This is a genomic window from Kitasatospora sp. NPDC091276 (genome assembly GCF_040684355.1).
GTDB lineage: Bacteria > Actinomycetota > Actinomycetes > Streptomycetales > Streptomycetaceae > Kitasatospora.
This window is the reverse complement of sequence record NZ_JBFBFU010000021.1, coordinates 55,880-110,878: the sequence shown is the minus strand read 5'-3', so window position 1 is coordinate 110,878 and position 54,999 is coordinate 55,880. Positions and strand designations below refer to the sequence as shown.

Below are 54,999 nucleotides of genomic sequence, written 5' to 3'. Positions count from 1 at the left end.
GCAGGTGTGAACGGCGCCGGTGCGGGAAGCCGCCCGGCATGCTGCTGCTGCGACCACCGGGGGTCTATCCGCCGCAGGGGGACACCGAACTGCTGGCCGCCTGTGTGCGCCGGGAGGCGCTGGACGGCTCCAGCCGGGTGCTCGACCTGTGCACGGGGACGGGCGCCGTCGCGCTCGCGGCCGCGAGCAGCGGGGCACGGGTCACGGCGGTCGACCTGTCCGCCCGCGCCGTCGCGGCCGCCTGGTGCAACACCCGCCTGCACCACCGCCGGATCCGGCTGCACCGGGGCGACCTGCTGGCCCCGCTCTCCGGTGGCCGCTTCGACCTGGTGACCGCCAATCCCCCGTACCTCCCCACCGACCCCGGCAAGGAGTCTCCTGGCCGCGGCGCGGCCCTGGCCTGGGACGCCGGCCCGGACGGGCGGCTGGTCCTGGACCGGATCTGCCGGACGACTCCCCGCGTGCTGGCCGCCGGCGGCGTGCTGCTGATCGTGCAGTCCGCGCTCGCGGACGTCCCGGAAACTCTGGCGCTCCTGCGCGCGGCCGGGCTGCGCACGAGCGTGGCGGCGCGGCAGCGGCAGCCCTTCGGGCCGGTGCTGACGGCCCGCGCCGCCCTGTTCGAACGACTCGGGCTGATCGGGCCGGGCGAGCGCGAGGAGGAGCTGGCGGTGGTGCGCGGTGTCCGCGAACGCTGACCGGGACGTCACCCGGGTGGTCGTCGTGCCGGGCGGTCCCCTGCTGGTCGAGGGCCCGGTGGAGGTGGTCCTGCCGGACGGCACCCGGCGGGTCTCCGAGCGCCCGGTGGTGGCCCTGTGCGCCTGCCGGCGCAGCCGGACGTATCCGTTCTGCGACACCAGCCACCGGCGGCACGGCCGCCCGCCGCAAGGCTCGGGAGCACAAGAAGGCTCAGGAGCACGGCACGGCTCAGGAGCACGGCACGGCTCAGGAGGAGGAGTCGGCGAGGGGTGAGCGCAGGGAGGTCCGTCCGGCGCGCCAGCAGCCGAGCAGGTGGTCGGCGAAGCGGCGGTCGGCCGTCCCGGCGGCGGCGATGCCGAAGGCGATGTCCGGCGCCGACTCCGGTTCGGCGGCGAGCAGTTCCTCGATGACCCCGCGGCGCACCAGTTGCTCGTGGACGGCGTCGGCCTCGATGTGTTCGCGGTAGAACAGCGTGCCGTCCTGGCCGCCACCCAGGCGTTCCAGCGCGGCGGCCAGGCGGGCCGAGCCGGGCGAGGAGGTGATCTCGATGGCGGCGAACTGCCCGATGGCGGCGCCGCGCAGCACGCGGTGCAGGCCGAACAGCGTCATCAGGTTGACCGTCGCCAGCATGGGCGCGGGGACGACGTCCAGGTAGTGGCCGTACTCGGGGTCGAGGCCGAAGGCGGTCATCATCCGGGCGAACAGCAGGCAGTGCGCCCGCTCCGGGCGTCCGGCGCCGTACTCGTCGTAGGCGATCGCCATCAGCACCGCCTGGGCCGGCCCGTGGATCCTCGGCAGGACCCACAGTTGCGGATCGGCCTCCTTGAGGTGGTAGACGGACCGGTGCACCAGGTACTCCCGGGCGTGGTGGCGCTCGCCCTCGGCCAGCAGGAAGTGCGAGGGCCCGGTATCCTCGGGCGGCTGCGTGAGCAGTTGCTCCAGCACCTCGGGCAACGCCGGTACGGGTTCCGTCTCGGCGCGCACCCTCGCCAGGAACGATCGCTCCAGCTCCCGTCGCAGGGCGAGCAGTTCCGGCTCCCACTCCCAGCCGGGGTGGACGCCCGGCAGGCCCCGGTCGTGGAGCTCGTAGCACAGGTGCAGCGCGAGCTGGTGGTCCTCTCCCCAGGGGTCGTGGAGCGGGCCCGGTGGCGCGAGCAGCCGTCCGGCGCCGGGCGGGCCGGCGGTCACCAGCCCGAGCACCGCCGCCGACAGCGGTCCGCGCGGTCCGGGCAGACCGGGCGGGCCTGGCAGGCCGCTCATCCGCCGCTCCCCCGGCCATCGGCGCAGGCGCAGAGCACGGCGAAGGCGACCGCGAGGGTCAGCGCCCAGCAGCCCGTGAAGGCCCACAGGACAGGTGGCTCCGCCGTCCGGAGTCCGGCCGCGAGCAGGCCGAGCGATAGCAGAGCGAGCCCGAGAACAGGGCCCGGCCGTACCCCGCGCATCATGTCCCAGGCGCTGCTGCGCAGTCCGAGGCCGAACCTGTGCAGCCGTGCTTCCAGGACGCGGTCGCGGCGCAGCTCCCGTTCGATCCCGAGCAGCGCCTCCTGCTCGCGTCCGTCCATGGTGCGTCCTCCTCGCGGGGTCATCCGTCGTGGTCCGGCGGAGCGGCTACCCGGGAAGCGCGAAGGCTAACGCCGCCGCCGGCAGCGCGGCCTGCCGGAGGAGGGCCGCCCGCCCGCCGAGGAGCACTGCGTGCGGGACCGCCCGCCGTTACATTGAGGCGCAGGGGGCGGCAGAAGGGGCGGGAGATCCCGAACGGGGTGGCTGATGCACTCGATCACCGACTGGCTGGACGGCCTGTCCGGCCCGATCGTGTACGCGGTCGTCGCCGCCCTCGTCTTCGCCGAGGACGCCCTCTTCTTCAGCTTCCTCATCCCCGGTGAGAGCGCCGCCGTCCTCGGCGGTTTCCTCGCCCACCAGGGCAGGGTGTCCATCGGCTGGCTGGTCCTCGCCGTGGTCTGCGCGGCCGTCCTGGGGGACTCCGTCGCCTACGAGATCGGCCGCCACATCGGCCCGGCGGTCCTCGACACGCGCATGCTGCGGCGTCATGAGGAGCAGGTCGACAAGGCCCGTGACCTGATCCGCCGACGGGGGCCGGCGGCCGTCTTCTTCGGCCGCTTCGTCGCCTTCTTCCGCCCCGTGGTGCCCACGCTGGCCGGCGTCTCCCGCATGCCGTACCGCCGTTTCCTCCTCTTCAACGCCCTCGGGGGCCTGGCCTGGGGCGTCGGGTTCACCCTCCTCGGCTACTTCGCCGGGGCCGCCTACACCAAGATCGAGGGCACCGTCGGCGGCGTCGTCGCCGCCCTGCTCGCCGCGGTGGTCGTCATCGCCCTCGTCGTCTGGCGCGTGCGCCGCCACAGGTCCTCAGCCCGTACGCGGTCCCGCCGTACGCAGTCCCGCGAGGCCCGGGACGAGAAGCACTGACGGCCGGACCGCCCAACTGACCTCACCGCGCACGCAGGGGGCCGGGACCCGCCCCCGCCCCGATCCCGGCCCCGCACGTCGCGGTCGGCAGGGCCCCGTCAGTGCTGGTTCTCGGCCTGGAACATCCAGCTGTGCTTCTCCAACTCGGCCGTGAGTCCGATCAGGAGGTCCTGACTGACGGGATCCGCCGGGCCGGTCTCGTCGATGCGCACCCGCATCCGTTCGATCACGGCGGCGAAGGCCTTCACCAGGTTCTGGACGGCCGTCACGTCGGCCGTCCAGCCCTCGGGGAAGTCGGGCAGGTTGCTGGTGGCGGCGATCGTGGCGGCCCGCCCGTCCGGGCTGACCCCGATCGCGGCGGCACGCTCGGCCACCTGGTCGGCGTAGTCGCGCGCGGTGGCGACCACGTCGTCGAGCTGGAGGTGGACGGAGCGGAACCGGGGCCCGTAGAGGTTCCAGTGCGTCTGCTTCGCCACCAGGGACAGGTCCAGCAGGTCGACCAGGGTGCCTTGGAGGGCCTCCCCGGTCGTCTTGCGTTCGCTGTCCGGCAGCGGGCTGCTGATGACGATACCCATCGCTGAGTTCCTTCCGGGTCGGGGGAGCCGTCGGCCGGCCCCCGCGGTGCTGGCGGGCCCTCCACCCGGCGGTTCGGCCTCGACGGGCCGTTCTCGGATTCCGGAGGACGGTGCTCCGAGGCGCCGGGGCATCCGGGACGAGGACGAACGACCGGCCGGGCAGTGGGACCACGCGGCGGCTGCCCCTTCTCGCCGGACGGAAACCACCCGCCTCGCGCCGGGAACCGCGCGGGAGCGGTCCGCATACGATCGAACACGTCGCGCACGCGGGTTTCCGGGATCAGGGCCATGAATCGGCCCGGGGCGGGTAGCCGAGCGCTGCCGCCGCCGGCACTCGGTGCCGCTGCGGGCAACCCGGCGCCACTGCCAGAAACGGAGTCCGTCGCATGACCGTCGTCACCTCCTGGTCCACCGCCGTCACGCTGCCCGAAGGCCCGTTCCCCGATGTGACCGTCGAGGCGCAACTGCGCTTCGACACCTCGCTGCCGTACGCGGTGTGCCTGGTCTTCCCGCCCCTCGGGGGCGGCGGGGAGGCGCAGTGGGTCTTCGCGCGTGACCTGCTGAACGAGGGCCGCCACGCCCCCGCCGGCCACGGGGACGTGACGGTCGCGCCCGGGCGGGCCGGCCGGGTCCTGGTCACCCTGTGCGCCGAGAACGGCCGGGCCGTGATCAGCATCCCCGCGGACGCCGTGACGGCCTTCCTCCTCGACTCCTTCACCCTGGTACCGGCCGGCACCGAATCCGACCACCTCGACATCGACGCCGTCCTCGACCGGATCCGGTCCTGACCCGCCACCGCCGACGGCGGCGACCGCTCGGTGAAGGGCCGGGTGTGCCCGGGGAGGGAACCGAACCCATTCCGCCGCGGGCGGGATGGTTTGCCCGGCCCGCAGAGCGGTACACGCGGATCATGGGCGCGGCCGGAGAAACGACGGCTCCACCACCCCCGGACGGTTCCGGCATCACCATCGAGCGGCCGGACCGCCCCTCCTGACAACCGTCCCCGTCACCACATGGGAGGACCTCGTGATCGTCCTCGGCGTCATCCTGCTCATCGTCGGTTTCGTCACCGGGATCTCGATCCTGTGGACCATCGGCATCATCCTGGCCGTCATCGGCCTCGTCCTGTGGATCGCGGGCTCCGTCGGGCACGCCGTCGGCGGGCGTCGTCACTACTACTGATCCACTCGTCCTATTTTCTGCACCACCCGCCCCATCCCCTGAACCGCCCGTTCACCGGCTCGTGCGGCTGTCGGCCCCGGCACCACGTGGGTGCCGCCGCCGACAGCCGCACGGCGCCGTCAGCCGCACGGCGCCGCCCACCGTCCTCAGCGGCGGTGGCGGTCGGCCCTCAGCGGCAGAGGCGGCCGGCCCTCAACGGCGGTGGCGGCCGGCGCTGCGGCCGGGCGCCGGGACCACGCCCGGGGCGGGGAGGAACAGCCGGGCGACCTCGCGGCCCAGGTTCACGCCGATCGCCACCGCCATCGCCGTGGCCGTGGCGCGCCCGACGCCGACGAGCCCGATCTCGGGCTCGCCCCGGACGAAGGCGAGCAGCCCGAAGTACAGCAACGAGCCGGGCAGCAGCGGCCCCAGTGCCGCGGTGACGTACGGCAGCGAGGAGCTTCCCCGGTAGCGGGCCATGAGCTGGCCGGACAGGCCCACCAGCCCGGCGGCGAGGCCGGTGGCCATGATGGGCTCGCCGCCGGCGTTGACCAGCACGCCGTACGTCGTCCAGCCGACCCCGCTGTTGAGCAGGACGGCCGGCAGCGTGCCCGGCTCGGTGTTGAGCAGCACCGCGAAGGTCAGGGTGAGCAGGAGCGCCGCCACCAGTTGGAGCGGCGGGTTCGACGCCGCGACCGGGACGGGCCGGGCCGCCAGGTCGGCGCCGTTGTTGACGCCGATGTAGAGCACGGTCATCACCCCGACCACCACTCCGGCCATCATGTACAGCGTTTCCATCAGGCGTGCGGCCGCGGTGAGGTAGAAACCCGCGAGGCCGTCCTGCGCCGCCGCCACCATGGGCCATCCGGGCAGGAGCGTGTACAGCCCTCCGGTGATCACCACCGATCCGCCCAGGTTCAGCCCGTTGAAGGACAGCAGGATGCCGATCGCCGCCGCCGGGGTCGCGGCCGTCGCGATCCGGTAGAACTCCGGGAGGTCGTGGCGTCCGACCAGCGCCGCGAGCCGGTCGCCGGCCAGTGCCGCGGCGACGGCGCTGACGAACACCAGCCAGGCCCGGGCGTCGGCCCGGCCGCCGACCAGCAGCGTCGCGGCACCGGCCAGCAGGCCGGAGGACAGGACCAGGAGCCAGGCGGGGTAGCGGCGGCAGTGCCGACGCACGGCCCTCAGCCGGTGGTGGGCGTCGTCGACGACGAGTCCGCCGGTCGTGATCTCGGTGACCAGCCGGAAGAGCACGGCCAGCCGCGCGTAGTCCCCGGCCGGGTGGCGCACGGACCGCTCGACCGTCACGGGTGGCTCCGAGGGGCCCGGCTGGTACGAGATCGCCACCCGGGTGAACGTGACCTGGGGGTCGCAGGGCTGGGCCCGGTAGGCCTGCGCGACGGCGAGCATGGCGGCCTCGACGTCCTCAGCGGCCTCGCCGCAGGCCAGCATCAGCTCGCCCACCAGCAGCGCGAGGTCCAGGACGGCGGCCACCGCGGCCGGCCCCGGGTCGTCCGCGCCGGGTTCGCCGGTCACCAGCGGGCGGTCGGTGGTCGGGGTGCGCAGCAGCGGCAGCATCAGGTCCGGCCAGGCCGCCGTGCCGTCGGCATCGGCGGATCCGCTCGCCGCCCCGGGCGGCGCCGGCCGGCCGGGAGCTCGGCCCTCCCCGGGAGCTCGGCCTTCCCCCGGAACTCGACCTTCCCCGGGGGCGGGGGCGGCCCCGGGGGCCTCCTCCGGACTCGACTGGGGCGGGACTCTTCCGGTCCGGCTCGCCGGCCCGTCCGTTTCGGCCCGCACGCCGAACTGCTCGTGTTCCGGCATCGTCGCTCCCTGCAACACCCCCCCACCTGGTGACCTTTCGCACCCATTCGACTACCCGCAGCCATCATTTCGTGAACGTCTCGACCGGAGCGCGGGGGTCCGTTCACGCCCGCCGTTCGTGGGCCGACCCGCCGCGTCCAGGCCGGGGCCCGGGGGGATTCCGCAGTTCAGCGGCCTGACACCGGGGCCTGAGAGGGCGGACGGCCATCGAACCGGGGCCGTCCGGGTGAAGCCCGGGGCGGTGGGCGAGCCCCGTCCGGCCGTCCCGCCGCCACGGGATATGGCTATCGGGACACACGATCGGAGCGGACGGGAGGAGCGGCGTGCGGCTGTCGAGGTGGAGGGCGCGGGCCGGGCGGCGGGCGGAGCGGGCCGCCCGGAACACGGCGGTCGCGCTGGACCGGCGGCTGCCGCTGTTCGACGGGGCCAAGGGCCTGCTCCGGAAGGTCTTTCCCGACCACTGGTCCTTCCTGCTCGGCGAGTTGGCGCTCTACACCTTCGTGCTGCTGCTGTTGACCGGCGTCTTCCTGACGTTGTTCTTCACACCGTCCATGGCCGAGATCGTGTACGCCGGAACGTACCCGCCGCTTCGCGGGGTGCGGATGTCCCAGGCGTACGCCTCGACGCTGTCGATCAGTTTCGACGTGCGCGGCGGCCTGCTGATCCGCCAGATCCACCACTGGGCGGCGCTGGTGTTCACCGCCGCGATCTGCGCGCACCTGCTGCGCATCTTCCTCACCGGCGCGTTCCGCCGCCCCAGGGAGGTCAACTGGCTGGTGGGACTGACGCTGTTCCAGCTCGCCCTGCTGGAGGGTTTCGCGGGCTACTCGCTGCCCGACGACCTGCTCTCCGGCACCGGCCTGCGCACGGCCCAGGGCTTCATCCTGTCGGTCCCGCTGGTCGGCACCTACCTGAGCTTCTTCCTCTTCGGCGGGGAGCTTCCCGGGCACGACATCATCCCCCGCCTGTACAGCGCGCACATCCTGCTGCTGCCCGGTCTCCTGCTCGGCCTGATCACCGCGCACCTGATCCTGGTCTTCCACCTCAAGCACACCCAGTGGGCCGGGCCCGGACGCACCGACCGCAACGTCGTCGGGAAGCCCCTCTTCCCGCACTTCAGCGTCCAGACGGCGGGCCTGATGGCGATGGTCTTCGGGGTGCTGGCGCTGGCCGCCGCCCTCGCCCAGGTGAACCCGATCTGGCTGTACGGGCCCTACCGCCCCGACCAGGACTCCACCGACGCGCAGCCGGACTGGTACATGGGGTTCATCGAGGGCGCGCTGCAGCTGATGCCCGGGGCCGAGACGCGGCTGTGGGGCCACACCGTCGCCTGGAACCCGCTGATCCCGGCCGTGCTGTTCCCGCTGCTGTTCTTCGCCGCCCTGTACGGCTATCCGTTCTTCGAGCGCTGGATCACCCCGGGCAGCGGCGAGCAGCACCTGTGCGACCGCCCCCGCAACCGGCAGACCCGGACGGCGCTGGGTGTCGCCGGGACGTGCTTCTACGTCGTCCTGCTGGTCGCCGGCGGCCAGGACGTCGTCGCCCGGGCACTGGACGTGCCGGTGGAGGGCCTGAACCGGTTCCTGCGGGTGGGCCTGTTCGTCGGGCCGGTGGCGGCCTTCTGGATCACCCGGCGCCTGTGCCTGGCCTTGCAGGAGCGGGACCTCGAACGGGTGACGGAGGGCGACGAGACCGGGTTCGTGCACGAGGCCGTCGAGGGCGCCTTCCACGGCGAGCACCGGCCGCTCCCCGCCGGCCTGCGCTACACGCTGGCCCTGCGCGACGCCCCGCTTCCCCTGCCGGCGCCGGGCGAGGGCGCCTCGCGGCGCGCACGGCTGCGGGCCGCCCTGAGCTCCTGGTACTACCGGGACAACGTGGAGACGGCGGTGGACGAGCCGCGGCCGGGGCCGCTCGCGCCCGCCGACGCGGGACGCTCCGAGCGGTGACGACCGACCGCTCACCACTCAGCGCTCACCGCCGACCGGCCGGACTCACTGCGCGCGCTGGGCGTGCTGGAAGACGAAGCCCAGGACGCCGGCGCCCGTCACACCCGCTCCGATGAGGAAGAGCCACAAGGCGTACACCAGCCCCAGCCCGGTGACCGCGACGCCGGCCGCGGTGAGCAGCGGGTAGTAGCTGCGCGGTGCGAAGAACTCCAGCGGCCCGGCACCGGTGACGATCTCGGCGTCGGTGCGGTCCTGCGGCCGACGGCCGCGGCGGGAGTACTGGGTCCGGAAGAAGAACGCGATCAGCGTGGACATCATGAAGGCCACGACCAGCGCCGCCTTGCCGGCCGGCTCCCGGGCGAACCAGCCGTAGATCGAAGCGGCGACGGCGAAGAACAGCGCGACGCCCGCGAACAGGTAGGACTCGGTCTTCACCGCGCGTTCTCCTCGCCTTCGAGCGCCGTGCGCGAATACTCCGGGTGGTGCAGGTCGAAGGCCGGGCCTTCGGAGCGGATGCGGGGCAGGGCGTGGAAGTTGTGGCGCGGCGGCGGGCAGGAGGTCGCCCATTCCAGGGAGCGCCCGTAACCCCACGGGTCGTCCTCGGTGACCCGGACCCCGTACCTGGCGGTGCGCCACACGTTGTACAGGAAGGGCAGGGTCGACGCGCCCAGCAGGAACGCACCGACCGAGGAGACGGTGTTCAGGGTGGTGAAGCCGTCCGAGGGCAGGTAGTCGGCGTAGCGGCGCGGCATGCCCTGGGCCCCGAGCCAGTGCTGCACGAGGAAGGTGATCTGGAACGCGGGCAGCAGCATCCAGAAGTGGATCCTTCCGAGGCGTTCGTCCAGCAGCCGGCCGGTGATCTTGGGCCACCAGAAGTAGAAGCCGGCGAACATCGCGAACACGACCGTCCCGAAGAGGACGTAGTGCAGGTGGGCGACCACGAAGTAGCTGTCGGTGACGTGGAAGTCGATCGGGGGCGCGGCCAGCAGGACGCCGGTCAGCCCGCCGAGGAGGAAGGTCACCAGGAAGCCGAGGGAGAACAGCATGGGCGTCTCGAAGGAGAGCGAGCCGTTCCACAGGGTGCCGATCCAGTTGAAGAACTTCACCCCGGTCGGCACCGCGATGAGCAGCGAGGCCAGGGAGAAGAACGGCAGCAGCACCTGGCCGGTGGCGAACATGTGGTGGGCCCAGACGACCGCGGACAGCGCGGTGATCGCGATCGTGGCACCGATCAGTCCGTAGTAGCCGAAGACCGGCTTGCGGCTGAACACCGGGATGACCTCGGAGATGATGCCGAAGAACGGCAGCGCCACGATGTACACCTCGGGGTGGCCGAAGAACCAGAACAGGTGCTGCCACAGCATCGCCCCGCCGTTGGCCGGGTCGAAGACGTGGGCGCCCAGCTTGCGGTCCGCCTCCAGCGCGAACAGCGCCGCGGTCAGCGGGGTGAAGGCGAGCAGCGCGAGGATCGAGGTGAACAGCACGTTCCAGGTGAAGACCGGCATCCGGAACAGCGTCATGCCCGGTGCCCGCAGGCAGACGATGGTGGTGATGAAGTTGACGGCTCCCAGGATCGTGCTCAGACCCGCCACGATCAGCCCCACGGCCCACAGGTCGGCGCCCGTTCCCGGGCTGTGGAGCGGCCCGTTCAGCGGGGCGTAGGCGAACCAGCCGAACGACGCGGCGCCGTCGGTGGTCAGGAAGCCCCCGACCACCATCAGGCCGCCGAACAGGTACACCCAGTACGTGAACGCGTTCAGCCGGGGGAACGCCACGTCCGGGGAACCGATCTGCAGCGGCATCACGGCGTTCGCGAAACCGGCGAACGTCGGTGTGGCGAACAGCAGCATCATGATCGTCCCGTGGATGGTGAACAACTGGTTGTACTGCTCGTTGCTCACCACCTGCAGTCCCGGCCGCATGAGCTCCGCGCGCATGAGCATCGCCAGCAGCCCGGCGAACAGGAAGAACCCGAACGCCGTCGTCAGGTACAGGTTGCCGATGGCCTTGTGGTCGGTCGTGCTCAACCACCGCAGCACCGCCGAGCCTTGACGCCGGCGGGCCACGCCGGGCGCCGGGCGGGCGGCGGCCCGCCGCCGGGTCTGCGCCATCCGCTTCCTCCTCCTGCCGGGCCCGCCCGTACCCGCGGGGGAAGGACGCGGAGACGCTCGCCGGGACACACGCTGTGTCGCCATGCAATCACCCGCCGTCGCGCGGGCCCCTGAACCGGAGTCGGCGTGGCGGCCCCGACCGGGCGCGGATGACGAAGTCGGCGCACTGGTGCGATCCGGCGAGGCGCCGTCCCAGGTCAGCCGCGGGTCTGCGGCGGATCAGCCGCGAGTCAGCCGCGAGTCAGCCGCGGGTCAGCCGCGAGGCGTCGAACTCGGCCCAGATCGTCTTCCCGTGGCTGTGCGGTTCGGCGCCCCACCGGTCGGCGGTCCGCTCCACGATGAACAGGCCGTGGCCGCCGGGGAGGGCCGGGTTGTGCGGGCGGCGCGGGGTGGGCAGGGTCGGGCTGCGGTCGCTGACCTCGGCCCGCAGGCGGATCCCGGTGGCGTCCAGGACCAGTTCCAGCGGGCCGTCGCCGTGGAGCATGGCGTTGGCGACGAGTTCCGCCACCAGCAGGACGACGTCCGCGAGGGCGCCTTCGCCGGCGCCGGGCCCGGCGGCGGACGCGTACCAGTCGTCGAGGGCGCGGGCGGTGAAGGTCCTGGCGTGGGCGACCGGTTTGGGAATGCCGGACAGGGTCAGCCGCCTGCGCTGGCCGCCGACGGGCAGCACCGGGCCCGGCTGGTGCGGGTCGCCGTCCAGGGTTCCCCGGCTCATCGTCATGTGAGGACACCCTTTCGGATCGACGGCGGTCTCGCACGGTCGGTTTCCCGGCAGTTCTCGGATTATGCCCCGTGCCGGCGTCGAACCGGGGCCGGGGCGGCCGGCCCCGGGCCGAGGCCCTGGCGGCCCGAGCCGGGGCGGTCAGGCCGCCAAGGCCTCGTCGACCGAGTCGTGGATGGAGAACACCGCCTGCGCGCCGGTCAGTTCGAGGACCCGCATGACGGTCGGCGCCACGGCGGCCAAGTGCAGGTCCAGCCCCTCCTCCGCCGCCGCGAGGCGGGTCTTGAGCAGGAGGTTCAGGCCGGAGGAGTCGCAGAAGCCCACCCCGGCGAGGTCGATCACCACCGCGCCGCGGCGCTGCGCGATCACGCTGGTGAGCAGGTTGGCGGCCGAGGCGAGCGTCTCGATGTCGAGGTCGCCCACGAGGGCGCACACCACCGCGCCGGAGGCCGTGGCACGGGTCTCGACCACCAGTTCCGCGGGCCGCGGGGACGCTGCCGGCGCGGCGGCCGCCCGAATGTCGTCGATTGGCATCATCGTCGTCTCCTCCATGTCCATGCCTTCCGACCATACGGAGGTTGTGCCGGACTGCCAAACACGGGGGTGTGCGCCCGGTTCGGTCCTCCCCGGGGCTCGTGTGGCCACGCATGCTCAGTCGTCCTCCAGCCCGTCGCGCAGGTGCCGCAGGGTGCGGCTGAGCAGTCGGGAGACGTGCATCTGGGACAGCCCGAGGCGGGCGCCGATCTGCGACTGTGTCAGGTCCTCGCAGAAGCGCATGGACAGGATGAGCCGTTGCCGCTCCGGCAGGTCGGCGATGAGCGGCTTGAGCGTCACCAGGTCCTCGACGAGGGCGAGGTCCCGGTCGTCCTCGCCGAGCCGGTCGCCCAGGGGGCCGGGGGCGTCGTCGTCGTTGCTGCCGCCGAGGTCCAGGGAGCCGGCGGTGTGCGCGTTCGCGGCGGTCAGCCCTTCGACGACCTCCTCGGGGGAGAGCGCGAGGTGCTCGGCGAGTTCGGCGACCGTGGGGGCCCGGTCCAGGTCCTGCGACAGGCGTTCCTGTGCCTTGGCCAGGAGGATGCGCAGTTCCTGGAGGCGCCGCGGCACGTGGACGGCCCACGTGGTGTCGCGGAAGTGGCGCCGGATCTCGCCGAGGACGGTCGGTATGGCGAAGGTGGTGAACTCGACGCCGAGGTCGGGGTCGAAGCGGTCGATGGCCTTGATCAGGCCGACCGCGCCGACCTGGAGCAGGTCCTCCTGCGGCTCGCGGTGCGAGTTGAAGCGGCGGACCGCGAACTTCACCAGGGACAGGTTCGTCTCGACCAGGGTGGCGCGGACGTAGGAGTACTCCTTCGTCCCCTCCTCCAGCGTGCGGAGCCGGCGCAGCAGCACCTTGTTGAGCTCGCGCGCGTCGGCCGGCGCGATCTCCCGCAGGTCACCGGCGTCGGCGAGCTCCGGCGGGAGCAGGTCCCGAAGTCCTCCGGCGTCGGCGGGTTCCGGCAACGGCAGGTCCCGGGGCTCTCCGGCAGGAGCGGCCGTGCGGGACGGACCTCCCGTCGACGGGTGGGCGGAGGCGGGCAGTTCCCCAGTGGTCGTGGCCATCGGACTCCCTCTCTCGTGCTCTCTCGTGTCGGCGCGGTCTGCCCCCCGGTACCCCGTGTCGGCGGATCGATGCAGCCGCCCCCTGTGGAGGTTTCGTGAAGCCCGCACCGGCGCCGGGGCGCGGACGCGCGTCCGGGCGACGGGCGGGGCGTACGACCGGGTGGCGACCGTTGTCCGGCGGTGTGCGGGCTGGGGTAGCCTCCGAGGGCGGTACAACACCTGGAACGACGGCCAGGTCCCCCGACCCGTCCTTCGGGGTGCCCACGACCGGATTCGGGCCAGTCGGCCCGGCGTTCCACGGAGGCGACGTTCGATGGCTGGCCCGACCACGTCCCGCGACTCACAGCACCACCCGGACGAGGGGGCGGGCGCCGCGCAGGTGGGCGAGCCGGAACTGCGGCTGCTGCTGGCCGGGTTGACGGCGGTGCGCGACGGCGATTTCAGCACCAAGCTGCCGGGCGACGCGGACGGGCTGCTGGGCGAGATCGCCACGGTGTTCAACGGCATGGTCGACCAACTGTCGCGGTTCACCTCGGAGGTGACCAGGGTCGCCCGGGAGGTCGGCACCGAGGGCCGGCTCGGCGGCCAGGCCCAGGTGCCCGGGGTGTCGGGCACCTGGGAGGACCTGACCGACTCGGTCAACGCGATGGCGGGCAATCTCACCACCCAGGTGCGGGACATCGCCCAGGTCGCCACCGCGGTGGCCAAGGGGGACCTGTCGCAGAAGATCACCGTCGACGCCCGGGGCGAGATCCTGGAGCTGAAGAACACCGTCAACACGATGGTCGACCAGCTGTCCTCGTTCGCCGGTGAGGTGACCCGGGTGGCGCGGGAGGTCGGTACCGAGGGCATCCTGGGCGGCCAGGCCGACGTCAAGGGCGTCTCGGGGACGTGGCGCGACCTCACGGACTCGGTGAACTTCATGGCCGGCAACCTCACCGGCCAGGTCCGCGCGATCGCCCAGGTGGCCACGGCGGTCGCGCGCGGGGACCTGTCGCAGAAGATCACCGTCACCGCGCGCGGCGAGATCCTGGAACTGAAGGAGACCATCAACACGATGGTCGACCAGCTGTCCTCCTTCGCCGACGAGGTGACCAGGGTCGCCCGGGAGGTCGGCACCGAGGGCCGGCTCGGCGGCCAGGCCGAGGTGGAGGGCGTCTCCGGCACCTGGAAGCGCCTCACCGAGAACGTCAACGAGCTGGCCGGCAACCTCACCCGGCAGGTCCGCGCGATCGCCGAGGTCACCAGCGCCGTCGCCGCCGGCGACCTCACGCGCTCGATCAGCGTGGACGCCTCCGGCGAGGTCGCCGACCTCAAGGACAACATCAACGCCATGGTCGGGTCCCTGCGCGAGACCACCCGCGCCAACGAGGAGCAGGACTGGCTCAAGACCAACCTCGCCAGCTTCTCGGCCCTGATGCAGGGCCGGCGCGACCTCGGGGTCGTCGCCGAGTCCGTCATGGACGAACTCGCCCCCCTCGTCGGCGCGCAGTGCGGCGTCTTCTACCTCGCCGAGGACAGCCCCGTCGGGACGGTGCTCCAGCTGGTCGGCTCCTACGCCTTCCCCGACGGCGAGCGCCCCACCCGCTTCCGCCTCGGCGAGTCGTTCGTCGGCCAGGCCGCCCGCAGCCGGCGCGCCATCACCATCGACGCCCTGCCGCCGGACTACCTGGCCGCCGCCTCCGGCCTCGGCCGCACCGGGGCGCTGTCCCTGGTGGTGCTGCCCATCGTGGTCGAGGACCAGGTCCTCGGCGTCATCGAACTGGCCTCCGTCCGGCCGTTCACCCAGGTCCACCTGGACTTCCTCGACCAGCTCATGGAGACCATCGGCGTCAACGTCAACACCATCATCGCCAACGCCCGCACCGACGAGCTGCTCGACGAGTCCCAGCGGCTCACCGCCGAACTCCAGGTCCGCTCACAGGAGTTGCAGTCACGCCGGGACGAGTTGCAGGCCTCCAACGCCGAGCTGGAGGAGAAGGCCGACCTGCTGGCGGCGCAGAACCGCGACATCGAGACCAAGAACCTGGAGATCGAACAGGCCCGCCAGGAACTGGAGGAGCGCGCCCACCAGCTGTCCCTCGCCTCGAAGTACAAGTCGGAGTTCCTGGCCAACATGAGCCACGAACTGCGCACGCCGCTCAACAGCCTGCTCATCCTCGCCCAGCTGCTCGCCCAGAACCCCACCCGCAACCTGACCGCCAAGCAGGTCGAGTACGCCGGGATCATCCACTCCGCCGGCTCCGACCTGCTCCAGTTGATCAACGACATCCTCGACCTGTCCAAGGTCGAGGCCGGAAAGATGGACCTCAACGTCGAGGCGGTGCCGCTGCGCGCGCTGCTCGACTACGTCGAAGCCACCTTCCGCCCGCTGACCAGCCAGAAGAACCTCGCCTTCACGGTGCGGACGGTCCAGCAGATCCCCGCCGAACTCCTCACCGACGACTACCGGTTGCGCCAGGTGCTGCGCAACCTGCTGTCCAACGCCGTCAAGTTCACCGAGCAGGGCCGGGTCGAACTGCGCATCGAGCCCGCCGACGAGACCGACCTGCCCGACGCCGTCCGGCGCGGCGGCCCGGTGCTCGCCTTCCACGTGAGCGACACCGGAGTCGGCATCGCCCCCCAGCACGTGGAGAGCGTCTTCGGCGCCTTCCAGCAGGCCGACGGCACCACCAGCCGCAAGTACGGCGGCACCGGCCTCGGGCTGTCCATCAGCCGCGAGATCGCCTACCTGCTCGGCGGCGCGATCACGGTGGAGAGCACCCTGGGCCGGGGCAGCACCTTCACCCTCTACGTCCCCGCGACCCGCCCCGACCTGGCCGAGACCGGCGCCGACGGGGCCCGCAGGACGCTGGGCACCGGTGGCACCGGCCCGTCCGAGGCCCCGGAGCGCGCCCCCTCGCCTCCCGCCGGTCAGCCGCGGCGCCTGCTCGTGGTCGAAGGCCGCCCCAACGGCCTGCTGTCCCTGGTGGCGGAGAACGCCGTCGCCGACGTCGCCCGCTCCGCCGGCGCGCAGCGCCGGGTCGAGATAGTCACCACGGTCGGTGCCCCGGAGGCCGCCACTGCGCTCGCCACCGCCCCGTACCACTGCGTCGTCCTGGAACTCGACCTGCCGGACAGCGCGGCGGCCACGCTCCTGGCGGAGATGGAACGCGACCCGGCCCTGCACACCGTCCCGGTGCTGGCCCACAACAGCCGGGGCGTCACCACCGACGACGAGCACGCCGTCCGCCCGGAGGGGGAGCGGCCGCTGGAGCTCATCTCCAGCCTCGACGAGCTGCGCGAACGCATCGCCCTCCACATGAGCGCCGACGGGCCCGGGCGCGCCCTGCACCCGGTGCGCCGCACGGACGGGAACCCCGCCCGGGGCCGCGGGGCCGACCCGGTGCTCTCCGGCCGCACCGCGCTGGTGGTCGACGACGACGACCGCAACCTCTTCGCGATCACCAGCATCCTGGAGCTGCGCGGCATGCGGGTCCTCCAGGCCGAGAACGGGCTCGCCGCGCTCCAAGCCCTCCGCGCGCACCCCGGGATCGACGTGATCCTGATGGACGTGATGATGCCCGAGATGGACGGCTACACCGCCACCGCGGCGATCCGCGCCATGCCCGAGCACGAGGGGCTGCCGATCATCGCGGTCACCGCCAAGGCCATGATCGGCGACCGGGAGAAGAGCCTGGCCTCGGGAGCCAGCGACTACATCACCAAGCCGGTCGACGCCGACGAGGTGATCGGCAGGATCAGGGACCACCTCAGCCGGTAGTCGCCCTCCCATGCCCCCGTGTCCCCCCGCGCCCACCCCGACAGTCCAGACTTCAGGAGCCGACAGCCGTGCACCATCCGCAGGAGCCGCGCGCCACGGACCGTCCCGCAGCGGTCGGACCTGCCGACACGCCGAGGGTCGGAGCGCAACGGAGCGCTGCCGAGGCGCAGGCAGCGGCCCGGGCCCGCTCCGAAGGCGAGTCCGCGGCGGTCGACCGGCTCGCCACCACGGTGGAGCGGCTCAGGCTGGAACTGGAACAGGCCCAGGCCCAGGCGGCGGGCCGCGCCGTCGTCGAGATGGGCGTCGGAGTGCTGGTGGAGCGCCTGCGGTGCGGGCCCACCGAGGCCGCCAGGCAGTTGGAGAGCCTCGCGGAGCAGGCCGGGGTGACGGTCCTGGCGCTCGCCGCCGACCTGGTCAACCAGGCCGCGGCGGACGAGATCTCCGCCCTCGCCCGCGAGTTCGTCGCGGACACCTCGGCTCCCCCGGCCGAAGCGGTGGCCGTGCGGCTGCGCAGTGCCGAGGCGGACGTGCTCGCGAGCGGTGACGCGGCGGCGGCGGCGCGTTCCATGCTGGAGCACGCGCTGCGACCGCTCGGCGTGGCCGCCGTCGCCATCTGGGCCGCCCACCCGGACCTCTCGCTGTCGCTGGCGGGCAGCGCCGGTTTCCCCGAGGAGGAGGCACGCCGCTGGCGCCACGTCCCGCCGGGCGTGCCGACCCCCGCCCGCCGGGCCCTGGACGAGCGGGCGGCGGTCGGCTACCCGACGCTCGCCGGCGCCTCGCTGCCCTCGATCGGCCAGCACGAGATCCACGGCGGTCGGCTCGCCGTCCCGGCCGGCGTCGGCGGGCGGCTCATCGGCGTCCTGGAGATCTGCTGGCCCGACCCGCTGCCCGAGCGCTCCCAGCCGCTCCAACGCCAGTTCGAGGCGCTCGCCGAGCTGGCCGCCACCACGCTGGAGTCCTGGAGCGGGCAGGAGCCCTCCGCCTGCGACCCGGCCGACGCGCAGTTCGGCGAACTGCGGCAGCTCACCGACGGCCTGCTCGACCCGTGCATGATCCTGCGGGCGGCGCCGGACAGCGACGAGTTCCCGCCCCGGTTCGTGATCCGGCACCTCAACCCGGCCTTCGTCGACTTCGCCGGCCGGCCCACCGGCGTGATCACCGGCACCCGCCTGCTGGAGGCGTACCCGCTGGCGGGCGAACCGGGCGGCCTGGCCGACAAGGTCGAACACGTCTTCGCCACCGGAGAACCCTTCCGCGCCCAGGACATGCGCCTCGCCGCCCTGGTCGACGGAGTACCGCTGACCACCCGGGCGCAGGTGAGCATCAGCCGGCACGGCAGCCACCTCGCGGTCGTCTGGCGCCTCGACGACGGCACCCCGCGCGTCGCCCGCCTGCTGCAGCACGCCCAGCGGCTCGGCCGGATCGGCGGGTTCGAGGAGAACCTGCGGACCCGGCAGATCGCCTGGAACGAGACGGTGTTCGAACTGCACGGGCTGCCGCCCACCGCCGCGCCCCTGGCCCTCGACCAGCTCCCCGACCACGCCCACCCGGACGACCGCCACGCCATCGACCGGTTCCTGCGCACCCTCCTGCACCACCAGCGCCCGGCCTCCACCGCCTTCCGCCTCCAGCGGCCGGACGGCGTCACCCGCCACATCCGCGTCGTCGCGGAGCCCGTCCGCGATCCCGGCAGCGGTCTCGACGGCGATCCCGGCAGCGCTCCGGACAGCGGTCTCGACACCGTCCGCGGCGCCTACCAGGACATCTCCGCCCAGCACTGGACGGAGGTCGCACTCGCCGCCACCCGCGACCAGCTCGCGCAGAGCGAACAGCAGGCGGCCGAACGCAGCCGCCTCGCCCTCCAGCTCCAGCACGCCATCATGCCGCCCACCCGGGGCCCGCTGGACCTGCACGACCTGGGCGTCGCCGTGCGCTACCGCCCGGCGGAGAAGGACCACCTGGTCGGCGGGGACTGGTACGACACCCTCGCCCTGCCCTCGGGAGACGTCCTGCTGTGCGTGGGCGACGTCTCCGGCCACGGCATCGAGGCCGCCACCGGCATGGTCGCGCTGCGCAACGCCCTGCGCGGCCTGGCCGCCACCGGCGCCGGGCCGGCCCAGTTGCTGAGCTGGCTCAACAGCGTCACCCACCACCTGACCGACAACGTCACGGCCACCGCGGTGTGCGGCCTCTACGAACCCGCGACCCGCCGGTTGCGGTGGGCCCGCGCCGGGCACCCGCCGCCGGTCCTGCTGCGTGGCGGGCGGGCGGACATCCTGCCCCAGCTGGGCGGCATCCTCCTCGGCGCGATCGGCCACGCCGACTACGAGCAGGGCGAGCTCGTCCTGGAGGCCGGCGACACGCTGGTGATGTACACCGACGGGCTCATCGAGCGCCGCGACGAATCCCTCCAGGCGTCGCTGACCAGCCTGACGGCCCTCGCCGAGGACTCCCGTACCGGGTCGGCCACCGGGTCCGCCACCAGGTCCGCCGCCGGGTCGGCCACCGGCTCGGCCACCGGCTCGGCCAACCTCGAAGAGCTCCTGGACCACCTGCTGCGCTACAGCAACGCCGACACCGACGACGACACCTGCCTGGTCGGAGTGATGGTGCGGTAGCGGACGGGCAGGGCAGGGCAGGGCAGGCGCATGTCCGCGGCGAATCGGGGCAGCCGAGGGACGAATCGACGCGTCCCCTGATCGAGGAGGTCCCCGTGCTCGCCCTGGTCCTGGTCCTGCTGCTCGCCCTGCTCCTGTTCGGCTTCGGCTTCGCCCTGAAGGTGCTGTGGTGGGTCGCCCTCGCGGTCCTCGTCGTCTGGCTCCTGGGCTTCCTCGCCCGCGGCACCACCTCCTCCGGCGGACGGGGCCGCTGGTACCGCTGGTAGCCCGCCGTACGCACGGCCCCGTCGCCGACCGCCGGGGCGCCCGAGCCGCCGCGCAGCCCCTGCGCGGCGGCTCGCGCGTGCGCGCCTCCCGCACCGCCCCCGGGGGGGGCGGAACCGGGCGGGTGTCGCGGGCGCGGGCCGGGGCAGACGCCGGGGCATGAACCCGATCGAACGGGCCTTGCGGGCCGTGGACCGCTTCCAGCAGCACCGCCGGGTGCCCGCCGTGGTCATCGGCGTCGTGCGCAAGTACGGGGACGACCGGGGCGGGCTGCTGTCCGCCCTGATCACGTACTACGGCTTCGTCGCCCTGATCCCGCTGCTGCTCCTGCTCAGCACCGTTCTCGGCTTCGTCCTGCACGGCCGCCCCGGGGCCCAGCAGTCGGTGCTGAACTCGGCGCTCGCCGACTTCCCGATCATCGGCGACCAACTGCGCCAGAACGTCCACTCCCTCCAGGGCAGCGGTCTGGCACTGGCCATCGGCGCGCTCGGCCTGCTGTACGGGGCGCTCGGCATCACGCAGGTCCTCCAGCACGCCATGGCCGAGGTCTGGAACGTGCCCGGGGTGCAGCGGCCCGGTTACTGGCCCCGGCTGGGGCGCGGCCTGCTGCTGTTCACGGTCCTGGGCGCCGGCCTGGTGCTGGGTACGGCGGCCGCCTCGCTGGTCGGCAGCGCCCTGGGCGGGGTGCCCGCCCGGGTGGGGGGCCTGCTGGTCTCGGCGCTGCTGAACACCGCCCTGTGCCTGGCCTGCTTCCGCGTGCTCACCCCGCGCGAGATCCCGACCCGGGCCCTGCTGCCCGGCTGCGCCGTCGCCGGGCCGCTGTTCACCGTCCTCCAGGCGTTCGGTTCGCTCCTGGTGACCCACGAGCTACGCCACGCGGGCCAGGTCTACGGCTTCTTCGCGACCGTGATCGGCCTGCTCTCCTGGCTCTACCTGGCCGCGCAGATCACCGTGTACGCCGCCGAGGCCAATGCGGTGCTCGCCCGTCGGCTGTGGCCCCGCAGCCTCCTGCAACCACCGCTCACCGCCGCCGACGAGAAGGTGCTGTCCTCCGTCGCCCGTCAGGAGGAGCGCCGCCCCGAACAGCACGTCGAGGTCTCCTTCCACGACGGGGAGCGGCCCGGCGGGGCCGGTGACGACGGGCCGCGCGGCCCGTCGTCCCCCGACGCCCGGTGACACCGCCTGCGGCTACCGCCGGCCCCCGCTTCGCCCGTCCCGGCCCGGGCGGCGCGGCTCGCGCGCCGGGGCGGCGGTCGCGGGCCGGTACACGGTGAGCCCGGCCGGGACCTTGGACAGTCGCAGGGCGCCGCGCGCGGGGACGCTCTCGCCGTCGACGGCGATGCGGGCGGCGTCGCCGAGGGAGTCCAGGTCCAGGGCGCGCAGCCGGACGGCCCGGTAGACCCGGGACCGGTCCAGGGTGCCGGACAGGAAGGCGGCGGCCAGGCGGGTGCGGGCGAAGGGCCGGCCGCCGTCGACGACCCGGACGTCGAGCTGTCCGTCGGCCAGGGCGGCGCGGTGGGTGGGGGCGAAGCCCGCCGGTTCGTACGCCCCGTTGCCGGCGAACAGCAGCCACAGCCGGTGCGGGCGGCCGTCGGCGTGGACGGTGACGGGTTCGGCGGTCGGCAACAGCTTGGCGACGGCCACCGCGAGGGCCGGCCACTTGCCGATGCGCTTCTCCAACTTCTCCCGCTGGTGGACGAGTTCGGGGTAGATGCCGAGGCTGAAGGTGTTCACGAAGGTCCGGGCGCCGGCGTCGTCGGCGGCCAGGCCCAGGTCCACGCCGACGGCGGTGCCCGCCTGGACGGCCTCGGCGGTGGCCTCGTGGGTGGTGGCGCCGAGGTCGAGGGCGAAGTGGTTGAGGGTGCCGCCGGGGAAGACCGCCAACGGCAGCGCGCGCTCGACGGCCAGCGCCGCGGCCAGGTTGACGCTGCCGTCACCGCCGCACACCCCGAGCGCGCCACCGGCCCTGGCGGCCCGGTCGGCGGCTTCCGTCAGTATCTTCGCCAGGTCGTCCTGCGGCCCGCACACCCGGACGTCCGCCTCGGGCAGCAGGGCGCGCAGCGTCCCGGCCACGTCCTCGGCGGTGGGGGCGAGCGGAGAGCCGCTGCCGGAGCCCGAGTTGACCACCACCGACAGCCCCCTCCCCTGCGGCAGGGCCGGGGCCGGACAGGGGGCCGGGGCGGCGGGCGGCGGCACGTCGGACGAGCGCGGCCACCAGTGCAGGGTCGCGGCGGCGGCCGCCGTACCCAGTGCCGCACCGGCCAGGACGTCGCCCGGGTAGTGCACGCCGGTGTAGACGCGCGAGAGGGCCACCGCCGCCGCGACCGGCGCGACGGCCGCGCCCAGCAGCGGGGACTCGATCGCCACACCGGCGGCGAAGGCGGCCGCGGACGCGGAGTGACCGGAGGGGAAGGAGGTGGTGACGGGCTGGCGCAGCAGCCGGCGCACGGCCGGGACGGCGTCCAGCACCGGGCGGGGCCGGCGGGTGGCGTGCTTGGCGACGGTGTTGGCGGTGGCCGAGGCGATGGCGAGCGAGCCGAGGCCGCGCAGGGCCGCGCGTCGCCCGCGGCGTCCGCCGACCGCGCCGAGGACGGCGGCGGTGCCCATCCACAGCACCCCGTGGTCGGCAGCCCGGCTCAGCGCCCGCAGCCAGGGGCGGGTGCCGTGCAGCGGCGCGGCGGCGACGCGGTCGAAGAGGGCTCGGTCTATGGCGTCCAGTCGGGTGGTCTTCAGTCGCTTCATCCGACGAACCTACGGCGCGCGGGTGACAACGCCGGGGAGGAGGCCGGGGGTGTGTCGCGACGGCCGGCCGTGACGGCCCGCGTACAGGGCCCGGAACTCCCCCAGCAGGGGAGCTCGGTGCGACCGCCGTCCCTTCCCCGCTATCCCGCGTCGCGCGGCGGCAGCCCCCGGGTGATCCGGTCGAACAGCTCGGCCAGCGGCTCGCCGAGGTCCTGGCCGAACTCGGTCAGCCCGTAGGTGACCTGGGGCGGCGTCGTCGGCTCGACCCTCCGCCAGACCAGGCCGTCCTGCACCAGCGCGCGCAGGGTCTGGGCGAGCATCTTCTCGCTGATGCCGCGGATGCTCTCGCGCAGCTCGTAGAACCGCAGGTCGTTGCTCCGCAAGGAGATCAGCACCCAGATGCCCCACCTGCTGGTCACGTGGTCGACCACCTCGCGCGCGGGGCAGTCGGTGTGAAACACCTCATACCGCTTCCCGGCCTCGCCCTGCCTGTCCTGCACACCTACCACCATGCCCCGAGCTTACGTCAAGGTATGTCCTTACCAAGGGTTAGCCCTGGCTCCTAGCGTGAGGACCACCGAGGCCGCAGCGGCCACGGCAGACGTCGAACGAGGAGCTGACCATGATCGTGGTGACCGGGGCCACCGGCAATGTGGGCCGACCGCTGACGCGGGCACTGGCCGAGGCGGGCCGACAGGTGACGGCGGTGTCGCGGCACGCGGCGGCGGTGCCGGACGGTGTCCGCCACGTGGCGGCCGACCTGGCCGGGCCGGCCGGCCTCGAACCCGCGCTGGCCGGGGCGGAGGCGCTCTTCCTGCTGCTGTCCGGCGACCTGCACGCCGCCGGGGCCAACCCGGCCGACCTCATCGGCCAGGCCGTGGCCGGCGGGGTCCGCCGGATCGTCCTGCTCTCCTCGCAGGGCGTGGCGACCAGGCCCTTCGGCCCGACGCGGATCGCGATGAGCGAACTGGAGGACGTCCTGCGGGGGTCCGGTGTGGACTGGAGCATCCTGCGGCCGGGCGGCTTCGCCTCCAACGCCCTGTGGTGGGCCGAGTCCGTCCGCGCGCAGCGGGTCGTCGCCGCGCCCTTCGGCGACGTCGGGGTGCCGATCATCGACCCGGCGGACATCGCCGACGTCGCGGCGGCCTGCCTGCTGGAGGACCGGCACAGCGGCGGCGTGTACGAGCTGACCGGCCCGGAGGTGATCACCCCGCGCCGGCAGGCGCAGGCCATCGCGGCCGCCCTGGGCTCGCCGGTGCGGTTCCACGACCTCACCCGCGAGGAGGCCTCCGCCGCCATGGCCCACAGCATGCCGGTGGAGCTCGCCGAGGACACCCTGGACATCCTCGGCTCCCCGAACCCGGCCGAGCTGCGCGTCAGCCCGGACGTGCAACGGGTCCTCGGCACCGCCCCGCGCCCCTTCGCCGACTGGGCCGCCCGCAACGTCGCCGCCTTCCGCTGAGCCTGCCCGAGTGGCCCCGTCGACACCGCGCCGGCTCTCGGCTGGCGGCCGACTCCGGATGTTCCGGGTGTGGAACCGCCGATCCCGGGCAGACGCCGTCCGGGGCGGACCGAGCCCCCACTACCGAGAGGAGTGATCCGATGAGTGCCAAGGACAAGCTGCACAACGCGGCCGAGAAGGTCCACGGCAAGGCCAAGGAAGCCGCCGGACGGGCCACCGGCGACCGGGTCGTCGAGGCCGAGGGCCGGGGCAAACAGATCAAGAGCGACCTGAAGCAGGCCGGCGAGAAGATCAAGGACGTCGGAAAGGACTGATCCGGAGCACGGCGGCCGCGCCCGCGCGGCCGCCCCGCCCCGCCCCGACCCAGCCGGCTCAACCGTCCCTGCCCGGCCCGTGGGACTCAGGAACCCGTGGAGACGCCGCAGTCCCGCGTGACCGGCGAGGGCGCCCGGCCACCCCGCGCCAAGGCCCGAACCCTCTCGGGGTTCGGGCCTCGCGCTCGCGGTCCGCGCACGCGGTGGGTCTGCGGCTGGGTGTGATCAGCCGATCTGGCCCCACGGAGAGAAAGGACCGCCGGGGGTGGCCTGGCTGCTGCCGGCGACGTTGCCGCTGGCGGAGGTCACATAGATGGCGATGGTGTTGAACCGGCTGAACACCGCGCTCGGATCGCTCGCCACACCCGTCGGATCACCCGCATCAGCAACCGTGCCCCACGATCCGAACGGACCACCCGGAGTGTTCTGGTTGGTGCCCTGAATGGTCCCGGCGGTGGTGCGGGCGTAGACCACCATGAGGCCGCTCGGTGTCTGGAGCGCGGCCGGCGTGCCGACGAACCCACCACCCGTCGAAAGCTGCTGCCAGGGAGAGAAAGGACCACCAGGCGTGCCCTGACTGGCACCGGCGACGTTGCCGCTGGCAGACGTCACATAGACCGCGATGGTGCCGGACTGAGTGAACACCACACTCGGATCGCTCGCCACACCCGTCGGATCACCCGCATCAGCAACCGTGCCCCACGATCCGAACGGGCCGCCCGGAGTGTTCTGGTTGGTGCCCTGAATGGTCCCGGCGGTGGTGCGGGCGTAGACCACCATGAGGCCGCTCGGTGTCTGGAGCGCAGCGGGCGTGCCGACGAACCCACCACCCGTCGAAAGCTGCTGCCAGGGAGAGAAAGGACCACCAGGCGTGCCCTGACTGGCACCGGCGACGTTGCCGCTGGCAGACGTCACATAGACCGCGATGGTGCCGGACTGAGTGAACACCACACTCGGATCACTCGCCACACCCGTCGGATCACCCGCATCAGCAACCGTGCCCCACGATCCGAACGGGCCGCCCGGAGTGTTCTGGTTGGTGCCCTGAATGGTCCCGGCGGTGGTGCGGGCGTAGACCACCATGAGGCCGCTCGGTGTCTGGAGCGCGGCCGGCTTGCCGACGAACCCACCACCCGTCGAAAGCTGCGCCCACGGGACGAACGGACCGCCGGGGGTGTTCTGGTTGGTGCCGTACACGTTGCCGTCCGCACCGACCCGGTACAGGGCGATGGTGCCGTTGCTGGTGAGCACCGTCGAGTCGGCGGAGCCCCGGGCGGTGGAGGCCTGCAGCGCGATGGTGAAGACGCCGCCCTGGTAGGTGTGCTCCTGGCCGTCGATCTCGTTGGCGATCATCGAAATGTTGAACGTGCCTGCCGCCAAGGGGGCGGTGTCGAAGGGGACTTGGTAGTTGGTGGCGCCGCCGCTGGTGGCGCGGAAGCGGTTGTAGTAGCCGTTCGGGCCGGTGACCACGTAGTCGAGCCAGTTGATGACGCCGCTCTGCGTCGGGTGTGCCGTGAGGTTCAGCGTGCCGGACACGGTCTGGCCCGAGTTGAAGCCCCACAGCAGGACGTTGAAGTCGGCGGGGATGGCGGGAGCGAGGTTCTTGGAGCGCAGCAGCTCGAAGGAGGAGGTGGGGTAGCCGTCGATGGATGACCAGTGGGTGTTGGCCGAGTACTCCTTGGTCGGGACGCTGCTGTTGTCCTCGGCGATGTACGTGAAGTCGCCGGCGGCCTGGTTGGTCCAGCCTGCGAAGAGGTTAATGTGCTTGCCGGCGACGGCGAGGGCGTCGCCGGGCTGGAGCTGGGACCAACTGCTGAGCTTGGTGCTGTACTTCGGGTCGTCGATACCGGGTGCGGGGTACGTGACCGGCGGGCTGCCGGGGAGTTGCCAGGCCATGTCGACGAGACCGCCGCAGTCGGTGCGGTACGGGCCGCCGACCGCACTGTCGGAGAACGACTGCCCCTGGTTGTAGGTGACCCCGTGGGCGACCCAGTCCCGGGCGCGCCGGACCATCTGGGCGCCGGTGAGCTTGTTCCCGACACCGGTGCCGAGGGTGCCGGTGGAGGTCGGCGTCCTGTTGCCGTCCGGGTAGTAGGTGCCGTCCGCCGAGGCGGGGGAGACGGTGAGAAGACCGGCGGCCACGGCGGTCGCAGCGAGCACGCAGACGCGGCGCAGGGCACGGGCAGGACGGGGCGTGCTGGGCATGGGGTCCCCTTGGATGTGGGCGGGCGAGCGAGGGTCAGTGCGGGTCAGTGCGGGTGGACGGCGGCGGCGTACCGGCCGGCCGTTGCTGCGGTGAGGGCCCGGGCCAGCAGGTTCTCGGCCAGGGCGTACGCGGTGGCCGGGCCGTCCGCGCGGACGAAGAGCACCAGGGCGATGCGGCCCCGGTCCGGTACGGCGCGGACGTGTTCGAGCCCGTGCTCCGGGGTGGCGTGCGCCCACAGGACGTCCTCGACGATCCGCGCCGCGGCGGTCGTGGTGGGCGCACCGCTGGTGTCCACGACGGTGGCCCGGACGGGGAGCACGGCGATCAGTCCCAGCCGATGCCGCTGGCGGACGGGCCGGCCATGACCGGCGGCACGGTGGTGGTGGAGCCGTCCCAGCCGATACCGTCCCCGGCCCCGCCCGCCGCGACCGGCGGCACGGTGGTGGGACCGTCCCAGCCGATGCCCGCCGACGCCGTGGTCGCGGCGGTGGCGGAGGCCGCGGGCGCCAGGATCCCCGACAGGGCGACGGTGACGGTGGCGGTGGCGAGCAGGCGGGCGGTCTTGGACATGGCGGCACCCCAGGCAGCTTGTGTGGTGGGAGATCTGATCGAGGACCAGAACTTCGGGGAGGCTGTTCGGCGGTTGCCCCGCCGCTCTCCCGGTGACCACCATCCTGCTGGCACCGCCCGCGCCCCGGAAGGTGAGAACCCCGTCAGCAACCGGCCTGGCCGCTTCAGGACCCGGCGCCCTGCCGCCCGCCGCGTTGTTCGTGAGATCCCCGTGCCCACCACCGGCTCACAGCGGTCCTGGTCACGGACTCCTTCGACAACCGCTTCCACTACGGACTGTCACGGCTGCTGCCCCCGAGAGCCTGAACCCGCGAACGGGAGGCGAGCGCGGGAGGCGAGCACGGCGAATCGGCCGGACCCCGCCCGGGGCAGGACTGCTTGTGGAGTCGAAGCCGGGCTGGGATGATCCCGATGTGTCGCACGGCGGCACGGCACGTTCGACATCGCACCGGGGGGCTGCGCGCATGCTGGACATGCTGGGGTTGGACCGTGTCTCGGAGGCCGTCTACCGGGCCATGCTCGCCGATCCGCAGGGCGGCGTCAGGGAGTTGTGCGACCAGCTGGGCCTGCCCGAGCCCGCCGTACGGGAGGCCCTCGACCGGCTGGCCGATCTGCAACTGCTCCGGGCCTCCCGGGAGGCACCCGGGGTTCTGCTGCCGGTGAGCCCCGCGCTCGGCCTGGAGCTGATCCTGCGCCGCCAGGAGCAGGAACTGCTGCGCCGCCAGCAGGATCTGGAGATCGGCAAGGCCGCGGCCGCCCGGGCGATCGCCGAGTACGCCGACCTGCGGCCGAACACCCCGGTCGAGACCGCCGAGCGTCTGGTGGGCCTGGACGCGATCCAGGCCAAACTGGAGATCCTCGCCCAGGCGGTCACCGGGGAGTGCCTGTCCGTGATGCCCGGCGGAGCACAGTCCCGGGCCAGCCTGAACCCCTCCCGGCCGCTGGACGAGGCGGCCATGCGGCGCGGGGTGGCACTACTGACGCTCTACCAGGACAGCGTGCGGCACGATCCGGCGACGCTCGCCTACGCCCGCTGGATGACCGAGGAGAGCGGCCTGGTCCGCACCTGCCCGACGCTGCCGCCCCGGATGCTCATCTTCGACCGCCAGGTCGCCGTGGTCCCGATCGACCCGGCCCACACCCGGCTCGGCGCCCTGTGCACGCGCGAGCCCGGGATCGTCGCCTCCCTGGTCGCCCTCTTCGAGCGGACCTGGCAGGCCGCCGTCCCGCTCGGCGCCGACCGGCGCAAGGACACCGAGACCGGCCTCAGCGCCACCGAGCAGGAACTCCTGCGGCTGCTCGCGTCCGGCCTCACCGACGAGGCCGCCGGCCGGAACCTGGGCCTGTCGGCACGCAGCGTCCGCCGCCAGATGGCCGGGCTGATGGAGCGCCTAGACGCGTCGAGCCGCTTCGAGGCCGGCCTCAAGGCGGCGCAGCGCGGCTGGCTCTGAGCGGCCGCTCCCCCGGCACCCGGCCGGCTACGGTCGCCGGGCGGCTACGGTTGCAGGTCGGCTACGGTCGCCGGGCGAGCAGGTCCTTGATCACGGTGTCGAACCCCCGTGGGGGGCGACCGAGAAGCTCGGCGACGTCGTTCGTCGCCCGGTCGTACCGGTTCTCGCCGTGCAGCCTGGCCATCGTGGCGATGTGGTCGAACACGTGGTCCGGCAGGCCTTGGCTCTTGAGGTCGTGCTCCAGCCACTCCTGGTAGGGCACGTCGACGTAGGTCACCTCGCGGCCCAGGGCGGCGGAGAACTCGGCCGCGATGGCCGTCATGTCGCGGGATCGAGCCCCGGTCAGTTCGTGGACGCGGCCGGTCCGGGGGGAAGGATCGAGCAGGAGTGCGGTGACGACCTCGGCCACGTCGGCGGCCGCGACCGGTGAGGTCCGGGCCGAGCCGAAGGGGAGGCGGATCGTGCCGTCCCGCCGGATCGAAGCGGCCGCCACCCCGGTGAAGAGCGGATTCTCCATGAACACGGTGGGCCGGACGTGGACGACCGGCGCCCCGGACCAGTCGAGGACGTGTTCGGCGAGGTAGTGCAGTCGCTGCTGCCGGGACTCGGCGTCGCTGGTGAGGTCCATCTGCGAGACGGTCATCTGCGAGATGCTGACCAGCAGTTCCAGGCTGACGCTCTCCCGGGCGGCGACCGCCACCGTCGCCGCGGCCTCCAGGTAGGCGGACGACACGCTCATCCCGAAGTAGGCCCGGTGGCAGCCGGCCAGCGCCCTGACCACGTCCGCCCCACGGGTGAGGTCACCGACCATCACCTCCACGCCGCCCATCGTCCTCAGGTCCGAGGCCCGTTCGTCGTCGTGGTGTACGAGAGCCCTGACGGGCACGTTCTGCGCCCGCAACCCCTCCAGGATCCTTCGCCCGACTCCGCCGACCCCACCGCCGGCGCCGGTGACAAGGACAGGTTCTACGAGCACGACGATTGCCTCCCACCTACCTGACCGGGACATCCGGTGCACTGCCAACGCTCCCGCGCCGGGAAGGTTCCGCGGGTCCTTGACGCCAGGGCGGGCGCGTCGGCGTCCGTGAGGGCAGGGCGGGCGCATCAACCTCCGATCCGGTCCGGATCGCGGGCCTGGCGAGCGGAGGCGGCGAGCCGGTCGGCGAGCGCGATGACGAGGCCGCGGAGTTCGTCCGGCCGCTCGATGACGAACGGCCGGTCGAGCGAGGCGAGGACGGGGGGCAGCCAGTCGAGCCGCTCCGCCCGCAGTTCGACGTGCAGCCACCGCTCGGTGTGCGGATCCGCGCCGTCCACGGACGCGGGTACGGGCTCCTCGATGCTCGCGACACTGGCGGGGAGCCGGGCGCGGATCTGCTCGACCGTCCCGTGGATCCGCAGGGTCACTTCGTACCGGTACGCGGCCTTGGCGAGCCCGGACAGGACGCGCTGGGCCGGATCGAGCCCGGCGGGCGGCTCGAACGAGCCCGGCAGGGGCCTCGCGTCCGCGACGCGATCGAGCCGGAAGGTCCGGTCCTGGCCGGCCCCGGGATCGATCTCGGGATCGGCGCCCGTGACGTACCACCGGCCCGCGTGGGTGACGATCCCGTACGGGTGCAGCGTGCGTTCGCTCCGCCGGCCGTCCCGGGCGGTGTACCTGATCGAGATCGGGCGGCGATGGCGCACCGCGTCGGCGACGGCGAGCAGGACGCCCGTCTCCGGGGTGGCCGCCTCGCCGGGCTCAGCCGTGAAGGCGAGGGATTCCAGGACGGCGTCGAGCCGACGGGCGAGGCGCTCGGGCAGTGCCCGGCGGATCTTGGCCGCCGCCGTCTCGCCCGCGGTCTCGGTCGCGGTCCCGGTCGCCGTCAGCAGCCCCGCCCTGCGGCCCGCGACGAGGCCGAGCAGCACGGCGAGTGCCTCGTCGTCGTTGAGCATGAGCGGAGGCAGGCGGTACCCGGGGGCGAGCCGGTACCCGCCGTAGCGGCCTCGGACCGCCTCGACGGGGATGTCGAGGTCGACCAGGTGGTCCACGTACCGCCGCACGGTGCGCCCGTCGACGCCGAGCCGGTCGGCGAGTTCGGCCACCGTCCTGATGCCGCCCGACTGCAGGAGTTCCAGGAGGGTGAGCACACGGCTGGTGGGTCGGCCCATGTCCACGAGCCTAGCGCTGATACCGGACCGATTCTGTCCACTATTTCCTCTACCGTCCGGGGTGCAACGGCTTCACCGACCCGAGGAGAGAGCACCATGGACTTCGTTTCGATCCGGATCATCACGGGCGACATCGCACGCCTCGTCGGCTTCTACGAGCGGGCCACGGGGGTGCAGGCGCACTGGTCCACCGAGGACTTCGCCGAACTGCGGACCGCCGGCGGGACCCTCGCGATCGGCAGCACCCGGACCGTGGCGCTGTTCGCGCCCGGCTCCGCCCGTCCGGCCGACAACAACAGCGTGATCTTCGAATTCCTCGTCGCCGACGTGGACGGCGTGTACCGGAACCTGACCGGCTTCGTCACCGACTTCGTGACCGAGCCCACCACGATGCCCTGGGGCAACCGGTCGCTCCTGTTCCGTGACCCCGACGGCAACCTGGTCAACTTCTTCACACCCGTCACGCCGGCGGCCGTCGAGAAGTTCGCCCGCTGACGACAGCACGGCCGCCCGGGCGGGAGCCGGTCCCCGCGGCACGCTCCGCACCGGCTGGCGGGCCCGGGCCGCCGCCGGGGGTGGTCGCGGGCGGAGGGCGGGTGCGGCAACCTGGTACCACCGCCCCGCCCGACCGCGACACCATGGGGCCCGCCCCACCGCCGATCCCCTGAGGAGCACGTCATGACCGACCGCACCCGCGAGCACCTGCTCGCGGCCATCGAGATCGCGGCCGACGCCCGGGCGCACGGCAACCACCCCTTCGGAGCGCTGCTGACCGACTCCGCCGGGAACGTCCTGCTCACGGCCGAGAACTCGGTGCTGACCGACCGCGACGTCACCGCCCACGCGGAGACCAATCTGGTGCGGCAGGCCTCGCGCACCCTGGCCCCGACGCAGCTCGTCGACGCCGTCCTGTACACGAGTACCGAACCGTGCGCGATGTGCGCCGGGGCGATCTACTGGAGCGGCATCCGCAAGGTCGTCTACGCGCTCGCAGGGGCGGAGCTGAACGCCATCGCGGGAGTGGATCCGGAGGAGCCGGTGCTCGACCTGCCGTGCCGCCAGGTCTTCGCCGCCGGCGGCAGCACCGTGGAGGCGTCCGGCCCGCACCTCTTCGAGGAGGCCTCCGCGGTGCACACGGGGTACTGGGGGTAACGCTCTGGCCCACCCCGGGACTCCTCTGTCCGGCTCGTCAGTCCGGCGGCTCGGGCGGGCGGGGCAGGCCCGGCTCGGGCTCAGGCCCGGGCGGCGCGGGTGACGGCGTAGCGGGGCCCGGGAGCACCGGATCCGGCGGCGGCTCGGGCACGCCGGGCGGCAGCGGAGGATCCGGCACCACCGGCGGACTGACAGGTCCGACGGACTGGGACTGCGGCTGGGGCTGGAGCTGCGTGGAACCGTACGGCATGACTGCTGCTCCCTTTCGTCAGAAGATCCGACCGCCGTAGAACGGGTCGTAGTAGAGCCCGTAGCGGTCGCGGACGTCGGCCGACACGTCGGCCGCGCCGTCGTCGAGGCCGGGACCGTTCCTGATGTCGTCCTTGGACCGGTCGACGTACACCTTCTGCTCGCCGATCTCGATCCGGATCACGGTGCCGGCGGGCAGGAGCACCCGCCTGCCGAGGATCCACGGACCGGTGTCGACGACCAGGTGCTGGGCGCCGACCGCCTCGGACAGCTTGTCGATCTTGCCGATCGCTCCGTCGGTGGCCTCGACGTGGAAGCCGATGAGGTCGGTGCCCGCCGTGTGACCGGCGGTGTCCCGGAACTCCCAGATGTTGACGCGATCACTCACGACCGTCTCCTTCCGTCGTCGGGTCTGGCTGTCAGGTCTAACTGCCTGATCGGTCTGCCTGATCGGGCTGTCGGATCGGGCTGCCGGTACGCTTCGGCTGCCCCCGATCCGGAGGTTCATGCCACCGTGTCGTCGACCGTGGCCCCGACCGGTCCGCCGCCCTCCTCGACGTGGCGCTTGAAGTCGGTCAGGTCGTCGATCACCCGGCGGTCGACGAACCCGAGCGCCTCGGCGAGGTGCTCCCAGAGCCCGTGCGGTTCGACCTCCAGCTGGAACATCACCCGGGTGGCGGCGTCGCCCACGGCGTGGAAGGTGACCACGCCCTGGTGCCGCACCGGGCCAGGGCCGCTGTCCCACGCCACACGATCGTTCTCCACCAGCTCCGTGGTCACGGCCGTGAACTCGCGCGGGCCGGCGGCGGTCCGGACCACCCAGCTGGTGTCCTGGCCCGACCGGTCGACCCTGACCACACCCCGCATGAACTGCGGGAACTCCTCACACCTGACCCAGCTCTCGTAGACCGTGCCGAGCGGCGCCGCCACCTCGACGGACTCCTCGATCCGGTGCATCGCTCCTCCTGACATGTCGGTGCCCGCCCGGGCCGGCGGGCCTTCAGGCTCCGGCTGCCCCGTTCCCGGGCCGATATGCACCCCGGCTGAACCCTCGACGCGGCCCCTCGTCCCCCTCGTCCCCCTCACCCGTCTCCCCCGCCTCGTCCACCTCGTCCACCTCGTCCACCTCGTCCACCTCGTCCACCTCGTCCCCTCGTCCCCTCGTCCCCCTCACCCGAACGGCCCATCGCCGTGGTCGGGCCCCCACCTCACCTCCGGCAGGTGTGAATCCCGCCGAACGGGAAAACGGGGTCCGGGAAGCGGGCCCGGGGAAGGCCGGCCCACAGCGCCGCGCTGCGGCCGTCGCGGAGGGAGAGCGAGCGTGTGGTGGAGCCTGTTCCGTCTGCTCCTGGCAGGTGCGGGGGTGGCCCTGACCACCTACGTCCTGGACCGGACCGCCGAACGGCTGGTCCGCAGATTCGCCCCGCACCGGCCGGGCAGCGTCATGCCGGGGATGCTGCGCAGTTGCCGGCGACCCCTGGTCACCGTGCTCGCCGCCTCGCTGTCCCTCGCCGTCCAGCCGTGGGTCGGCGGTTCGCCGGAGACCCGGGAGCAGCTGCACCACCTCCTGGTCCTGCTGGCGATCGCCTCCGGCGGATGGCTCGGCGCCCGGGTGGTCGGGCTCGTCGTCGAAGGCGCCGTCCGCCTCGCCGTCCACCGCCGCGACCCCTCCTCGGCCGGCCGCGCCCGCACCCAGGCGGGCCTGCTCGGCCGGATCTGCCAGGCGATCATCGCGATCGCCGCCCTGGGCGCGATGCTGATGACCTTCCCCTCCGTGCGCGGCATCGGGACCAGTCTGCTCGCGTCCGCGGGCCTGGTCGGCGTGGTCGCGGGCATCGCCGCTCAGAGCGTGCTGGCCAACCTCTTCGCCGGGGTGCAACTGGCCTTCGGCGACCTGGTCCGGATCGGCGACGTGGTCGTGGTGTCCGGCGAGTGGGGCACCGTGGAGGAGATCACCCTCACCGCGGTGGTGATCGCGACCTGGGACCAGCGCCGCCTGGTGATGCCGATGTCCTACTTCGCCGGCCGCCCGTTCGAGAACTGGTCGCGCCGCTCCAGCCGGATCACCGGCACCGCCTTCCTCCACCTCGACCACCGGGCCCCGGTCCCCCTGCTGCGCAAGGAGTTCGACGCGTTCCTCGCCGACAGCCCCCTCTGGGACGGCCAGGGCAGCGCCCTACAGGTCGTCGACACCACGCCCACCACCATCGTGGTCCGGCTCCTGGCGACCGCAGCCAACGCCGACGACGCGTTCTCCCTCCGCTGCCAGCTCCGCGAACACCTGGTGACGCACATCTGCGAACACCACCCCGAAGCGCTCCCCCGGGTGTCCGTCACCCCGGCGCCCCGGACCGGGCCTGACACCCCGCGCGCCCCCTTCCCCCCATCCGCTCAGTAGTCACTCAGTAGTCACTCAGCAGGGCACGCACCCGTCGCAGCTCCTCCGGACCGACCGTGCTGTGCCAGCGGCCCGGGTCCGCCGGACGCCGCCCCCACAACAGCAGGACGCGCACCGCGGCGTCGCTCTCGATGGTGGCCGGGCCCTCGGGCGGGGCCAGGGCGATGGACGCGCCGCCGGCGTCCGCGGTCACCAGGACGTCGTCGGTCCCGGGGACGCGCAGGCGGGCCTCGACGCGCCCCCCGGGCCCGAGGTCGAGTCCGGCCATGCCCCGGGCCAGCAGCGGCCGGCCGACTGTTCGGCTGCCGGACGTTCACCTGGCGCCCCAGCCTGTGTCCGTCGGCCCTCGTGGTGACCAGACGACAAATGTTGATTCTTAAACTATAGTGGCGATGCCGCGCCACCCCGCCACCGGCCCTCCCGGGCCGCCCCCCATCTTGCGGAGGAAACCATGGACCAGCTCGTCACCGACAACACCGAGAAGTCGCGCTTCGAGATCCAGGACGGCGGAGAACTCGCCGGCTTCGCCGAGTACCACCGCTCCGACGACGAGATCGCCTTCATCCACACCGAGATCGACCCCCGCTTCGAGGGCCGCGGCCTGGCCGGCCGACTGGCACGCGCGGCACTGGACACGGCCCGCGAGCAGGCACTCGCCGTCCTGCCCTACTGCCCCTTCATCCGCGGCTGGATCACCAAGCACCCCGAGTACACCGACCTGGTCCCCGCCTCCCACCGCGCCCGCTTCGGCCTCTGAGCCGCCCGCCGGCCGCCGCCCCGGCGAGAAGCGGGAGACCCCCCGGCCCCGGATTGCCAACTCCCCTGCCGGAGAGGCGGCTTGCCGGACGCGATGACGCCTCGCACAATCACTGTTATGTCCACAACCAACTCGGGAAGTCACGCCGCGCCGCCCCCGGCCCCGGCCCCTGGCAGGCGCGTGCTCCTGATCGGCGCGTCCCGGGGCCTGGGCCTCGCCCTCGCCCAGGAATGGGCGAGAGCCGGCTGGCAGGTCGTGGCCACCGTGCGCGGCTCGGGCCGGACCGGGCTGCACGAGCTCGCCGACGCCCACGCCGGGCAGGTCGAGGTCGAGACCGTCGACATCACCGAGCCCGAGCAGGTCGCGGCGCTGAGCGCTCGCCTGGCCGGCCGGACGTTCGATCTGCTCTTCGTGAACGCCGGCGTCACGAACCAGCCCGAGGGCACGGTGGCGCAGACCTCCACCGAGGAGTTCGTCCGGGTCATGGTCACCAACGCGCTGAGCCCGCTGCGCGTCATCGAGGCCCTCCAGGACCTCGTCGAGCCCGCGGGCACGATCGCGGTGATGTCCTCGGGCCAGGGCAGCGTGGCCAACAACGAGCGCGGCGGCCACGAGGTGTACCGCGGCAGCAAGGCCGCGCTCAACACGTTCATGCGCAGCTACGCGGCGCGGCACAGCGGCGAACCCCGGCCCCTGGTCCTCATGGCCCCCGGCTGGGTGCGCACCGACCTGGGCGGCTCGGACGCCCTGCTCGGCATCGACGAGAGCATCCCGAACGTGGTCAGGACGCTCGACGCCCTCCGGAGCAGCCCGGGCCTGCACTACGTCGACTACCTCGGCCGAACCGTGGCCTGGTGAGCGCGGCGCTCCGGAGCACCACGGCGCGGATGGGCTGCGAGTCCGACCCGACCGTCGAGCCCGCGCAGCAGCCTGCTCCCCTCGCTCAGGAGGGGAGGGACGCGAGCCAGTCGGTCAGGATCCGGTTGACCTCGGTGGGGCGTTCCTGCTGGACCCAGTGCCCGCAGCCGTCGAGGATGTGGCAGGAGAGCAGGCCGGGCAGGGTCGCGGGGTAGGCCGCGATCGCGTCGGCCAGCCAGGTGGTGGAGGCGTCCCGGCTCCCGCCGATGAACAGGGACGGCTGGGTGACGGGGGCGCCGTCGAAGTCGGCGAGGTCCTCCCAGTCCCGGTCCATGTTCCGGTAGCGGCCCAGCGCTCCGCTCATGCCGGTTCGCTCGAACTCTCCGGCGTAGAAGTCGAGTTCCTCCGCGCTGAGCCAGCCGGGCCGCCGTCCGACGGGGAACCGGTCACGAAGTGTCCCGCCACGGCTGACGAAGTGCGGGTCGGGCGCGCCGGCCGCCGGCATGGTGTCGGCGGACAGCGCGGCGTAGAAGCCCGCGAGCCAGCCGCGCACGTCCGGTTCGATCTCGGCCTCGGCCCGACCCGGCTCCTGGAAGTAGGAGACGTAGAACTCCTCGTTGCCGCCCAGTTGCCCGAAGACCTCGCCGGGCCTCGGTCCGCCCCGCGGGAGGTAGGGAACGCTCAGCAGCCCTACGGCGCGGAAGACGTCCGGTCGGATCAGGGCGGAGTCGGCGGCGATGGTCGAGCCCCAGTCGTGGCCGACGATCACCGCGGACCGTTCACCCAGGGCGTGCACCACCGCGACGTTGTCCTCGACCAGGTCGAACATCCGGTACGCGGTCACCTCCTCGGGCCTGGAGGAGCGCCCGTACCCGCGGACATCGATGGCGACCGCGCGGTATCCGGCAGCGGCCAGCACCGGCAACTGGTGGCGCCAGGAGTACCAGGACTCCGGGAACCCGTGCAGCAGCAGGACCAGCGGCCCGGTGCCCTGCTCCACCAGGTGGATCCGGCCGGCTGGCGAGGGGACCAGCCGGTGGGTGGGGCCCGTGGTCCGCGACGGTGACATGTGTCCTCCTGGGATCTCGATCCGGCGTACACCAAGTTCGGTTCGGCAAGCTGATGTTCGGCGGCACGATGACGATGCGGTGCCGATTCAGGTGCCGACGCAGTGCCGATCATGCTGCGCGCACACCGAGGAGGGCGAGGCTTGTTGCCATTTCGGCAAAGCGGCCCGCGCCCCGCCCGTGGCGATGCTCCGATCGGTCACCCCGATGGCCCACACAGCTACGCCCTCGCGAGCAACGCGCTCAGCCGGCCACCGCGGTCTCCCCCGCACCCGCACCCGCACGCACCGCCCAGACCGACGCGGTGTGCCGCTGTTTCTCTCCACCCGGGCACTGTCAGGGCATGGGGTTCTCCCGTGACATCGCCGCCGGCTCGTCGACGCCCCCAACCGGCCGGGTCGTCGTGGACGACTACCCGATCATGGGTGCAATCGTTCTCCGAGCCCCTACACCCTGGAGAAGACCCGCTGCGCGCTCCCCCGCGGCTGACCGCCCAGGCTGGCCACCGCCCCCTTTCGTCCCTCCTGCAGATAGATCTCGCAGTCACCCCCGGAGTAGTAGTCCCGCAGCACCACGAAGACCCCCGATCCCGCGTCGTCCACACTCCCGGTCCGCCAACTCCCCTGGTACTCCCCCAACACCGCACCCTGCCCGACGGGATCCTTCGCACAGAAGTACCCGTCGAGCCGCACCTCGCCGAGCCGACCCCCCTCCCGCAGTTCGATCACCTCGTCCCGCGACGCCCAACGCCCCACGTAGTCCTTCGGATCCGGCCCTCCCGACCGGGCCTTCAGATACCCCGCCAGGCCGGCGATCAGCAGGACACCCGCGAGCAGGACGGCGCCCTCCCGGGACTTCAGGTACTTCCATCGACCAGCCACAGCTCCCCCTCGCTCGATGCCGCCGTACTCGAAATCACCGCGGCATCTCAGCCCTTCTCCATGACGAACCCCTTGGTCGCCAGAAGCCACAGGTCCTTCCCGTTGTCCATGGCCGTCAGCCAGATCCTGCAGTTGCCTCCCCCGTCCTTACGGGTCGCCGTCACATACACCCCACGACCGGCGTCATCGAGGTAGGACTCCTTCCAACTCCCCTCCAGTTCCGTCGGCTGCGCCGGATCGGCCGCCGCGCTGTTGCACACGTAGGCCGGCACCTTCGCGGACCCGACCCGTCCGTCCGGGAGGAACTCGAACACCGCCGTTCCACCGCTCCATCGTCCGACCGGGTCGGGCACCTCAGGCCAGGAAGGCCGGAACGTCAGCCACACGACCACGCCCACGCCGAGAACACCGAGAGCCCCACCCAGCACGCCGAAGAAGACGCGCCGTCCCCTCGCCACACGATCCTCCATCGAATACCTGATCGATCACTCTGCATGACATCAAACACCGAGGACAGTAGTGACCGGTGCCCCGTCGCAGCGAACCTTGAGCGCGTCTCACCGATGTTTGACGGACCGCGGGGCCCAGTAGTTCTCGCGACTGGGCCTACCCGTGTGCTTCTGTCGCGCACCTGCCCATTCTTGACGCTTCGGACACTATCCCTCTTGTTGGCATGTACGCGAGAATCACTCGGGTGAACATCATCAGCGAACACTCAACGCCCCGCGGACGAGCCCGCCGACGGGGAGCGAAGATCTCGCTCCTGCTCACCGCCCTTCTCGCCGGCTCCGCCCTCTGCCCGGCGACGGCCTCCGCCGCCGGGCAGGACCCGGAACAGATCTGTGGCCACACGGTCCAGGGCCGCATCCTGGAGAAGTACCGGGAGTACCGAACCACGCTCGGCTGCCCCCGGACCGACGAACAGACCGCTCCCAACGGGGTGGGCCGGTTCAGTGTCTTCGACGGCGGCTCGATCTACTGGAGCCCCTCCACCGACGCCCACGCCATCTGGGGCCTCATCCGCGACAAGTGGGCCGCCATGGGCTGGGAGAAGGGCTCCCTCGGCTACCCCACCAGCGACGAACTCTCCCTCCCCGACGGCGCCGGGAAGCGCCAGGTGTTCCAGGGCGGCTCGCTCTACTGGCATCCCACGCGCTCCAACGGCGTCCACCCTGTCTGGGGCCTCATCGGCCAGCGCTGGGGACAGGCGGGCTGGGAAGGCGGGGTGTACGGCTACCCCGTCACCGACGAACTCCAGCAGGAGGGCGTCACCCAGATGTTCGAGCACGGCCCCATCCGGTGGTCGCCGAACGAGACCGCGAACCCGCTGATCCCCCGCGCGAACGCCCAGTTCTTCCAGGGCAGCCCGGCCCCGGGCGATCTGAAGGAGAGCGCCACGCTGCTGCCCAAGGGCCCCGACCGGGGCGTCGTCGTGGTGCGCGGCTACATCGGCGACGACGGCAGCCCGATCAACCACGTCCTGGGCAACCACCGCCTGTGGAGCACCGAACCCGAAGCCAGCTCCAAGGTGGCCATCGCCTGGGACACCGCCACGGGCCAGGTCGGGATCTACGTCGACCAGTCCTGCGTCGGGGATCTGACGTGCCGCAATGCCAAGCCTCTGGTGCGTACCGAGCACGCCAAGGTGGTCCAGGACGACCGGGCCCCGCAGAACGAGTACTGGGCGGAGCCCTACGGTGACGGCGGCATCCGGGTGGACGTGTCAGCGGTCAACTCGTTCGTGGACGTCCCGGGCTCGCAGTACGCGGATCTCGGCCGGATCAACGCGACGTTCCACATCTACCCGCACGGCTACGACGACAAGAACAAGAACTTCACCGGCTTCGACGTCGACACGAACAAGGACAAGTACCCGTCCTGGGAGGTCCTGCGCTACCCGCGCCTGCTGGAGAACTCCGGTTCCCCGCAGGCTCTGTGGCAGGGCGCCGTGTGGCAGGGTTCCATCACGGACCTGAAGGCCCCGCAGCACCTGTGCTACCGGAACGACCCGGACCACGCACCCGTCAACATGACCTGCAACTGATCAACGCGGGAGGCCGGTCCGTCCGGTCTCCCGCTCGGTCCGCCGGCACGATGCACGCCCTGGCGCAGTGGGCGCCGATTCCGGTGCTGCGGAGGTGGCCGGGCGCGGGCCGGCAAGCCTCGGTCAGCGCACGATGAAGGCCTCGGTGACGTGCACCGCGGTGCGCCTCCCTGCCCGACGGGAAGGAAGGGGCACCGCGCGTCACGGCCGGCCGCTCAGCACCGCATGGCTTCGGCCTTCTCCAGGGCGAGTACTTGGAGGCTCCGCGGTACGGCGACCGTGTAGACGGGGTGGCGCACACCGTCGCCCGCGAGAACAGCACCGGGTCTCGCAGGGAAGCACGTCATGCGACTCATTCTCCTCCTACCGTCCAACTCATCGCTGCCAGCGCCGGATTCACGATGACTGTGACCCTACGGTTCGTCGATGCCCTCGACCGCCCCGGGGCTGCCGTAGAGCGGCCGGCCCCCCACTCGTAGGCGGTGACCGTGGTGGCGAGCCGGCGACGAGGTCGGGGTTCGGGCGGACGGTCACCGGGGCGACCGGGTAGCGCAGGAACCAGCCGTCCACCAGCGCGGCCACACCCGGGTGTTGCCGTCCGCCGAGGACGGCATCTTGCCCGTGGTGTGCCAGGTGTGCGAGGAGTTCAGAAGTCTGAACGGCCAGAGCGCCGCCCCGCTCACCGGCGGGCAGGTCGGGGCAGTTCGTCGAGCCAGGCGCCGATGAGGCCCTGGACGGTCTCGGCGCACTCGACCTGCGGGTTGTGGCCGACGCCGTCGAGCACCGTCGCCGCCATCCGGGGGTAGTGGTCGAGCAGGGCGAGTTGGTCGCGCCAGCCCACCAGGGCGTCCTGCCGGGTGGTGACCAGCAGGTGCCGGCCCTGGTGCTCCGGCGCGCGGTGTTCGGGCCAGTGCGGCAGCAGGAAGTCGGCTTCGAGTTCGGCGGCGGCCGCCGGGTCGTGCGCGCGCCATCCCGGCCGGACGTACTGCTCGAAGAGCTTCCAGTTGCGCGCGGTGTGACGGGCCATGACGAGGCCGAAGAGTTCGCGGTCGGCGGGCGGGAGCCGGTCGAGGAGCTCGTCGTCGCGCTCGGCCACGGTCACGCCGGGCAGGGTCCGGCCGGGGCCCCAGTGCACGACCGGTACGAGCAGCGCCGAGCCCAGGACCTGCGCCCCGAACCTCGCCGTCACCGCCCGGGCCAGCTGTCCGCCGAACGACTGCCCGAGCACGGCGAAGGGCTGCTCACCCAGTTCGGCGTGGATCCAGTCGAGGACGGCGTCGGCCAGGGTGGCCGCCGAGGTCGTCCCCGGCAGCCGGGGGCTGGTGCCGTGGCCGGGGAGGTCGAGGTAGAGCCGCCGCCACCCGGGGCGGTCGGCGAAGGCTGGTTCGACGGGGAGCAGGACCCGGTGGTCGACGGTGTAGCCGTGGATCATGACGAGCGGTGTGCCGTCGCCGAATTCGAGGTGCCGGATGGCGGAGTCGGTCATGACGGAAGGGTCCAACCATCACACCAGTGGCAAGGTCAAGCCGACCGCCCGGCAGGCCGACAGGCCGCCCGCGGCGCGTCCCGACGTCGGCTCACACCTCGGACACACCCCTCAGGCTCACACCAACAGACACACACCTCGGGCTCACGCCTCAGGCCCGGCTCTTGACCTCGGTGAGGTACTCCCGGATGGCATCACGGTTACGGGTCAGGCACTGGATCCGACGGGTCATCCGCTCCGTCTCGGACTCCAGGGTGCCGATCATCTCCGGTGTGGCGTCGGCGAAGTGGATCGTCCGCGGGCTGTCCAGGCAGGGCAGGATCTGCCTGATGATCCGCGTGGGCAGTCCGGCGTCCAGGAGTCCGCGGATTTGCAGGACCCGGTCGACGAGGTAGTCGTCGTAGGCCCGGTAGCCGTTCGCCTCGCGGTGCGCGGTGATCAGGCCCTGCTGCTCGTAGTAGCGCAGCAGGCGCGGAGGAGTGTCCGTCAGCCGGGCGAGTTCGCCGATACGCATGTGACCACCCTCACGCCCGACCGGTGCCGTTCCGGGCTGGACCTTGACATGGATGTCAAGGATAGACGATCGGGCCCATGCCCGAACTTCACTCCCCCAGCCCCTCGAACCCGCCCGCCACCCGGCTTCCCCAACCCTCGAACCCGCCCACAACCCGGCTGCCCTGGCCGAGCCTGCTGGCCCTGAGCACCGCCGGATTCGTCACCATCATGACCGAGGCCCTGCCCGCCGGCGTGCTGCCCGCGATGAGTGCGGACCTCGGCGTCAGCCAGTCCGGCGCCGGGCAGTCCGTCACGCTCTACGCGGCCGGTTCCATCGCGGCCGCCATACCGCTGACCGCCGTTACCGCCGGCTGGCCGCGCAAGCGCCTGCTGCTGCTGTCCGTCGGCGGCTTCGCCGCGGCCAACGCCGTCACCGCGGTCTCGACGAACTACCCCCTCACCATGGCGGCGCGCTTCGCCGCGGGCCTGGTCGCAGGCCTGCTCTGGGCCCTGCTGGCCGGGTACGCCCGCAGCATCGTCGCGCCGGAGCAGCGCGGCAGGGCGATGGCCGTCGCCATGGGCGGCTCGACGGTCGCCCTGTCGGTGGGCGTGCCCGCCGGCACCCTGGTCGCCGCGCTGGTGGGCTGGCGCACCACCTTCGGACTGATGAGCGCCGTCGCCGTGGCGCTCGCCGTCTGGATGCTCGTCGCGCTCCCGGCCGTCCCGGGGCGGCCCGGCCACGCCCGCACACCCGTCCGGCAGGTGCTGCGCACCCCGGGGGTGGCGGCCGTCCTCACCGTCACGGTGGCCTTCGTCCTCGCCCACAACCTGCTCTACACGTACGTCGCGGCGCTGCTCGCACCCCTGGGCCTCGGCGGCCGGACCGACACCGTCCTGCTCGTCCTCGGGCTGTCCTCCCTGGTGAGCATCCTCGGTACCGGGGCGCTGATCGACCGCCACCTGCGCACCCTGACGATCGCCGCCTGCGCCCTCCTCTCCGCCGCGGCCCTGTCCGTCGCCGCCGCCCTGCTCACCGGCACCTCCTGGCCCGTCTACGGCAGCGCCGCGGTCTGGGGCCTCGCCTTCGGTGGCGCCGCCACCCTCCTGCAGACGGCGGTGGCCGACGCGGCCGGCCCGGCCGGGGACATCGCCCAGTCCCTGCTCGTCACGTGCTGGAACCTCGGCATCGCCGGCGCCGCGCTCGCAGGCGGTCTCCTCCTCGACCACGGCGGCCCGAGCACGCTGCCCTGGTCCGCCCTGGCCCTGCTCGCCACCGCCCTGACCGTCACCGTCGCCGCCCACCGCCACGGCTTCCCCCGCCCCACCGGCCGCCCCACCGGCCACCCGAGATCCCCAGTACCGCACTCACGCTGACACCGAACTGCATACACCCACTCCTGGTGACGACCCGAAACGCTCTGTGAGCACGCCGGAAGGCATGCGCGGCGGTGGTGGACTTCGGAAACCCGGCTCCCCGGCGACGCGCACGAGTGCTCCCGCTGCTCCGCCCTGGCTCTGCGCGCCCGCGCGTTTCGCCAGACCGGGCGCACCCCAGCGGTGGCGTCCCGACACCGGGCCTTCGGCCGCCGGGTGGTCAGCCTCCGGGTGGTCAGCCTCCGGGGATTCGGCCGCCGGGGGTTCGGCCGCCGGGTGTTCGGCCGCCGGGTGTTCGGCCGCCGGCCGCCGAGATCCGGACAACTCGGGCCCGCAGCCGTCCGAATTCGCCGGGATCGTCGGCGGCCGGACGGCGGCTGCTTCTACGCTCGCGTCCACACCGTGGTCCGAGGGGGGACGCCGTGGCCCGTAGGCCCGTACGACGACGCCGGTCCGCTGCCGCCCGCCGCGCGCAACAGGCCCGGGACAACGCGCTGACGCTGGGCATCGCGGCTCTGGTCGCGGTCGCCGTGGTGTCGCTCGTGCTGACGTGGCTGGCCCGCCACCTGCTCCTGGTCGCCGCGCTGCTGGCCACCGGCGTGGCGGTGGGCGCCGTCGTGCTGCGCCTGCGGCAGCTGGCCCGGCGGCGGGAGCTGGCTGCGCGCACGGCGCAGCTGCGGCACATCGGCCCGTTCCTGAGCATGACTCCGAAGGCGTTCGAGCACGCGCTGGCGGACCTGTGCAGGCGGGACGGCTGCACGAAGGTGACGGTGGTCGGCGGGGCCGGCGACCTCGCGGCGGACGTCCTGGCCACCACCCCGTCCGGGCAGCGGCTCCTCATCCAGGCCAAACGGTACGGGCCACGGACCTCCGTCGGCTCCCAGGACGTCCAGAAGGTCAACGGCACCTACTGCGACGTCCACCGCTGCGACCTGGCGGCCGTGGTGACGACCAGTTCGTTCACCAAGGCCGCCGCCGCGTTCTGCGCGAACGTCGGCATCCACGCCATCGACCGGCGGGCCCTGGCCCTGTGGGCCGAGGGAACCGGCAAACCCCCCTGGGCCTGACACCTGACCGCCCGGGCCCGCACCGTCGTGGGGCTCGGGCGGCCTCGTCGCGCGCCTGCGCCGTCCTGGCGCGTGTGGGCGTGGGTCAGGTGGTGCAGGTGGGGACGTTGTCGAGCCAGGCCGGGCCCTGGACGTAGATGTTGCTGATCCAGCCGCGGTGGTCCGGCAGGTACGACCAGGCGTCGTTGACGTAGCCCTCGGCCTCGACCTTCTCGGCGTGCTGCTGGCACTGGATGCGGACCGTCGTGGGGCCGGGCAGGACGGCGACGGGCGGGTTGGCGGTCGACGGGGTGGGGCGGATGTTCACCCCGCTGCTCCAGGTCCGGCGCTCGGCGCCCGCGGGGACGTCCGGCGTGTAGCGCAGGGCGCCGGCGTAGTCGGCGGCCGTGTGGCTGGAGAAGTCGGAGACCATGAGGCGGGTGTCCGATTCGCGGGCCTCGACGATCTTTCCGCCGCCGAGGTAGATCGCCACGTGGTGGACGTGGGACAGGCCCCAGAAGACCAGGTCGCCGGGGCGCAGCACACCCTGGTCGCGGCCGAGTTGCTGTCCGGGCAGGCGGGAGATCTCGGCGGCGTCCTGCTGCCCGACGACGTCGCTGCCGACGGCCTGGGACCAGGCCCAGCGGACGAAGCCGGAGCAGTCGAAACCGACCCGGAAGGGGTCGTTCCCGGAGCGCTCGGGGTCGCTGGGGTCGACCTGGCCGTACGTCGCACCGGGGGTGGTGCCGTGCCCGCCGCCCCAGGTGTACCAGGTACCGGCGGCGACCTGGCCGCAGGCGGCGGCGATGGCCCGGCCGGCGGCCTCCGATATCGGGGCGCCCTGCGCGGCACACGCGCCGTCGGCCGGCCCGGACGTGGCGTCGGCGCGGGCCGGGGGCGTCACCGCCGCCAGCAGGGCGACCACCAGGCAGACCAGCAGACTGGCCAGAGCGATACCACGAGTGTTCGTTCTCAACGGAGGTCCTCTTTCACCGAGCCGGGACGAAGCTGAACGGAGCGGAACGGAGCGGAACGGGTTACGGGACTGACCATCCTCCTGCGGAAGCCCGGCATCAACGCCCCTGCCGAATCGGACAGTTGACGAAACACCGTCGCCCCGCCCCCAGACGGGCCCCTCGCTTGTCGGGGCAGAGGGCGTCCTGATACGCCACCTGTGAACGTTCACCGCGCGCCGGTACCGTCCTTGTAACAGCGCGGTCCTGCGGGGCCGGTGTGGCCGCGATCTCGGGAGAGCAGCCGCGCTTGAGGAGCACCACACACATGATGAGGACCTTCACCAAGACGTTCGCCGACCCCCACACCCAGCAGCGCTCCCTGGCCCACCACCGCTGGATCGCCCGCACCAACCCCGACGTACGCATCCCCCACGTCGTCCACGTCCACCCCACCGCGATCGACTACGAGCACCTCGACGGCCACCACGGCACCCCCGACGACCTGCTGACCCTGGCCGACCTCCTCGGCCACCAGCACACCACCGCCCACACCCGCGACCTGCACGCCGCCCACCTGAACACACCCCACACCAGCACCGACGACACCAGCACCGACGACACCAGGACCGACGACACCAGGACCGACCGCACCGGCCACGACCACACCAGCGGCTCCGTCACGACCGCCGACGTCACGATCGACGACTTCGCCGACAGCCGCCGCGAGCGCCTCCACCGGCTTCTGGCCACCGGCACCGTACCGTCCCCACTCCTGACCCCCGGCGCGATCGACGACTGGCTGGAGCAGGCCGCCACCATGCCCGCCGCCTTCTACAAGGACGCCAACCCGCGCAACTTCCTCATCACCGACACCACCGTCGCCGTCGTCGACTTCGACTCCCTCACCCTCGCTCCCTTCGGCTACGACCTCGCCAAGATCATCGTCACCATCTCCATGACCGCCGGCCCCCTGCCCGAGAACACCATCCGGCGAGCCGTAGCCGCCTACAACCGCCATCCCGAGCAGCGCGGTCTTCCCGGATGCTCCTGGCGCGAGTTCGCCGCATGGTGCGAGTTCCACCACATCCTCACCACGCCCCACCACGGCACCAACGGCTACCGGTACAGCTGGCACGCGATCAGGCCGGCCTGGACCACCGACATCCTTCGGAACTCCGACAACAAGTGAACACCGTGACGAACAGCAGCATGACGCTCTATTCGGTCTATCAACCGACAATGTGACACATCTGCGTGGTGATCCGATTTCAGACGGTGATCGACACGTTCTCGACAGTCCCACCGATCCACTCATCGCGCACGGGCCCTTGCCGCCACGCTGTACCCGCCGCCACCCCTACGGGTGCGCGAGATCAGGAGGGGACATGGCGAGGGGCACCGCCCACCAGGTCGAACTGCTACGCGCAGAAGTCGGGACGGCCCTTCAGGCCGGCCTGGAGGAGATCCGCAACCACACCGACAGCCTCCGGGCCGAACTCACCGCGACGCTGGCGGCCGGCCTGAGCGAACACCGCGACGAGTTCTTCGAGGCGATCGCCAGAGGGCAGCAGGAAACCAATCGCGCCCACCAGGACAACCGCAGCCTCCACCGCCAGTTGGGCAACCTGCGCAACGAACTCAGCGCTCGGCAGAACAGTGGCCGCGCCCCCCTGGACGGCGGCCCCGCCGAGGCGCCTCGGCCCGCCGTCGACTCCCCCGAGGCCGTGGGCCAGCCCGCGGAGGCCGCTCCGGAGATCGAGGGCCCGGACGAAGCCGCTCACCCGCCCGGCGGTGATGCCGGCAGCAGCAACTCCCCCGGTACCAACGAGCTCCCCGACGCCGAGCCCCCGACATCCGGGCAGGCCGCGCAGCGGGCCGCAGAGCCGGCCACCCCCTCCGTGACCGGCGAGGCCGCGGAATCCGACAGCGAGGAGACAACCGTGTCCGAGACCACCCCTGCCGACGACGCGCCGACCGCCCCGCACGTCCTCACCGAGGACCAGCTCAGCCAGATCGCGGCCGAGGTCGCCGCCCGACTCACAGACCTGTTCCGTCCCTCCGGCCCCACAGAGCAGGACACGAAGGTCGATCTGGAGGGCACGGAAGCAGTCGCGCCGGACCAAGCCGTCATCGACGACCTCCCGAGCGGCCGCGCCGACGACGTGTCCGGTCTCATCCCGGAGCCCTTCGTCTGGGAGAACCACGTCAACACCCTCCTCAAGGCCGCAGCCGTGAAGACCGTCGCGATCTCCTGCCACCCCGAGACCTGGGACTTCCTGGCCGCCCAGGCCGAGGGCGCCGACCACTTCTCGAAGCCGGTCAACGACGGCAACGAGGACACGATCCTGTCCGGCCCCAGCACCATCGCCCTCCTCAACGCCCTCCGGGAAACCGCCTACAACGGAGTCGGCAGCGGCAACGGCAACGGCAACGGCAACGGCACCAGCATCGGAACGTGGGCCCTCGCCGTCACCAGCTACGAGCGCATCGCCGCCGTCATCAACAGCACCCGCCCCGCCGACGAGCAGGCCGGCAACGACCGCCTGCACCAGCCGCACATCGTCCTCGACGACCGCAGCACCGACAACTCGTCCCCCACCGGCTGACCCGCCGACACAGCCGGGGCCTCGACCTCAGCGGACGGCACCCAGGATCGATTCCGCTGGCCGACGACGCTCGGCAACAAGACAGCAGGTCACGGGCTCACCGGGATCAACAGCCGAACGAGTGGCAGAACGTCACCAACCGCCTGCCCGACGCCTGGCACCGGCCGCACCGATAGCCTGCACGAATGAAGCGGATTCAGCGGACTGCTGGCGTGGTGGTCGGCTCGGCTGTGGGTGACGCGCTTGGGGCCCCTTTTGAGTTCGGCCCCCAAGGAGCGTTCTCCGCGCGGTTCCCCCTCCCCGGTGCCGGTGCTGAGATGTGCGGAGGTGGCGGCTGGGATCCGGGCGAGGCCACGGACGACACGCAGATGGCCGTGATGGTGGCGGAGTCACTGGTCCAGCGGGGAGGGCTGGACCTGTCGGACATCTTCGACCGCTTCCAGCGGTGGGCGGCATCCGAACCCAAGGACATCGGCTTGCAGACCGAGGACGTCCTCACCAACGGCATGCCCTGGGATCTGGCCGCCGCGATCCACTTCCAGGTCAACCTGCGGGCAGCAGGTAATGGCTCGTTGATGCGGGCATCGACATCCGCGGTCCACTTCGCACGTGCGGGACAGGCCGCCACCATGGATGCCGCTCGGCGCATCGCCGCCCTCACCCACGGCGACCGCGCCGCCTGGGAAGGCACCGCGATCTTCCACGAACTCATACGCGTCACGCTGGAAGACAACGACGCCCTCCGCGCGCTCCCTGACGTTCTGGCGCTCATCCATCCCGATCACCGCTCGCGGTACGCGACGGTCCTCGATCCCGACTGGCACCCGGACCAGGCAACCGAGTTCAACGGCGCCGTCTGGCCCTGCCTGGGGTCAGCGGTCTGGGCTCTGCGCACCACGACGAGCTTCGAGGGCGCGCTGCGCGCGGCCGTCGACCTGGGCGGCGACACGGACACCGTCGCCGCGGTCACCGGCGGGCTTGCGGGTGCCCGTTACGGACTGGACGCGATCCCCTCCCGGTGGACCGAGCCGCTGCACATCCCGCTACCGGGTTCCGGCGGACGGGTCCTACAACTGTCCGATCTCCTTGATCTGGTGGACGGCCTCGGGGGCTGACCTCGCCCGAGAACCCGCGGCGCGCCACCGACCGGGTATGACGACAGGACCGCGACCGGTCCGGCGAAGGCTCGCTGCGCACCAGGGCGCGCGGGGCGTTGTCATAGGGGCTTGGCAGGATGCTCCCATGCTCGCCATCCGTCCTGACCAACACCGCGACGACCGGTCCGGTCCTCCCGACCTCCGGGGTGACTTCGAGGTGCACCTGACCGTGGAGCCCGGCGCCGCCGAGGCGCTGGCCGGGTGGGCCGACGGTCACGGCCTGAAGTTCACCCACATCCTGCTGGCGCGCGGTGCGGCGCCCTCGCAGCCGATGCTCACCCTGCGCGCCAACGGCTCGTTGGACGAGGTCACTGCGGCGACGTCCCGCACCACGGGCCGGCTGGTTCGGGCCGGGTTCACGGTCCTGCGGACGAAGATCGAGGCCACGCCGTGGGCGGAGGGCGTTCCGGTCTCGGACGAGGACGCCGTACCGCACGGGGCGCGCCGGTACTTCGAGCACCACGTCAAGCTGCTGCTTCCGGGCCCGCTTCCCACGGCCGGCCTCACCGACCCCGCCCGCCTCGCGGACCTCGCCGAGTTGGCCGTCCGCCACGGTGCGCACCTGTCGCACAACCCGCGCCGGATACGCGACGACGGCCGGCGCGAGTGGTTCGTGACCCAGCGGTGCCGCCTGGTCGGCCTGAGCACCGCGGGCCGTCGGCTGGAGGCGCTGCTCCGGGGCCTTGCCGCCGGCGGTCGCGAGGTGGTGTCGGTGGAGCGCGAGTTCGTCGCCGTGGACAGCGCCGAGGCCCTGGACGAGGGATGGATCAGCGAGCACGAGCAGAAGCACGAACGCGAACACGAACAGAGGCACGAGCACGAGCACCGTGCCGGACCGTACCGAGAGGGAGACCCGCGATGACCGAGGACCAGCCCCAGTCACCAGTGGCCTGGGAGGAACTGACATACGGGCCGTGGCAGGGCGTCCTGCTTCCCCGGCAGCCACCGCCGGAGGACGTCCGCGAGGACCGGGGCCTGCCCAGGAGCGTCCGGCCGATCGACGACGAGGCGGTGAGCCAGCAGCCGGTCTTCGACCCCGCCCTCGCCGGGTACACCCGGGCCCTGCGGCCCAGTGAACCCGCCTTCACCGACCCTCAGCTCGCCCAACCGTGGCTCGCCGCGCGGCGCGAGGCGCTCAACACCGTGCTGTCCGCCGTCGCCGGCTCGCAGTGGGCCGAGCATCTGGTCCTGCGCGGGAGCGTCCTGCTGCGGGCCTGGTACGGCGAGCAGGCGCGGGAGCCGGGAGACCTTGACTTCGTGGTCCGTCCGACGGACTGGCAGCTGGAGGACGAGCGCACGGACCGCATGTTCGAGGAGCTCGCCGCCGACGCCGAACGGCTCTCGGGCGCGGTGCGGCTGCACGCGGACCAGGCGGTCAGCGACGAGATCTGGACGTACAGCAGGATTCCCGGGCGTCGGCTCGTCCTGCCGTGGTCGGCACCCGGCGTCCCGGGTGGGACCGTCCAGTTGGACTTCGTCTTCACCGAACACCTGCCCGTCCCACCGGAGTCCTACCAGCTCCCCGGCGTCACGGGCCGGTTGTTCGCCGCCACGCCAGAGCTCTCCCTCGCGTGGAAGATCCTCTGGCTGGCCTCGGACGACCACCCCCAGGGCAAGGACCTCTACGACGCAATCCTGCTCTCGCGCACCGCCGAGGTGCCCTACGACCTGCTGCGGCAGGTCTTCACCCAGTCCGACGAGACCTGGTCGCGCTGCCCGCTCCTCCCGGAGCAGATCGCCGAACTCTACGCCGACTGGGACGAATTCGCCAAGGACTACCCGCAGTTCGCCGGACCCGTGGAGGAGTACCCGGCGCAGTTGCTCGCCGGGCTCCACGCGACCTTCGCCGATCACGGCGAGTACGCACTGCGCGCCCAGTGGCTGGCCCCGCTGATCGAGGAACTGCGGGAGGTGCTGGCGCGCGAGGGCATGGACGAGGTCCAGCAACGGATGTCCCGGCGGTACATGGCCCCGGACGACTCCCTGGTGATCATCCGCGAACTGCTCGGCGGCGGCATCGGGGGCAACCTCGGCGGCAACCTCGAAGACGCCCGCCGCGCCGTCGCCGCCCGCCTCGGCGACGAACCGGACCGGATGACCCGCATACTGGCGGAGGCCGCCGCCCGCTACGCCGCCGAGCTCGCCGACGACCAACCGGCGGACGGCACCCACAACTGACACCGACCCGGGCAGTACCCGGCGCCGGAAGAGGAACCCGACCACCGAAAACCCAACTCGCCGACCGACCGTGGCCCGGTCGGTCGGTCAGTCGGTCAGTCGGCCAATCGGCGAGCCGGGGAACGGGAGGTTCAACGCGCCAGCAGCTCCCGGATCGCCTCCGCGATCTCGTCGGGCGCCTCCTCGGCCATGAAGTGCCCCGCTCGGGTCAGCCGGTGGTCGAGGTCCGGCGCCCACGCCTTCCACACCGCGGCCGCGTCGTAGCCCAGCTGCGCGCCCCAGTCCTGCTGGACGACCGTCACGGGCATGGCCAGCTGCGACCCCGCGTCCAGGTCCGCTCGGTCGTGCGTGACGTCGATGCCCGCCGAGGCCCGGTAGTCCGCGACGATCGACGTCACCGCCGCCGCGCTCGCCCGCAGGTACTCGGCACGGACATCCTCGGGAACGGCGGTCGCGTCATTGGCCCAGGAGTCGAGGAACGAGCCGAAGAACGCGTCCGCGCTGTTGGCGATCATCGCCTCCGGCAGGCCCGGCGGCTGCGCCATCAGGAAGAGGTGGTAGCCGACCGCCGCCGGGACGCCGTGCAGGACGTTCCACATGTCGAGGGTCGGCACGACGTCGAGGATGCCCAGGTGCGTGACGGTCTCAGGGTGGTCCAGCCCCGCCCGGAAGGCGACCAGGGCGCCCCGGTCGTGGCCGACGAGGGCGAAGCGCTCGTGGCCGAGGGCGGCCGCCAAGTTCACGACGTCGGCGGCCATGGTGCGCTTGGCGTACACCTCGGGGTCGGTGGCCGTCGGCTTGTCGCTGGCGCCGTAGCCCCGCAGGTCAGGGCAGATCACCGTGTGTTCGTCGGCGAGCCGCTCGGCAACGTGCCGCCACATCAGGTGGGTCTGGGGGAAACCGTGCAACAGCACGACGGGGCTGCCGCTGCCGCCGACGGCGGCAGCCAGCTCCACCCCGTCCGCGCCGGGCAGGCGGACGTGATCGAAGCCGGGAATGGTGAGCGTCATGAAGGGCCGTCCTTGTCGGTCGGGGGGCTGACCGGACCAGCCTGGGCGACGGCGATCAGCAACGGATCAGTACCGGTCGCCAGTACGTGCCGGTCACTACGGACCGATCGCTACAGACCGGTCGCTACGGCCCGATCAGCAGCCAATCAGTTCGGTCAAGCGCAGCCGACCCCCGGCACGGAGGATGGGGGCATGCGAATCGACGTGCTCGGTGCCGTGCGGGCCCTCCGCGACGACGGCAGCCCGATCGACCTGGGCGGCCCCCGCCATCGTGAGGTGCTCGCCCGGCTCGTCGCCGCCGAGGGGCGGATGGTCACCACCGACACCCTCGTCGACGACCTGTGGATCGATCCACCGGCCCGCGCCGTGGGCGCTCTGCGTACGTTCGTCGCCGCGCTGCGCCGTGCCCTCGAACCCGACCGGCCGCCGCGCGATCCGCCGCGCGTCATCGTCACCGAAGGGCCCGGCTACGCGTTGCGCCTGCCGCGCGAGGACGTGGACGTCCACCGGTTCCAGGACACCCTGGCCCGCGCCCGGCGCGGCCCCGGCACAGTGCCCGGCCCCGACACAGCTACCGGCCCCGACACGGTGGCCGACCTCAGCGCGGCGCTCAAGGACTGGCGCGGACCCGCGTACGCCGATGTGACCGGCGCCGCATGGGCGCAGCGCGAGCGGACCCGGCTGGAGGAATTGCGGCTGGAGGGGGTGGAACTGCGCGCCCGCCTCCTCCTCGACTCCGGTGAAGGTGAAGGGGCCGGTCTCGTCGCCGAACTGGGCGCCCACGTCGCCGAACAGCCGTGGCGCGAGCCGGCCTGGGGGCTGCTGGCCCGCGCGCTGTACCGCGCGGGGCGCCAGGCCGACGCGCTGGCCACCCTCCGCCGAGCCCGCGCGATGCTCGTCGATCAACTCGGACTCGACCCTGGCGCCGAACTCCGGCGTCTGGAGACGGACATCCTCAACGGGGCCGCTCCCCTCGAAGGCGCCCGTACCGGGTGGAGCGGCCCCGGCTTCCGACTCGGCCCGCGCACCACCGTGGATCTGGCCCGCACCCTCGCACTGGCGGGTGGCGACGCCCTCGTCCACTCGCGACGCGACCGCCTCGCCGCCGTCCAGGCCGCGGAACGCACGGGAGACCTCCTCCTGACCGCCCGGATCATCGGCGCCTACGACGTGCCCGCCGTCTGGAGCCGGGCCGACGACCCCGAGCAGTCCCGCGCGGTCGTCGCGGCTGCCGAACGCACGCTCACCGCGCTCGGCCCCGACGGCCCCGCCGGCTTGTCGGCCCGCCTCCTGGCCACGGTCGCCGTCGAGAGCCGCAGCGCCGACCTGTCCGCGGCCGAGTTGGGCCGCGCCCAGCAGGCGGCACAACAGGCGGAGGCACTGGCGCGGGGCCTGGCCGATCCCGCCCTGCTGGTCTTCGCCCTCAACGGGGTGTTCCTGCAGTCCTTCACCCGCCCCGGCCTCGCGGCGGTACGGGACGGGATCGGCGCCGAGATCCTCGACCTGGCCGCCCGGCACGAGCTGCCGAACTTCGCCGTACTCGGCCGACTCGTCCGCCTCCAGTCCGCCTCGGCCCTCGGAGACCTCGACGCCGCGGCCTCGCACGCCGAAGCTGCCAACCGACTCGCCGCCACCACCGAGGCGCCCCTCGTCCCCGTCCTCACCGGGTGGTTCCGGGCCCGGGCCACGGCCGCCCGCAGCACCGAACCCGGCGGGCCGACCGCCGCCACGGCCGCAGCGCACTACCGGGCCGCCGAGAACGCCCTCCAGCGGGCCGGAATGCCGGGGCTGCACCGCGGCCTGTTCGCGCTCGCCCTCCTCGGGCTGCGCCTGCTGCACGACCGGCCCGCGCCCACCGACCCGCACCTCGACTGGGGCCCGTACCGGGCTTGGGCGCGCCCCCTCGTGCTGCTCGCCCAGGACCGGGTCGAGGAGGCCCGTACCGCGCTCGCCGCGGTGCCCGAGCCCGCGCGCGACCACATGCAGGAGGCCATGTGGTGCCTGACCGCCCGCGCCGCCGTTCGCCTCGGCGAGCCCGGTATCGCCGCACGCGCCGGGGCTTCCCTGCGCGGTGCCCGTGCGGAGCATGCCGGCGCCGCCAGTGGAATGCTGACGCTGGGCCCGGTGGCGCGGTACCTGGCGGAGGCGGAGGCTTGCGCCGGAGCGGGGTAGGCGATGCTGCCCGGGTACACCGCGCCCCCGGCCGGCACCTCGCCGTCTACCGGGCCGGGCCCGGCGCCGCCCGGCCTACCCTGCGGTCCTGATCACGCACAGGCGGCGGGTGGCACGGGTGAGGGCGACGTACAGGTCGCGTTCGCCGGCCCGGCGGGCGGCGGTGATCTGGTCGGGGTCGACGACGAGGACGGCGTCGAACTCCAGGCCGCGCGCCTCGGAGGCGGGGACGAGGCGGACGTGTCCGGGCAGGCCGGCGGCCTCCAGTTCCGGCAGGCGGGCGTCCGCGCAGACCACGGCGAGGAGGTCGCCGGGGTGGGCGGCCGTCTGGGCGCGCAGTTCGGCCAGGACGGCGGCGGCGAGGCCGTGGGCCGGGGCGGTGAGGGTGCGCGGGGGTTCGCCGTGGCGGATGGCGCGGGCGCGGGCCTGGCCGGGGGCGATGCGGGCGAGCAGGTCGGTGGTGGCGGCGAGGATCTCCTGCGTGGTGCGGTAGCTGACGGTCAGGGTGTGCAGGTCGAAGCGGC

56 protein-coding genes (2 of these 56 only partly in view) are annotated in these 54,999 nt (G+C 72.8%); 27 read left to right on the top strand and 29 right to left on the bottom strand.

Features of this window, described 5'->3' with window-relative positions; translation table 11 throughout:
* Positions 1–40: the 5' end (the start) of a DJ-1/PfpI family protein gene (locus AB0O19_RS25625; RefSeq protein ID WP_363622687.1), read on the bottom strand. The gene continues 470 nt to the left of window position 1, outside the view; the window shows 40 of its 510 coding nt (coding positions 1–40); it begins with the start codon at positions 38–40; its stop codon lies off the left edge, out of view.
* On the opposite strand from AB0O19_RS25625, the gene AB0O19_RS25620 reads away from it, so the two are divergent.
* Positions 39–695 (top strand): HemK2/MTQ2 family protein methyltransferase, encoded by a 657-nt coding sequence (locus AB0O19_RS25620; protein ID WP_363622685.1) that lies wholly within the window; start codon positions 39–41, stop codon positions 693–695. The genes AB0O19_RS25625 and AB0O19_RS25620 overlap by 2 nt on opposite strands.
* Positions 679–969, top strand: coding sequence for a CDGSH iron-sulfur domain-containing protein (locus tag AB0O19_RS25615; protein ID WP_363622683.1), 291 nt, complete (start codon positions 679–681; stop codon positions 967–969). Before AB0O19_RS25620 ends, AB0O19_RS25615 begins: the two co-directional genes overlap by 17 nt.
* Here the strand turns inward: AB0O19_RS25615 and AB0O19_RS25610 are convergent.
* Both AB0O19_RS25610 and AB0O19_RS25605 read right to left on the bottom strand, forming a co-directional pair.
* Entirely contained in the window at positions 943–1,956 is a 1,014-nt protein-coding gene (locus AB0O19_RS25610; RefSeq protein WP_363622681.1) for an iron-containing redox enzyme family protein, read from the bottom strand. The genes AB0O19_RS25615 and AB0O19_RS25610 overlap by 27 nt on opposite strands.
* The gene (locus AB0O19_RS25605) at positions 1,953–2,258 is read right to left on the bottom strand and encodes a hypothetical protein (protein ID WP_363622679.1); all 306 of its coding nucleotides are present in this window, start codon (positions 2,256–2,258) and stop codon (positions 1,953–1,955) included. The genes AB0O19_RS25610 and AB0O19_RS25605 overlap by 4 nt, the downstream gene beginning before the upstream one ends.
* A 205-nt stretch (positions 2,259–2,463) precedes the next feature.
* Between AB0O19_RS25605 and AB0O19_RS25600 the strand changes: the two genes are divergently transcribed.
* Positions 2,464–3,120 (top strand): DedA family protein, encoded by a 657-nt coding sequence (locus tag AB0O19_RS25600; protein WP_363622677.1) that lies wholly within the window; start codon positions 2,464–2,466, stop codon positions 3,118–3,120.
* Positions 3,121–3,218: 98 nt separating this feature from the next.
* Here AB0O19_RS25600 and AB0O19_RS25595 read toward each other — a convergent pair whose 3' ends face one another.
* Positions 3,219–3,695: a DNA starvation/stationary phase protection protein gene (locus AB0O19_RS25595; protein WP_363584375.1), complete on the bottom strand. Its 477-nt coding sequence runs from the start codon at positions 3,693–3,695 to the stop codon at positions 3,219–3,221.
* A 386-nt stretch (positions 3,696–4,081) separates the two neighbouring features.
* On the opposite strand from AB0O19_RS25595, the gene AB0O19_RS25590 reads away from it, so the two are divergent.
* Together AB0O19_RS25590 and AB0O19_RS25585 are read left to right on the top strand one after the other, a co-directional pair.
* Positions 4,082–4,483 (top strand): SsgA family sporulation/cell division regulator, encoded by a 402-nt coding sequence (locus AB0O19_RS25590; protein WP_363622675.1) that lies wholly within the window; start codon positions 4,082–4,084, stop codon positions 4,481–4,483.
* A gap of 238 nt (positions 4,484–4,721) precedes the next feature.
* The gene (locus AB0O19_RS25585) at positions 4,722–4,877 is read left to right on the top strand and encodes a DUF6131 family protein (protein ID WP_363584371.1); all 156 of its coding nucleotides are present in this window, start codon (positions 4,722–4,724) and stop codon (positions 4,875–4,877) included.
* A gap of 192 nt (positions 4,878–5,069) precedes the next feature.
* Here the strand turns inward: AB0O19_RS25585 and AB0O19_RS25580 are convergent, their stop codons facing one another.
* On the bottom strand, positions 5,070–6,434 hold the full coding sequence (locus AB0O19_RS25580; protein ID WP_363622673.1) for a threonine/serine exporter family protein: 1,365 nt from the start codon (positions 6,432–6,434) through the stop codon (positions 5,070–5,072).
* A 566-nt stretch (positions 6,435–7,000) separates the two neighbouring features.
* On the opposite strand from AB0O19_RS25580, the gene AB0O19_RS25575 reads away from it, so the two are divergent.
* Positions 7,001–8,623 carry a ubiquinol-cytochrome c reductase cytochrome b subunit gene (locus AB0O19_RS25575; RefSeq protein WP_363622671.1) on the top strand — a complete coding sequence of 541 codons (1,623 nt, stop codon included), beginning with the start codon at positions 7,001–7,003 and terminating at the stop codon, positions 8,621–8,623.
* A gap of 45 nt (positions 8,624–8,668) precedes the next feature.
* Here AB0O19_RS25575 and AB0O19_RS25570 read toward each other — a convergent pair whose 3' ends face one another.
* The 5 genes from AB0O19_RS25570 to AB0O19_RS25550 all read right to left on the bottom strand — a co-directional run bounded on the left by AB0O19_RS25570 (position 8,669) and on the right by AB0O19_RS25550 (position 13,051).
* Positions 8,669–9,058 carry a cytochrome c oxidase subunit 4 gene (locus tag AB0O19_RS25570; protein WP_363584365.1) on the bottom strand — a complete coding sequence of 130 codons (390 nt, stop codon included), beginning with the start codon at positions 9,056–9,058 and terminating at the stop codon, positions 8,669–8,671.
* Entirely contained in the window at positions 9,055–10,734 is a 1,680-nt protein-coding gene (gene ctaD / locus AB0O19_RS25565; RefSeq protein WP_363584363.1) for a cytochrome c oxidase subunit I, read from the bottom strand. Before ctaD ends, AB0O19_RS25570 begins: the two co-directional genes overlap by 4 nt.
* Before the next feature lie 241 nt (positions 10,735–10,975).
* A complete protein-coding gene (locus AB0O19_RS25560; RefSeq protein WP_363622669.1) occupies positions 10,976–11,455 on the bottom strand; it encodes an ATP-binding protein in 480 nt (159 codons plus the stop codon).
* 141 nt (positions 11,456–11,596) lie between these two features.
* Entirely contained in the window at positions 11,597–11,989 is a 393-nt protein-coding gene (locus tag AB0O19_RS25555; RefSeq protein ID WP_363622667.1) for an STAS domain-containing protein, read from the bottom strand.
* A gap of 117 nt (positions 11,990–12,106) precedes the next feature.
* Positions 12,107–13,051: an RNA polymerase sigma factor SigF gene (locus tag AB0O19_RS25550; RefSeq protein ID WP_363622665.1), complete on the bottom strand. Its 945-nt coding sequence runs from the start codon at positions 13,049–13,051 to the stop codon at positions 12,107–12,109.
* 313 nt (positions 13,052–13,364) lie between these two features.
* Here AB0O19_RS25550 and AB0O19_RS25545 point away from each other — a divergent pair, with 313 nt between their 5' ends.
* From AB0O19_RS25545 to AB0O19_RS25530, 4 genes are all read left to right on the top strand, one after another.
* Positions 13,365–16,814, top strand: a complete 3,450-nt coding sequence (locus AB0O19_RS25545; RefSeq protein ID WP_363622663.1) for a HAMP domain-containing protein — start codon at positions 13,365–13,367, stop codon at positions 16,812–16,814.
* A gap of 68 nt (positions 16,815–16,882) precedes the next feature.
* Positions 16,883–19,432, top strand: a complete 2,550-nt coding sequence (locus tag AB0O19_RS25540; protein WP_363622661.1) for a SpoIIE family protein phosphatase — start codon at positions 16,883–16,885, stop codon at positions 19,430–19,432.
* A 95-nt stretch (positions 19,433–19,527) separates the two neighbouring features.
* Positions 19,528–19,698 (top strand): hydrophobic protein, encoded by a 171-nt coding sequence (locus AB0O19_RS25535; RefSeq protein WP_331744879.1) that lies wholly within the window; start codon positions 19,528–19,530, stop codon positions 19,696–19,698.
* 157 nt (positions 19,699–19,855) lie between these two features.
* Positions 19,856–20,872, top strand: a complete 1,017-nt coding sequence (locus AB0O19_RS25530) for a YihY/virulence factor BrkB family protein (RefSeq protein ID WP_363622660.1) — start codon at positions 19,856–19,858, stop codon at positions 20,870–20,872.
* 12 nt (positions 20,873–20,884) lie between these two features.
* On the opposite strand, the gene AB0O19_RS25525 is transcribed toward AB0O19_RS25530, so the two are convergent.
* Both AB0O19_RS25525 and AB0O19_RS25520 read right to left on the bottom strand, forming a co-directional pair.
* Positions 20,885–22,438: a phosphatase PAP2 family protein gene (locus tag AB0O19_RS25525; protein WP_363622658.1), complete on the bottom strand. Its 1,554-nt coding sequence runs from the start codon at positions 22,436–22,438 to the stop codon at positions 20,885–20,887.
* A gap of 140 nt (positions 22,439–22,578) precedes the next feature.
* Complete coding sequence (locus tag AB0O19_RS25520; protein WP_363622656.1) at positions 22,579–22,950, bottom strand: helix-turn-helix domain-containing protein; 372 nt, start codon at positions 22,948–22,950, stop codon at positions 22,579–22,581.
* A 110-nt stretch (positions 22,951–23,060) separates the two neighbouring features.
* Between AB0O19_RS25520 and AB0O19_RS25515 the strand changes: the two genes are divergently transcribed.
* Complete coding sequence (locus AB0O19_RS25515) at positions 23,061–23,900, top strand: NAD(P)H-binding protein (RefSeq protein ID WP_363622654.1); 840 nt, start codon at positions 23,061–23,063, stop codon at positions 23,898–23,900.
* A 140-nt stretch (positions 23,901–24,040) separates the two neighbouring features.
* Entirely contained in the window at positions 24,041–24,214 is a 174-nt protein-coding gene (locus AB0O19_RS25510) for a CsbD family protein (protein ID WP_063352486.1), read from the top strand.
* Between the two features lie 225 nt (positions 24,215–24,439).
* On the opposite strand, the gene AB0O19_RS25505 is transcribed toward AB0O19_RS25510, so the two are convergent.
* Genes AB0O19_RS25505 through AB0O19_RS25495 form a run of 3 tightly spaced genes read right to left on the bottom strand, consistent with a single transcriptional unit; the run spans position 24,440 to position 26,990 of the window.
* Entirely contained in the window at positions 24,440–26,419 is a 1,980-nt protein-coding gene (locus AB0O19_RS25505) for a hypothetical protein (protein WP_363622652.1), read from the bottom strand.
* 44 nt (positions 26,420–26,463) lie between these two features.
* Complete coding sequence (locus AB0O19_RS25500; RefSeq protein ID WP_363622650.1) at positions 26,464–26,739, bottom strand: hypothetical protein; 276 nt, start codon at positions 26,737–26,739, stop codon at positions 26,464–26,466.
* A gap of 5 nt (positions 26,740–26,744) precedes the next feature.
* Entirely contained in the window at positions 26,745–26,990 is a 246-nt protein-coding gene (locus AB0O19_RS25495) for a hypothetical protein (protein ID WP_363622648.1), read from the bottom strand.
* A gap of 464 nt (positions 26,991–27,454) precedes the next feature.
* On the opposite strand from AB0O19_RS25495, the gene AB0O19_RS25490 reads away from it, so the two are divergent.
* Positions 27,455–28,441 (top strand): LuxR C-terminal-related transcriptional regulator, encoded by a 987-nt coding sequence (locus AB0O19_RS25490; RefSeq protein WP_363622646.1) that lies wholly within the window; start codon positions 27,455–27,457, stop codon positions 28,439–28,441.
* Positions 28,442–28,502: 61 nt separating this feature from the next.
* Here the strand turns inward: AB0O19_RS25490 and AB0O19_RS25485 are convergent, their stop codons facing one another.
* Together AB0O19_RS25485 and AB0O19_RS25480 are read right to left on the bottom strand one after the other, a co-directional pair.
* Positions 28,503–29,450 (bottom strand): NAD(P)H-binding protein, encoded by a 948-nt coding sequence (locus tag AB0O19_RS25485; protein ID WP_363622777.1) that lies wholly within the window; start codon positions 29,448–29,450, stop codon positions 28,503–28,505.
* A 95-nt stretch (positions 29,451–29,545) separates the two neighbouring features.
* Positions 29,546–30,589 (bottom strand): YafY family protein, encoded by a 1,044-nt coding sequence (locus AB0O19_RS25480; protein ID WP_363622644.1) that lies wholly within the window; start codon positions 30,587–30,589, stop codon positions 29,546–29,548.
* A 96-nt stretch (positions 30,590–30,685) separates the two neighbouring features.
* On the opposite strand from AB0O19_RS25480, the gene AB0O19_RS25475 reads away from it, so the two are divergent.
* On the top strand, positions 30,686–31,084 hold the full coding sequence (locus tag AB0O19_RS25475) for a VOC family protein (RefSeq protein WP_363622642.1): 399 nt from the start codon (positions 30,686–30,688) through the stop codon (positions 31,082–31,084).
* A 183-nt stretch (positions 31,085–31,267) separates the two neighbouring features.
* Entirely contained in the window at positions 31,268–31,741 is a 474-nt protein-coding gene (locus AB0O19_RS25470) for a nucleoside deaminase (protein ID WP_363622640.1), read from the top strand.
* Between the two features lie 268 nt (positions 31,742–32,009).
* Here AB0O19_RS25470 and AB0O19_RS25465 read toward each other — a convergent pair whose 3' ends face one another.
* Positions 32,010–32,378 carry a hypothetical protein gene (locus AB0O19_RS25465; protein ID WP_063352503.1) on the bottom strand — a complete coding sequence of 123 codons (369 nt, stop codon included), beginning with the start codon at positions 32,376–32,378 and terminating at the stop codon, positions 32,010–32,012.
* A 116-nt stretch (positions 32,379–32,494) separates the two neighbouring features.
* A complete protein-coding gene (locus AB0O19_RS25460) occupies positions 32,495–32,947 on the bottom strand; it encodes an SRPBCC family protein (protein ID WP_363584330.1) in 453 nt (150 codons plus the stop codon).
* A gap of 406 nt (positions 32,948–33,353) precedes the next feature.
* On the opposite strand from AB0O19_RS25460, the gene AB0O19_RS25455 reads away from it, so the two are divergent.
* Complete coding sequence (locus AB0O19_RS25455; RefSeq protein WP_363622638.1) at positions 33,354–34,388, top strand: mechanosensitive ion channel domain-containing protein; 1,035 nt, start codon at positions 33,354–33,356, stop codon at positions 34,386–34,388.
* A gap of 4 nt (positions 34,389–34,392) precedes the next feature.
* On the opposite strand, the gene AB0O19_RS25450 is transcribed toward AB0O19_RS25455, so the two are convergent.
* Positions 34,393–34,656, bottom strand: a complete 264-nt coding sequence (locus tag AB0O19_RS25450) for a hypothetical protein (protein WP_363622636.1) — start codon at positions 34,654–34,656, stop codon at positions 34,393–34,395.
* A gap of 183 nt (positions 34,657–34,839) precedes the next feature.
* Here AB0O19_RS25450 and AB0O19_RS25445 point away from each other — a divergent pair, with 183 nt between their 5' ends.
* Together AB0O19_RS25445 and AB0O19_RS25440 are read left to right on the top strand one after the other, a co-directional pair.
* Complete coding sequence (locus AB0O19_RS25445; RefSeq protein WP_350878943.1) at positions 34,840–35,145, top strand: GNAT family N-acetyltransferase; 306 nt, start codon at positions 34,840–34,842, stop codon at positions 35,143–35,145.
* Between the two features lie 117 nt (positions 35,146–35,262).
* The gene (locus tag AB0O19_RS25440; RefSeq protein WP_363622634.1) at positions 35,263–36,003 is read left to right on the top strand and encodes an SDR family NAD(P)-dependent oxidoreductase; all 741 of its coding nucleotides are present in this window, start codon (positions 35,263–35,265) and stop codon (positions 36,001–36,003) included.
* 85 nt (positions 36,004–36,088) lie between these two features.
* Here the strand turns inward: AB0O19_RS25440 and AB0O19_RS25435 are convergent, their stop codons facing one another.
* From AB0O19_RS25435 to AB0O19_RS25425, 3 genes are all read right to left on the bottom strand, one after another.
* Positions 36,089–37,072, bottom strand: a complete 984-nt coding sequence (locus AB0O19_RS25435; protein WP_363622632.1) for an alpha/beta hydrolase — start codon at positions 37,070–37,072, stop codon at positions 36,089–36,091.
* Between the two features lie 444 nt (positions 37,073–37,516).
* The gene (locus AB0O19_RS25430; protein ID WP_363622630.1) at positions 37,517–37,951 is read right to left on the bottom strand and encodes a hypothetical protein; all 435 of its coding nucleotides are present in this window, start codon (positions 37,949–37,951) and stop codon (positions 37,517–37,519) included.
* Between the two features lie 47 nt (positions 37,952–37,998).
* Entirely contained in the window at positions 37,999–38,421 is a 423-nt protein-coding gene (locus AB0O19_RS25425; RefSeq protein ID WP_363622628.1) for a hypothetical protein, read from the bottom strand.
* Positions 38,422–38,645: 224 nt separating this feature from the next.
* Between AB0O19_RS25425 and AB0O19_RS25420 the strand changes: the two genes are divergently transcribed.
* Positions 38,646–39,995, top strand: coding sequence for a hypothetical protein (locus tag AB0O19_RS25420; protein ID WP_363622626.1), 1,350 nt, complete (start codon positions 38,646–38,648; stop codon positions 39,993–39,995).
* Between the two features lie 215 nt (positions 39,996–40,210).
* On the opposite strand, the gene AB0O19_RS25415 is transcribed toward AB0O19_RS25420, so the two are convergent.
* From AB0O19_RS25415 to AB0O19_RS25405, 3 genes are all read right to left on the bottom strand, one after another.
* A complete protein-coding gene (locus AB0O19_RS25415; RefSeq protein WP_363622624.1) occupies positions 40,211–40,342 on the bottom strand; it encodes a hypothetical protein in 132 nt (43 codons plus the stop codon).
* Positions 40,343–40,674: 332 nt separating this feature from the next.
* Entirely contained in the window at positions 40,675–41,481 is an 807-nt protein-coding gene (locus AB0O19_RS25410) for an alpha/beta hydrolase (protein WP_363622622.1), read from the bottom strand.
* 151 nt (positions 41,482–41,632) lie between these two features.
* On the bottom strand, positions 41,633–41,995 hold the full coding sequence (locus tag AB0O19_RS25405) for a MerR family transcriptional regulator (RefSeq protein ID WP_363584314.1): 363 nt from the start codon (positions 41,993–41,995) through the stop codon (positions 41,633–41,635).
* A 77-nt stretch (positions 41,996–42,072) separates the two neighbouring features.
* Here AB0O19_RS25405 and AB0O19_RS25400 point away from each other — a divergent pair, with 77 nt between their 5' ends.
* Together AB0O19_RS25400 and AB0O19_RS25395 are read left to right on the top strand one after the other, a co-directional pair.
* The gene (locus AB0O19_RS25400) at positions 42,073–43,350 is read left to right on the top strand and encodes an MFS transporter (protein ID WP_363622620.1); all 1,278 of its coding nucleotides are present in this window, start codon (positions 42,073–42,075) and stop codon (positions 43,348–43,350) included.
* 422 nt (positions 43,351–43,772) lie between these two features.
* A complete protein-coding gene (locus tag AB0O19_RS25395; protein WP_363622619.1) occupies positions 43,773–44,417 on the top strand; it encodes a restriction endonuclease in 645 nt (214 codons plus the stop codon).
* An 85-nt stretch (positions 44,418–44,502) separates the two neighbouring features.
* On the opposite strand, the gene AB0O19_RS25390 is transcribed toward AB0O19_RS25395, so the two are convergent.
* On the bottom strand, positions 44,503–45,372 hold the full coding sequence (locus AB0O19_RS25390) for an NlpC/P60 family protein (RefSeq protein ID WP_363622617.1): 870 nt from the start codon (positions 45,370–45,372) through the stop codon (positions 44,503–44,505).
* Positions 45,373–45,629: 257 nt separating this feature from the next.
* On the opposite strand from AB0O19_RS25390, the gene AB0O19_RS25385 reads away from it, so the two are divergent.
* From AB0O19_RS25385 to AB0O19_RS25365, 5 genes are all read left to right on the top strand, one after another.
* The gene (locus tag AB0O19_RS25385) at positions 45,630–46,541 is read left to right on the top strand and encodes a phosphotransferase (protein WP_363622615.1); all 912 of its coding nucleotides are present in this window, start codon (positions 45,630–45,632) and stop codon (positions 46,539–46,541) included.
* Positions 46,542–46,737: 196 nt separating this feature from the next.
* A complete protein-coding gene (locus tag AB0O19_RS25380; RefSeq protein WP_363622613.1) occupies positions 46,738–47,958 on the top strand; it encodes a hypothetical protein in 1,221 nt (406 codons plus the stop codon).
* Between the two features lie 185 nt (positions 47,959–48,143).
* Positions 48,144–49,073: an ADP-ribosylglycohydrolase family protein gene (locus AB0O19_RS25375; RefSeq protein WP_363622611.1), complete on the top strand. Its 930-nt coding sequence runs from the start codon at positions 48,144–48,146 to the stop codon at positions 49,071–49,073.
* Between the two features lie 127 nt (positions 49,074–49,200).
* Positions 49,201–49,977 (top strand): hypothetical protein, encoded by a 777-nt coding sequence (locus AB0O19_RS25370; RefSeq protein ID WP_363622609.1) that lies wholly within the window; start codon positions 49,201–49,203, stop codon positions 49,975–49,977.
* Positions 49,974–51,293 (top strand): nucleotidyl transferase AbiEii/AbiGii toxin family protein, encoded by a 1,320-nt coding sequence (locus tag AB0O19_RS25365; protein ID WP_363622607.1) that lies wholly within the window; start codon positions 49,974–49,976, stop codon positions 51,291–51,293. Before AB0O19_RS25370 ends, AB0O19_RS25365 begins: the two co-directional genes overlap by 4 nt.
* A gap of 131 nt (positions 51,294–51,424) precedes the next feature.
* Here the strand turns inward: AB0O19_RS25365 and AB0O19_RS25360 are convergent, their stop codons facing one another.
* The gene (locus AB0O19_RS25360; RefSeq protein WP_363622605.1) at positions 51,425–52,303 is read right to left on the bottom strand and encodes an alpha/beta hydrolase; all 879 of its coding nucleotides are present in this window, start codon (positions 52,301–52,303) and stop codon (positions 51,425–51,427) included.
* 192 nt (positions 52,304–52,495) lie between these two features.
* On the opposite strand from AB0O19_RS25360, the gene AB0O19_RS25355 reads away from it, so the two are divergent.
* On the top strand, positions 52,496–54,475 hold the full coding sequence (locus AB0O19_RS25355; RefSeq protein WP_363622603.1) for an AfsR/SARP family transcriptional regulator: 1,980 nt from the start codon (positions 52,496–52,498) through the stop codon (positions 54,473–54,475).
* 75 nt (positions 54,476–54,550) lie between these two features.
* Here AB0O19_RS25355 and AB0O19_RS25350 read toward each other — a convergent pair whose 3' ends face one another.
* Positions 54,551–54,999, bottom strand: partial view of an ATP-binding domain-containing protein gene (locus AB0O19_RS25350; protein ID WP_363622775.1) — the end only. 1,621 nt of this gene lie beyond the right edge of the window; only the last 449 of its 2,070 coding nucleotides appear in the window; its start codon lies off the right edge, out of view; its stop codon occupies positions 54,551–54,553.

What these genes read in the sequence shown, in the direction of transcription:
- AB0O19_RS25435 (WP_363622632.1), bottom strand. Translation starts at nt 37,072, where the DNA reads ATGTCACCGTCGCGGACCACGGGCCCCACCCACCGGCTGGTCCCCTCG.
- AB0O19_RS25425 (WP_363622628.1), bottom strand. Translation starts at nt 38,421, where the DNA reads ATGGAGGATCGTGTGGCGAGGGGACGGCGCGTCTTCTTCGGCGTGCTG.
- AB0O19_RS25370 (WP_363622609.1), top strand. Translation starts at nt 49,201, where the DNA reads ATGCTCGCCATCCGTCCTGACCAACACCGCGACGACCGGTCCGGTCCT.
- AB0O19_RS25440 (WP_363622634.1), top strand. Translation starts at nt 35,263, where the DNA reads ATGTCCACAACCAACTCGGGAAGTCACGCCGCGCCGCCCCCGGCCCCG.
- AB0O19_RS25555 (WP_363622667.1), bottom strand. Translation starts at nt 11,989, where the DNA reads ATGCCAATCGACGACATTCGGGCGGCCGCCGCGCCGGCAGCGTCCCCG.
- AB0O19_RS25360 (WP_363622605.1), bottom strand. Translation starts at nt 52,303, where the DNA reads ATGACGCTCACCATTCCCGGCTTCGATCACGTCCGCCTGCCCGGCGCG.
- AB0O19_RS25470 (WP_363622640.1), top strand. Translation starts at nt 31,268, where the DNA reads ATGACCGACCGCACCCGCGAGCACCTGCTCGCGGCCATCGAGATCGCG.
- ctaD (WP_363584363.1), bottom strand. Translation starts at nt 10,734, where the DNA reads ATGGCGCAGACCCGGCGGCGGGCCGCCGCCCGCCCGGCGCCCGGCGTG.
- AB0O19_RS25605 (WP_363622679.1), bottom strand. Translation starts at nt 2,258, where the DNA reads ATGGACGGACGCGAGCAGGAGGCGCTGCTCGGGATCGAACGGGAGCTG.
- AB0O19_RS25505 (WP_363622652.1), bottom strand. Translation starts at nt 26,419, where the DNA reads ATGCCCAGCACGCCCCGTCCTGCCCGTGCCCTGCGCCGCGTCTGCGTG.
- AB0O19_RS25550 (WP_363622665.1), bottom strand. Translation starts at nt 13,051, where the DNA reads ATGGCCACGACCACTGGGGAACTGCCCGCCTCCGCCCACCCGTCGACG.
- AB0O19_RS25560 (WP_363622669.1), bottom strand. Translation starts at nt 11,455, where the DNA reads ATGACGATGAGCCGGGGAACCCTGGACGGCGACCCGCACCAGCCGGGC.
- AB0O19_RS25520 (WP_363622656.1), bottom strand. Translation starts at nt 22,950, where the DNA reads ATGGTGGTAGGTGTGCAGGACAGGCAGGGCGAGGCCGGGAAGCGGTAT.
- AB0O19_RS25545 (WP_363622663.1), top strand. Translation starts at nt 13,365, where the DNA reads ATGGCTGGCCCGACCACGTCCCGCGACTCACAGCACCACCCGGACGAG.
- AB0O19_RS25515 (WP_363622654.1), top strand. Translation starts at nt 23,061, where the DNA reads ATGATCGTGGTGACCGGGGCCACCGGCAATGTGGGCCGACCGCTGACG.
- AB0O19_RS25610 (WP_363622681.1), bottom strand. Translation starts at nt 1,956, where the DNA reads ATGAGCGGCCTGCCAGGCCCGCCCGGTCTGCCCGGACCGCGCGGACCG.
- AB0O19_RS25590 (WP_363622675.1), top strand. Translation starts at nt 4,082, where the DNA reads ATGACCGTCGTCACCTCCTGGTCCACCGCCGTCACGCTGCCCGAAGGC.
- AB0O19_RS25405 (WP_363584314.1), bottom strand. Translation starts at nt 41,995, where the DNA reads ATGCGTATCGGCGAACTCGCCCGGCTGACGGACACTCCTCCGCGCCTG.
- AB0O19_RS25600 (WP_363622677.1), top strand. Translation starts at nt 2,464, where the DNA reads ATGCACTCGATCACCGACTGGCTGGACGGCCTGTCCGGCCCGATCGTG.
- AB0O19_RS25355 (WP_363622603.1), top strand. Translation starts at nt 52,496, where the DNA reads ATGCGAATCGACGTGCTCGGTGCCGTGCGGGCCCTCCGCGACGACGGC.
- AB0O19_RS25475 (WP_363622642.1), top strand. Translation starts at nt 30,686, where the DNA reads ATGGACTTCGTTTCGATCCGGATCATCACGGGCGACATCGCACGCCTC.
- AB0O19_RS25445 (WP_350878943.1), top strand. Translation starts at nt 34,840, where the DNA reads ATGGACCAGCTCGTCACCGACAACACCGAGAAGTCGCGCTTCGAGATC.
- AB0O19_RS25595 (WP_363584375.1), bottom strand. Translation starts at nt 3,695, where the DNA reads ATGGGTATCGTCATCAGCAGCCCGCTGCCGGACAGCGAACGCAAGACG.
- AB0O19_RS25375 (WP_363622611.1), top strand. Translation starts at nt 48,144, where the DNA reads ATGAAGCGGATTCAGCGGACTGCTGGCGTGGTGGTCGGCTCGGCTGTG.
- AB0O19_RS25460 (WP_363584330.1), bottom strand. Translation starts at nt 32,947, where the DNA reads ATGCACCGGATCGAGGAGTCCGTCGAGGTGGCGGCGCCGCTCGGCACG.
- AB0O19_RS25480 (WP_363622644.1), bottom strand. Translation starts at nt 30,589, where the DNA reads ATGGGCCGACCCACCAGCCGTGTGCTCACCCTCCTGGAACTCCTGCAG.
- AB0O19_RS25620 (WP_363622685.1), top strand. Translation starts at nt 39, where the DNA reads ATGCTGCTGCTGCGACCACCGGGGGTCTATCCGCCGCAGGGGGACACC.
- AB0O19_RS25450 (WP_363622636.1), bottom strand. Translation starts at nt 34,656, where the DNA reads ATGGCCGGACTCGACCTCGGGCCCGGGGGGCGCGTCGAGGCCCGCCTG.
- AB0O19_RS25525 (WP_363622658.1), bottom strand. Translation starts at nt 22,438, where the DNA reads ATGAAGCGACTGAAGACCACCCGACTGGACGCCATAGACCGAGCCCTC.
- AB0O19_RS25410 (WP_363622622.1), bottom strand. Translation starts at nt 41,481, where the DNA reads ATGACCGACTCCGCCATCCGGCACCTCGAATTCGGCGACGGCACACCG.
- AB0O19_RS25580 (WP_363622673.1), bottom strand. Translation starts at nt 6,434, where the DNA reads ATGCTGCCGCTGCTGCGCACCCCGACCACCGACCGCCCGCTGGTGACC.
- AB0O19_RS25415 (WP_363622624.1), bottom strand. Translation starts at nt 40,342, where the DNA reads ATGACGTGCTTCCCTGCGAGACCCGGTGCTGTTCTCGCGGGCGACGGT.
- AB0O19_RS25530 (WP_363622660.1), top strand. Translation starts at nt 19,856, where the DNA reads ATGAACCCGATCGAACGGGCCTTGCGGGCCGTGGACCGCTTCCAGCAG.
- AB0O19_RS25400 (WP_363622620.1), top strand. Translation starts at nt 42,073, where the DNA reads ATGCCCGAACTTCACTCCCCCAGCCCCTCGAACCCGCCCGCCACCCGG.
- AB0O19_RS25495 (WP_363622648.1), bottom strand. Translation starts at nt 26,990, where the DNA reads ATGTCCAAGACCGCCCGCCTGCTCGCCACCGCCACCGTCACCGTCGCC.
- AB0O19_RS25380 (WP_363622613.1), top strand. Translation starts at nt 46,738, where the DNA reads ATGGCGAGGGGCACCGCCCACCAGGTCGAACTGCTACGCGCAGAAGTC.
- AB0O19_RS25365 (WP_363622607.1), top strand. Translation starts at nt 49,974, where the DNA reads ATGACCGAGGACCAGCCCCAGTCACCAGTGGCCTGGGAGGAACTGACA.
- AB0O19_RS25490 (WP_363622646.1), top strand. Translation starts at nt 27,455, where the DNA reads ATGCTGGACATGCTGGGGTTGGACCGTGTCTCGGAGGCCGTCTACCGG.
- AB0O19_RS25485 (WP_363622777.1), bottom strand. Translation starts at nt 29,450, where the DNA reads ATGTCCCGGTCAGGTAGGTGGGAGGCAATCGTCGTGCTCGTAGAACCT.
- AB0O19_RS25510 (WP_063352486.1), top strand. Translation starts at nt 24,041, where the DNA reads ATGAGTGCCAAGGACAAGCTGCACAACGCGGCCGAGAAGGTCCACGGC.